Origin of the sequence: Streptomyces sp. CC224B, assembly GCF_030010595.1 — a bacterium.
Lineage (GTDB): Bacteria > Actinomycetota > Actinomycetes > Streptomycetales > Streptomycetaceae > Streptomyces > Streptomyces longispororuber.
The window spans coordinates 57,672-113,897 of the sequence record NZ_JASCXL010000008.1 but is presented as its reverse complement, the minus strand read 5'-3'; the positions used below and the strand labels follow the sequence as shown (position 1 = coordinate 113,897).

Here is a 56,226-nt window from a genome sequence, read left to right as displayed (position 1 = left end):
CCCCGCGAAGGCGGCGACATACGCCCCGCTCAGCGCGGCAGCAGCCTTGCCTCCGGCCCGCCGCTGCCACTCCTTGGCGGCCACACCCCCGGCCGCGGCCAGCACGACCCCACCGAGCGGCCGCTTCTTGGTGAACCGAGCGGTGGCATACCCACCGACGAGCCCACCTGCGGCGATCACTGCTGCGGGTACGCGTGCCTTCGCCATGCCTGCCTCACTTCCGGGCCGTTCTGTTCCTGGGCAACCGGCTGGGAGGGGCCGGTCCACAGCCTGAGGGTAACGGGCGGCCTTTCACGGTCTGCGCCCCCACCAGACGGTACGAACCGGACGCGCCCCGCAGGTCATCGTGCGCCCAGGAAGGCGAGGAAGCCCGTCCAGGTCCCGGTACGGACGGTTATCCGCAGCCCATCAGGGCGCTGCGAATCGCGTATGAGCACGGTGCTGTCACCGGCGACCGCCACCTCCACGCACTCGGTCGTGTTGCCACCGCTGTACGACGACCTGAACCAGGCGCCTTCGGAAACCGGGCGGGGGTGGGCGGACATCACAGCTCCTCGCGGACTCGTCGGATCACTGCGGAGGTGGCCTCCATGTCCAACGCTTGTGCGCGCAGGTAGTCGAACGCAAGCCTGTAGCGCCGCAGTTCCTCTTCCCTCTCCAGGAACAGCGCGCCGGTGTGGTAGTCGACGTACACGACGTCGAGGTGCGGCTCGGCGCCGCCGATGATGACGAAGCTTCCGAGAGCGGCGCAGTGGGCGCCCTTGGAGAAGGGCAGTATCTGCAGCGTGACATGAGGTGACTCATTGGCCTCAAGGAGCCGACCGAGCTGCTCCTTCATGATCCCGCGCGAGCCGACGACCCGGCGAATCACGGACTCGTCGAGCACGGCCCACAGGTGCGGCGGCTCCGCGCGGCTGAGGATCTCCTGCCGCTTCATGCGGATGTCCACGAGGCGTTCAATCTCCCCCGACGACAGCGGCACCTCGTTGGCCTGCTGCACAGCCGTGCTGTAGCCCCGGGTCTGCAGCAGCCCGGGCACGTAGACACACGCGAAGTGGTCCTCACGCGTCGCCTCGTCCTCCAGCGTGAGCAGCAGGTTCATGCTCTCCGGGATCGCATCCGAGACGGAACTCCACCACCCTTGCTGTCTGGCGTCCTTGGCGAGGTTGACCAACGCATTCCGCTCGGCGTCGCTCGCGTCGTACGCCCGGCAAAGCCCTTCCACGACGAGCCACTTCACGGGCCCCTCGCGCGTCTCGTACCGGCTGACGGTCGCCTTCGACACCCCGACGAGGAGGCCGGCTTCTTCAAGTGTCAGCCCCTTGCGGGCGCGCAGCTTGCGCAGGGTCGAGCCCAGCTGTCGTCGACGGGTCGTAGCCCTTGCTGGCACGGCGATCAACCTCCACGGCGGCGCGAGCGCCCTGCCCGCGGGCCGCGAACAGGCTATGTCCGGGCTGGACTTGGGCCGCTCCGATTCACTCTAAGGAGTCTCGTGAGAAGTTACACAGCGAGACTTCTCTGTGCCATTCTCGTGAGCGGAGAGCTACGCAACGTCGCCACGCGGGTGGCGGAGCGCAGCGCTGCCTGGCCAGGGAGGAATTCTTCGTCATGCCCTTCTTTGAGGAGCGAGCTGGGGGCCTGCGGTGTGTTCTGCCGTTCGAGGCAGCGCCGGCGGAGTTGAGCTTGCTGCGTGAGGCTGCCCGCCGCGCGCTGGAGCAGTGGGGAATGGGGGCCGTGGCCGAGGAGGCTGAGCTAGCGGTCACAGAACTGGCGACCAATGTCATCGAACATGTCGGTGAGGGTTCTCCCGCGACACTGGTCCTAGAGTCGACAGGTCATCGCCTGCGAGTGGAAGTGCACGATAAGAGCCCGGGGCGGCCCGTCCTGCGGACTGCTTGCACGGTGGCAGAGCGCGGGCGGGGGCTGCAGATGCTTGCCGCCATGAGTGAGGAGTGGGGTGCGGAACTCACGCCGGCTGGAAAGATGGTGTGGTGTGAGCTGGCGCTGGGATCAGCTCAGCATCGGTTGCGGGTACAGCGTGCTGTGATGATCATCAACGAGTACCGGCGCGTGGCGGGCTCGGCATCCGTCATGGTGCCGACAGCCGCGGTGCTGGAAGAGTCGGCAACGGACGCCATTACGGACCTGCTTCATTGGCTCGTAGCGCAGGGGGGAGACCCGGACGAGGCACTCGACCGGGCACTGATGCACTACGAGGCGGAGGCCGGTGCCGCATAGATCTCAGAACCGCGCCGGCACGGTCCTCGGCTATTCCTCTGTGCGGACAGCACTCAGTACTGCTCGCGCGTCCTGCACTTGCCCCTTGTCGAGGAGTGCGGCGGCGACATTGACGGACCTCTGCATGCTCGCGCTGGTCGCCGCGTTGAGCATGGCTTCAACACCTTGGACGGCTCCTGCTTTGCGGTAGGAAGCGAGCGCTTGGGGAAACTCCAGGGCGGGGACACTGCTGCCCATCGCCCAGGCGATGAAATGGGCCTCCCGAACCTTGCCCTCCGCGACGTAACGCGAAAAGTCGGCGACTTCGGCCGCATGAGGGTTGGAAGCGGTGCGCCGGTCCCCCTGCCGCGGGGGGACCGGCGCACCACCTGGCGCCGTTGAGCGCGTAGTCGTGTGGCGTGCCAGCAATCCCCGCCGCCTGTGTCGGCGCTTACGGAAACCGGAGAGAGCCGACCACCGCTGCCCCGCGGAGTCGCAGGATGTCCGGTCCGCTTCCGCCTCAAGGACTCTGGCGGACGGAGCGACACTCTCGATCGCGGCGGCCTCATGCAGACGCAGCAGTTGCTGAAGGGAGTACGGCAGTGTGACGCCCTGGCGCAGCGCTGCCTCCTCTGTGACCTTGTACAGCAACTCCACTCGGTGCTGGTTGGGCATACGCCGCCCGGTCCGGTAACAAGAGACGCTGGACTCCGGTAGGCCGGCTCTGTCGGCGATCCGGTACTGGGGTATGTCGACGGCCTCCAAGGTCCCGGCGAGGGCAGCGAAGAACTCGCGTCTGTGCGACGACTGACCGTCCTTGTCCGCCTCGTCCCCTGTGGTCGCGCTCTTCATCTGCGCCTTCACCGCCCGGTGTTGAGGGATGCGTGGACCCTTCATTCTGCTCCGTCTAGCGAGCAGCTGCCTGACGCCTCGGCTGCTTGCGGTGGAGCAAATATTTGCGCTGCCGCAATGGGCGGCCAGCGCTGGTTTCTGGGGAACTCCTCGGCCAGGGTTGAAGTTGCCCGTCCGGAGCCGCCCTTCACGCTGGCTCCGGGGGGCCTAGCGGACAAGCGCGGAACGAGGGTGGGATGAACATGCCGTCGTGGACGGATCCGAAGCTCGGCACTATGAAGCGTGCCGGCCTGTGGCTGGTCGAGGTCGTAGGGGAGGGGAACGTCTTCACCAAGGAGGACGTCAAGCAGGCGTTCCCGGGGGTCAGCCAGGCGGACCGCCGGGTCAGAGACCTGCGCGACCACGGCTGGCAGATCGACACCAATCGGGAAGACGCGTCCCTCGGGGCGAACGAGCAACGCTTCGTGAAACAGGGAGAGCCTGTCTGGGAGCCGGGCAAGGGCACCCGTCCCGGCACTTCGATCACCCAGACCCGACGGCGTGAAGTCCTCGCGCGTGACGGGCACTTCTGCAGGTCGTGCGGGATCGCACCGGGTGAGATCTACGACGGCACATACGAAGCCGCCCAGATTGATATCGCCCGCCGCGCTGTGCGCCAGCAGGACGGAAGCACGTCAACGGAGCTCGTGTCCGAATGCAACCGCTGTCGTGTGGGCGGGCGAGGCACGGTCGCGGACCTGGGCTCACTGCTGTCCCGCGCGGCGGGACTGAGTGGCCTGGATCGCACGATGCTCCTGGGGTGGATGGAACAAGGCCACCGCGATTTCAGCGCGGCGGAAACCTTCTGGGCCGACTACCGGGCATTGCCGGAAGAGTCCAGGGCGAAGGTCCGCGAGGCCCTCAAGCTGGTTGCGGAGTAGAACTGGCCAACACTTTTCGAGTGCGGCGCCCGTCCCCGAGGGCGTCGCTATGACGCACCCATAACGAGCATGACGCACCTGAGGAGACCCTGGTGGGCGAGGAGTACGGCCGGCCGCCGCTGGCAGACAAGAATCGAACCGTGGTCGAGCAGCGACTGGCAGAGGTCGAGAGGGGAGACGGCGTCCGGGAAACGCTGACGGTCGAGTGGCGCACTCAGCCGCTGCACGTCGAGGTCATTGACATGCCCGTGGAGTCTCTGTACTTCAACCCCGGGACGCACCGTATCCGGGCCCAGCGCAGCCTTGACCCGGACCAGGACCGTTCGCTGCAGCAGGCACCCTGGGCCAAAGACAGCCAGGAGTACCTGCGACAGCTCCTGCGGGGACTGCCAGCCGACCCCAGGAAGCGGGACCCCGACTTCGACGAATTGAAGGAGAGCTTGAGGACGGACCGGCAAAAGGAGCCGGGCCTCATCACTCGCGACGGCATCATTGTCAACGGGAACACCCGCTGTGTAGCCTTGAAAGAGCTCGGGGTTACCAACATGCGAGTGGGGGTTCTGCCGGCTTCATGCACTTGGAATGACATCAACGCGGTCGAGCTGGCACTTCAGCTACGTCCAGACCAGCGTAGGAATTATTCTTATATCAACAGGTTGCTGGCTATCGAGGAACAACACCTCCTGGGGCGTCCGGAAGCAGACATCGCCCGAGAATTCCGAATCCGTACGGAAACGTGCCGACAGGACCTGTGGATTCTCTCTTGCCTGAAGGAGCTGATTGAGCGTTCTCAGGACGGGAAGCAGCGACTCAGGCTTCTGGACTTCGAGAAGCAGCAGGAGAAGCTTCGCGAACTGTACCGGCGGTACGTTCGGGAATCAGAAGTGAACAAGGATGACGCTGAGACCCTCAAGGAATTGCGTCTCGCGGCTATTGCTCTGGATTTCTCTAAGACCGATGTGCGCTTGATTGAGCCAGACTTCAGGGAACGGTACCTGGATGTCCGTCTTCCAGAAGACTTGCAGCCACAAGAGGCCGAGCCAATCGCTGTTTCTATTCCTGGGCTGAACAGAAGCTTCAAGCCGTCGGCGCCTAAGGCTGCTCAGGCGAAGTCATTGACCGATATGATTCTGAAAGCGAAGGCGGTCGTAACCGCCGAAGATGAAAGCATGGGCGAGCGGGCTGCAAGCGCGACAACCATCTACTCGGCAGCACGACAGGCTTTCGAGGACGCTCTCGAGCCCGCTGGTAAAGACGCCAGAGTGCGCAAGCGGAAGCGTGCCGCTCCCGATCGTCTCACAGATGCCTGCCAGGACATTGAACAGTGCATCACCGACCTCACCCTGGCCAAGGCTTCTGGAAGCCTTGATGAGGAGGCCTTCGACGAGGCGGTCCTGGCCCTGCGTGAGTCCCTGACAAAGCTCGCCGTGGCGAGTCAGCGCAGCATCAAGGCACCCGGAGATGGAGTTGCCTGGCTTCGGGAAGCGGTCCGCAAGGAGGCGGTGTGACCGCGTCTGCGGAGCCGTCGCTGCGCATTGCCTTTGACGTGACGCGCACGCGAGCCATCCTGCGAGCGGCACAGGGGTTCGAAAGTGACTTCTCCAAGCTGGCTGCCCGCTTTCCCGCGGGTAGCCAGCGTACTTTTCTATCCGTCGAAGTGGATCTCGACGACTTCCTCACGGGGCTTGAGGCCCTGGCTGACTGGCCCGCTCCGGAGACGGTGTCCTGGGAGGCCGAGCTAGCAGACCTTGTCGGCACAGTCCTGGATGACGCGGACCAGGCCGAGCGGATGCTGCAGGACGCCACTACGGCGGCTTCCGTCATCCCGGATACCGTTCAAGAGTGGCTAGGACCGGAGTGGAGCGCTGATCTCACTCCCTTCCAGCGGCGGGACATCGCCAGGCTCTTGTCCCTGCGGCATGGCGCCAACTTCTCAGTGCCAGGGGCGGGGAAGACACGCGTCGGCCTCGCGGTGTTCGCGGCGTTGCGTCAGCGGGGCGAGGTGCGGCGACTGCTCGTCGTGAGCCCCAAGTCCGCGTATGAGTCCTGGACTTATGAGAGCACCGCTTGTTTCAACAAGCCGCTCACCGCCAAGGTCATGGGGAGCAGTCCTGAACCAGGGACAGATGTCCTGATCGTGAACTACGAGAGACTTGGTCGTTCCTTGGCCGCGCTTTCAGGGTGGCTCAGGTCGGCACCCTCAATGGTCATACTCGACGAGGCGCATCGGATGAAGCTGGGGGCGCGAGGAATCTACGGCAGTGCGTGTATGGCTCTCGGTCCGCTCGCCAAGCGGCGCCTGATCCTTACCGGCACCCCAGCGCCCAACGGTGCCCGCGACCTCGAAAATCTCTTGTCGTTCGTCTGGCCAGGGCATGGCCGCCGAGTCGTTACCCAAGCTGTAGCTGGGGGCGACCTCGGTCACGCGAGCCAAGTCCTGCGTCCGCTGTTCACGCGCACCACAAAAAGCGAGCTTGGTCTTCCTCCGTACGAACCCCGCATCCGCCACGTCCGTATGCCGAGTCTGCATCGGGAAATCTATGACGCACTTGTCGGACGTTACACGGCACGTGCGGAAGCGGGGCGGGACGATTTCGATGCTCTGGGCAAGGCCATGCTTCGTCTCCTCATGGCGGCTACGAGCCCGGCCTTGCTCGTGGAGGGTGAGAGTCGATACGCCCCTCTTGACTACCAAGTTCCTCCGTTGGACGTGCCCAGGACGGACTCGTTGTACGAGCTGTTGAAGAGGCTGCCGGACTATGAGCTTTCACCGAAATACAAGGAAGCGCTGACCATCGTCGGACAGAACGCAGCGATGGGCCGGAAGACCCTGGTGTGGACGACGTTCGTCCGCAGTCTCACCACCATGGAGCGCCTGTTCGCCGCCTACCAGCCGGCTGTCGTACATGGCGGCACGCCCGATCGCGAGGAACAGCTGAGGCGATTCAGGGAGGACCCGCGGTGCCACGTGCTGCTGTCCAATCCTGCGACGCTTGGCGAAGGTATCAGCCTTCACCACGTATGCCACGACGCTGTCTATGTGGATCGCGACTTCATGGCGGGCCGCTACCTGCAGAGCCTCGACCGCATTCACCGGCTGGGACTCGCCCCTGGCATGGAGACGCGCGTCACGGTTCTTGCATCGGAAGAGACCATTGACGACATCGTGGCCATGCGGCTGAAGGAGAAGCTTGAGTTCATGGGGAAAATTCTTGATGACCCGGCCGTACAGCAGCTCGCCGACCCACAGGAAGAGCCGCCGCTTGCCGCCGGAATGGACATGGCTGACGTTCGTGCTCTCCTCCATCACCTCGATACACGCGCTGGCCGATGAGCACACACCGGTAACGCGCTCGTGGATTGGGTGCGAACGGGCAGTGGGTCAAGAGCTGACGGGTGCCACCCATGCTGCCACCCTGCTGTCCGTTCGGTCGAAAGCCTCAGCGATCGCGGCGCCGACCGCGTAAGCGACTGGTGGCGGGAAGGCGTTGCCGACCTGCCGGTGAGCCGAGGTCTTACGCCCAGCGAACCGCCAGTTCGTGGGAAAGCCTTGCAGCAGAGCCAGCTGCGCCACAGTGAGCTTCACCGGCAGCGGGTCTCCGGGTGCTGGCGGCTGATCAGCGACGCTGGAGCCGTTCACGCCGAGCTGCGCCCAGGCCTGGCGCGCGCGTGAGGGGCCAAGATCAGGGCCCCCGTGCTTCTTCGAGCCGCCGCACAGTGTGGGCCCGATTAGGCGCGCTTGGGCGGCCCAGGCGTCGGCGAGCTCCCATCCGCGAGAAGCCATCGAGTCGCGGAGTACGTCCCCCACGAGAGCACAGTCTTCCGCTGCGCGGCCTTGGGAAGGCCACTGGAAGTTGGCGAAGTCCTCTGGCGCCATGGCCACGAGGACAGCACGTGGTCTGAGCTGGGGGACACCGAAGTCGCGTGCGTACAGCAGGCGCCATGCGGCTTCATAGCCCAGTAGTGACAGGCGTTGCAGCATCTCCGCTCGATACGCGGAGAACTTCGCCTGGAGCAGGCCCTTCACGTTCTCGAGAAGGACCGCTCTGGGCTTGAGGGTACGGACGTACGAGAGAGCCACCGGAAAGAGATCACGCTCGTCCTCCGCACCGAGCCGGTGACCAGCGATAGAGAACGGCGGACAAGGCACGCCGGCGGCAAGCAGCCAAGGCCGCGCTGAGGCCAGCGCCAAAACGCGCTCTGAGGACCTGATGTCCTCCTGTACGACGTTCCAGCCCGGGCGATTCGTCCGCAGGGTCCGGCACGCGTCGGAGTCGAGTTCGACCAGCATCTGATGCGTGAAGCCGGCCCGTTCTAAGCCGAGTGCCTGGCCGCCTGCCCCAGCGCAGAGTTCCAAGCACGTGCGGTAGTCCACGGCTGTAGATGGATGAAGCACGATGGCACCCTTCTTGACAGACTGCGTATGCGCGGACAGCTTGCCGCCACTTGCCGCGGCAAGTGGCGGCAAGCTACGGTCTCCCGCCAATGGGGTGCAGAGCGGAACGTTTGACCGATTGGTGGAATATGGACAGATCGGGACTAAGGTGGCAGAACGAGAGTCTGGGCACCCGGATTCGTGTGGCGCTGTGGCTGCGGGATGAGGTCGGCGAAGGGGGCACCTTTTCCAAGGCCCGGCTCCGGGAGGCGATTCGGGGCGCGGAGCAGGTCGATCGCCGTATGCGGGACCTCCGTCCCGCTGGCTGGGTGATCAAGACGTACAGGGACAAGCCGAGTCTGCAGCCGGACCAGTTGTATCTGGAGGCCATTGGGCTTCCGGTGTGGGAGCCGGAACACCGGGCGGCCGGGTTGCGGCAGATCAGCGCCAAGACCCGGCGGTTCGTCTATGAGCGCGATGGTCATATGTGCCGACGGTGCGGGCACGCGGCTGGCGAAGAGTACGTGGATGACCCGGGGGTGCGGGTCCGGCTGACTCTTGGTCATGTGAATCCACACAGGTCGGGCAGTTCTGCCGAGGCAGGTGACCTGATCACGGAATGCGCCCGCTGCAACGAGACTGTGAGGCACCTCACGGGGGTGCAGATGTCCAAGGGGCAGGTGTGGGACCGGGTAGCTGAGCTGCCCAAGCGAAACAAGCAGGACTTGCTTGACTGGATGCGGGCTGATCGGCGGCCTCTGGGTACGACGGAACAGGTATGGGCGCTGTACCGGCAGCTTCCTGCCGCGATCAGGGACGAGCTGCGGCGAGACTTGGAAGAGCTCATGGGGAGCTGATGTGGTCGGCGGGGCGACCAGCCATCTGCGTGTCCCTTGGGTGCCGAGAGATGCGACACTTGCGTGTCTGCAAACCGCTGCACCAGGAGGAGTCGATGGGTACCGCCCCCCGCAAGCTGACCTCGATCGAGATCTGCGCGGGCGCCGGCGGCCAGGCCGTCGGGCTCCACCAGGCCGGCTTCAGGCACCTGGCCCTGGTCGAGATCGACAAGCATGCCGCGGCGACGCTGAGAGAGAACATCGACTCCCGTGCTTCGTGGCGCTGGGAGAAGAAGCACTGCCTCGTCAGCGAAGTGGATGTCAAGAGTTTCCATCCGCTTAAGGAAGTGCCCAATCCTGATCTGGAGGGGAAAGCGGCGCGCCCGGACCAGGAGCCGATGCTCCGACCGGGTCAGCTTGACCTGCTTGCGGGTGGTGTGCCTTGTCCTCCGTTCTCCGCAGCAGGAAAACAGCTTGGTCGGGATGATGAACGCGATCTCTTCCCGCGCATGCTGGAACTAGTCGAAGAGCTCAAGCCGCGTGCGGTCATGATCGAAAATGTGCGTGGCCTCGTGGAGCCGACGCAGAAGTTCTATTACTACCGGAACCAGATCAAAAATGCCCTGCGCCGCTCAGGGTACGTGATCTGCGGTTGGCGAGTGCTCAATGCGCGGGACTTCGGTGTTCCTCAGTTGCGGCCGCGTGCGATTCTTGTAGCCATTCATAAGGATCATTACCGAGGGTTTTCGTGGCCTGCTCCTGTCTCTAAGATTCGCACAGTAGCAGAGGCGCTCGAGGACAGCATGAAGCGGCGACTGGGAGAAGGGACGGAGCGATACCAGAAATGGCTGGATCAAGCCAGCCTTGGTACTGTCGCCCCCACTCTGGTCGGCGGTTCGAAGAAGCATGGCGGTGCTGACTTGGGGCCCACTCGAGCCAAGAAGGCCTGGAAACTGCTCGGGATCGACGCCATGGGCGTGGCAAACGACGAAGAAGAAATGGTCGACGAGGATCGAGACCTGGGCAACCTGACGCGCGGGCCGAAGCTCACTGTCGAGCAAGCCTCGATTATCCAAGGCTTCCCTGACGAGAGGGACCCGGAAGGCCCCTGGAAGTTCGTTGGCGGCAAAACCGCGCGCTACCGCCAGGTCGGGAATGCGTTTCCGCCACCGGTTGCAGCCGCAGTCGGGTGCAGCCTGCGGGAGGCGCTGTCGCGGACTGGTCCCCTACTTGAGGATCCGTATCCGGAATATGAACCTGAGGAAGACCCGTCACTTGAGGCGCCCGGGTCTTTCCGCCAGGAGAGCTTCCCGTCGCTCGAGGACGATGCGGAAGACAGTGCTCGCGCACTCGTCGGGTGACTCGTGCTCCCAGAAGCGGAGAACCTCCCACCCTGCTTCCCTGAGACGCTGGTCAGTGTCCCGGTCGCGAGCCATGTTTCCCGCCACCTTGCCTGACCAGTAGCCTTTGTTAGTCCTTGGCGGCACATAGTGCTCGGGACAGCCATGCCAGTAGCAGCCGTCGACAAAGACGGCAACCTTCACCGGCCGGAAGACGATGTCCGCGGTCCGGCGCAAATCGGGCAGTGGCTTGGCCGCGACGCGGTACCGAAGCCCCCGCGCGTGCAGGAGTCGGCGGATCAGCCGCTCCGGCTTGGTGTCTCTGCTGCGGATGGCTTGCATGTTCCTCCGCCGGGCGGCAGAAGACGCCCACGAACCCTCGGGCGGGGTCCAGTCATCAGAGACGGACACTGACATCGCTCCTAGTGTCTCTTAGCTGGTCAAGTCGAGGGTCGTTGCTTCAGTGCCGTCATCGGAGGCTTCACGCAGAGCGATCCACTCGCCGGGCCGCAAAGTGATACCGCGAGCGGCTGCCTGATCTCGCGACTCAACCCAAGTGCCGCACAGGACGGTGAGCCCCTCCTGCGCGGCAAGGTCTCGTAGCTGCCGGGCGCGCCGCATCGGGTCCTGCTTTCCGGCTCCCACAGTGAGGAAGACGTTCCGCGGGATGATGTGTCCTTCTAGGAAATGGAACATCTTGAGCATACGCCGCACCTGGCCCGGCTTCTTTGCCAGCACCTGTGATACTTGCTCATCCGTCAAGAAGCGGAGCGGATTGACGGGCAGTTCCGTCCAGTCATAGAGCGGGATGCTCCAGTGATCGCGTGCGTGGACAGCCAGTCCACGCTTCTGGTCCTTGTTCCCCTTGCCTCGGTATAGCCAGGACCTGTGGGCGCGGACGAGCCACGACCTGTGCCGGTTCTTCTTAAGCTGTATCTGGGTGCAGATGCATATCTGGCAGTGAGCTTCCGTAGGGATAGCCCAGTTATCACCGACAGTTGCTTTGATGTCGACCGGAACGCCAGCGATGAGAGTGTCTAGCGGCTTCGATTTCGGCAGCTCGAAGATGCGTAGGATCTCGTACTCAAGCTTGGCCCCCACTGAAGCACGCTCGCCCGGGTGTACCTCTGGCGACATCAGGTCGAAGCGCCCCGTCCTGCCGCCATCTAGCACGTAGTCAATCGAGTTCCGGATGGCGTCCGTATAGGCCTCGGCGACCGGGCGCCCGCTCAACCAGGTTGCGACAGACTGCAGTTCATTGTCGTCAGCAGGCGCGAGCAGTTGGTGCTCCCCGGCATCGCTATTAGCGCATGTCTCACCGGGAGGCAGAAGTATGAGCCGTGGCATGCTGACTATTCGCTTTCTGATCTGCTGCTGTTGAAAGAAGTTTCGCGCTGATGGCGTCTGTAAATCGCTATCTGCCCCCGTGGCAAGCCCCGTAAATCCGCCCCGACCCGCACCAGCAAGCCTCATCCCCCCGCGGTGGCCATCCCACGGCCCGACCCCGGGCCGCCAAGGTCGTTGCGTACTGGGGGAGGAGTGTTGCGTCCGAGGGGGAGGTGCCCTCGGATGCGGCGAAGGCCTCGTAGGAGGGGACTGTGCCGGTGACGATGCCGAGGTTGGGGGTGCCTGAGGCGGAGAGTTCTCGGAGGGAGGACTCTATGGTGGCCAGGTGGGCCTCGTGGGAGGGGTACTCCGTCTCCAGGTCCGGGTACGCCGTGAGGAGTTCCGTGAGCTCCGGTGCCGGCCAGTGGAGGACCGCCACCGGGAAGGGGCGGGACAACGCCTCGCGGAAGGTGCCCAGTTCGGCCTGGAGGCGGGTGATCTCGGCGCGGATCTCCTCCGGGTTCTCGGAGCCCAGGGACCAGACGCGCTTGGGGTCGTGGAGTTCGTCCAGCGGCACCGGCGTGCGGCCCGACGCCGCCGCGCGGGCCCGGTGGACGCGGTCCGCCCGCTCGTCCCAGTTGTCGTGCGGCGCGCCGAGCAGGCGGCGTACGCGGTGGCGGCCGTAGAGCAGCGGGTGCGTCGCGTAGGGCGGGTCCAGGTCCGGGTCGGGGAGCAGGCGGTCCAGCGCCTCCGAGAAGGTCGCGTGGGCCTGGTCCAGCTCGTCGTGGGCCTCCAGGGCCTCCGCGACGATCACCCAGGGCGCGGCCTGTGACGGCCGCGAGCCCCGTACGCCCTCTATGATCGCCCGCGCTTCCGCCTCGTGTCCGTACTCCCACAGGTTCGCCGCCTTGAGCGCGCGGATCAGCGTGGGGTTCTCCGGCGGGTGCGGGGCCGACGGGGAGAGCAGCTTGTCGTAGAGCGTCGTCGCGCGGTCGCGGGCGTCGGCCAGCTCCAGGTGGGCCGCGGCCTGCAGCAGCAGGTGCTCCGCGTCCTCGGGGTAGAGGCCCGCGGTGCGCTCCAGGCGCTCCGCTTCGGCGATGTGGTCGACGTGGTCGGCAGGCGTGTCGGGGCGCATGGGTGACACCGTACTGCCGTTCGCGGGGTGGGGTGTATGGGCCGCGACCCCGGTGTGGTCCGGTGTCGCGCCGTCTCCCAGGTCCTTTCCACCCTTGTTCCACTCGCGTCCCCGTCCCCGTCCCCGTCCCTTCCCCTCCGCGTCCCGTTCCCGTTCGCGTCCCCTTCCCACCCCGCCCCCGCCCAGGCGCACCCCCGTAGGCTGCCTCCCCGTGATCATTCGCCGTCGGCCGCATCTGCTCTGGCTGCTCGTCCCCTTCGTGCTGTATCTGGGGGCGCTGCCGTTCGCCAACCGGGTCGAGCCCGTCGTGTTCGGGCTGCCCTTCCTGTTCGTGTGGCTGCTTGCCGCCACCCTCCTCACCCCCGTCGCCGTCTGGCTCACGTATCGCGGGGACCAAAGGAGCCGGAAGAGCCGGGAGGGGGAGGCGTGAACACTGTCGTTGCCACCTCCGTCTTCGGGGTGTTCATGGTCGGCACCGTCGTGCTCGGGCTGCTCGCCGTCAAGGGCCGCGGTGGGCAGGGCGGGCTCGCCGAGTGGTCGGTGGGCGGGCGGTCGCTGGGGCCCGTGTTCATCTGGGTGCTGATGGCGGGCGAGGGGTACACCAGCTTCAGCTATCTGGGCGCCGCGGGCTGGGGGTACAACTTCGGCGCGCCCGTCCTGTACGTCGTCGCGTACATGTCCTGCGGGTACGCCGTGGGGTACGTGGTCGGGCCCCTGCTCTGGGAGTACGCGCGGCGGCACGGCCTGGTGAGCATCAGCGACATGGTGGCCCACCGCTTCGGCCGGCCCTGGCTGGGGGCGGGGATCGCCGTGCTGGTGACCGTGTTCCTGCTGCCGTACATCCAGTTGCAGATCACGGGGATGGGCGTGGTCGTGTCGACCATCTCCTACGGGGCCATCAGCCTGAACTGGGCGTACTTCATCGGGTTCGCCGTCACCACCGGGTTCGTCGTGGTGAGCGGGCTGCGCGGCAGCGCCTGGGTCTCGGTGCTCAAGGACGTGCTGGTCATCGGCACGCTCGCGTTCCTCGCCGTGTACGTGCCGCTGCACTACTTCGACGGGTACGGGGACTTCCTGGACCGGGTGGTGAACGAGAAGCGGGACTGGCTCACGCTGCCGGGGCACGGCGGTTCGCCGTACGGTCAGGCGTGGTTCGCCACGACCTCCTTCCTCAACGCCCTCACCGTGGTGATCTTCCCGACCACCGTCGCCGGGTACCTCGGCGCGCGCAGCGCGGACGCCCTGCGCCGCAACGCCATCTGGCTGCCCGCGTACAACGTCCTGCTCTTCGTGCCGATGCTGCTCGGCCTCGCGGCGCTGTTCGTGGTGCCGGGGCTGACCGGGGCCGGGTCGAACCTGGCGCTGTTCGAGCTGGTGGTGGACTCGCTGCCCGCCTGGGCGGTGGGGGTCGTCGGGGTCGCCGCCGCGCTGTCGTCCATCGTGCCGATGGCGGTGTTCATGCTGGTCATCGGGACGATGTGGGGCAGCAGCGTGCTGTCGCTGCTGCCCCGGTGGCGCTCGCCCGCGCGGCAGAAGTCGGCCTCGCAGGGCGTCGTCGTGGCGGCGGGGACGCTCGCGCTCGTCCTGACGTACGCGACGCCCAACACCCTGGTGCGGCTCTCGCTCATCTCGTACGAGGGGATGGCCCAGCTCGTCCCGATGTTGCTGCTCGGGCTCGTGTGGCGGCGCCTGACGCTCGCCGGGGCCGTCAGCGGGCTCGTCGTGGGGGTCGCGGTCGTGTGCGGCCTGGTCTTCACCGACCGCGACCCGGTGTGGGGCGTGAACGCCGGGATCGTGGCGCTCGGCGCCAACCTGGTGGTCGCCCTGGTCGTGTCGGGCGTCGGCCCCGGTGACCGCGACCCCCGGCCGGACGGCGAGGTGCTCGCCCGTGATCCGGCCGGGGCGGAGGAGGAGGGAGAGGGCGCGGTCGTCAGCGGCGCCGGTCCCGCGGCAGCACGACGGTGAGCGCGGCGAGGACGCCGAGGCCCGCCGACACGGCGAGGGCCACGTCCGCGCCGTGCGCGAGGGCGGCGGGCGAGGAGCCCGAGGCGGTGGACACCGCGATCATCAGGGCCACGCCCGCGGCCGAGCCGATGTAGCGGGCGGTGTTGCCCGCGCCGGAGCCCATCGCGGCGCGCCCCGGCGGCACCGACTCGACGGCGAGCAGCGGCAGGGCGGCGTTCAGCAGGCCGCTGCCCGCGCCGGAGACCAGCAACCCCGGCAGCAGCCGCGGCCAGCTGTCCGCGGCCGCGCCCAGCATCGTCACGGCCGCGACGGCGTGCAGCAGGAACCCGGCGGCGAGCTGGTGCCGCGCGGTGACGCGGCCCGCGAGGCGCCGGGCCTGGAGCGCGACGAGGAAACCGGTCCCCGACCAGAGCACGAACAGCCAGGCCGTGTCCATCGCGGTCAGGCCCATGGTGTGCTGGAGCACCGTCGGCAGGTAGCTGAACAGGGCGATCACCGACAGGCCGGTGAACAGGCCGCCCGCCGTCGAGGCGAGGAACAGCGGGCGGCGCAGCAGGCCGAGGTCCAGCATCGGGGTGCGCGCCCGGCGTTCCACGTACGTGAACACGGCCAGGAGGGCGGCGGACAGGCCGAGCAGCACGCCCACCGGGGCCCGCAGCCAGCCGTCGCGGCCCAGGGTGAGCGCCGCGAGCAGCGCGACCAGGGCCAGGCCGAAGGTCACCGCGCCCGCGAGGTCGGGCCGTCCGGGGCGCGGCGCCCGGGACTCGGTCAGGGCGCGCGGGCCGAGCACGCCGACGCCGAGGGTGGCCAGGCCCATGACGGCGTACGGCAGGCGCCAGTCGGCGAGCGTGGCGAGGGCGCCGGAGACGACCGGCGAGAGCGCGATGCCCCCGCTGACGCACGCGCCCCAGACGCCGGTGGCCCGGATCCGCCCGGGCCCGGCCGGGTAGGCCTGGGCGAGCAGGCCGAGGCTGGCCGCGAGGACGGCGGCGCTCGCGGCGCCCTGGACCACGCGGGCCAGCGTGAACATCCAGGTGGAGGTGGCGAGCGCGCCGAGCGCCGTGGTGACGCCGAGCGCGTACGTCCCGTACAGGAAGACGCGGCGGCGCCCGTAGTCGTCGGCGAGGCTGCCGGCGACGAGGAGCAGCGCGGCGAGCCCGAGCGGGGTGCCGTTGAGGAGCCAGGCCTGCGCGGACAGCGAGGTGCCGAGCGCGGCCGCGGTGTCGGAGAGCGTGACCATCGGGGCCGTGTACGTCATCAGGGCCATGAAGGTCGCGGCGCTGGTCAGGGCGAGGGTGCGGGCCGGGGCACCCGCGGCGGCCCCGGCGGGCGCCGGGGCCGTGGCGGGCGCGGCGGGCGTGGCGGGCGCGGCGGGCGCGGCGGGCGTGGCCGCCGTGGAGGTGACCGGTGTGGAGGTGACGGTCGTGGAGGTGACTGGGCGTGGCATGGGTGAGTGCCCCTTCGGAAGGCGCGCGGTGAGGCGCACGCGCCGACGAGTCCTGTCAGGTTCGTTGATCGAACTTGCGATGTGCGGTGACCGTAGCAGGCATAAGTTCAATGAATGAACCAGTCATGGGTAAAAGTGGTTACAGTGGGGCCATGGCTCTCGGCAAGGACTACGCGACGCAGGAGTGCTCCATCGCCCGCGCGCTCGAAGTGGTCGGGGAGCGCTGGACGCTGCTCGTCGTGCGGGACGCGCTCTACGGCGTCCGGCGCTACAACGACTTCCTCGTCCACCTCGGCATCCCGCGCGCGGTCCTCGCCGCCCGGCTCCAGACGCTGACCGACGCGGGCGTCCTGGAGAAGCGGCCCTGCGCGGACGCGCCCCGCCGCCACGAGTACGTGGTCACCGCGCGCGGCCGCGCCCTGTGGCCCGCCCTGCGCGCCCTCGGCGCCTGGGGCCGCGACACCTTCGGCGACACCGCGCCGCTGCGCCTGTTCCGGCACGTCACGTGCGGGACGGAGCTGGGGGTGGCGGGGGAGTGCCCGGCCTGCGGGCTCCTCGTGCCCGTGGAGGACGTCGAGATGCTGCCCGGCCCCGGGCTCGATCCGGAACCGAGCGATCCGGTCAGCCGGGCGCTCCTGGCCCCCCGACGCCTGCTTCAGCCGCTCGTGCCCGATCCTGTATAAACAGCAGAAGTGCCCGCGGGAGCACACCGGTGTTCGAGTGATCGGTGTTCGAGTGATCGGTGCTTGAGTAGTCGATGCTCGAGTGGTCGGTGCTCGAGTGGTGGGACCCGGCGGAAACCGGACGGGACCCGGCGGGGCCGGGAGAGCGGACGAGAGAGCGGAGAGGGGGCGGCCTTGGTCACGGAGCTGGTCAAGCGCTGGGGCACGGCCCTGCGGCCCGCCCTGATGCTGTTCGTCCTCCTCGTCGAGACCGTCCTCGTCGACACCGGCAGCCTCACCGCCGCCGTCGCGTTCGCCGCGACCGCCGCCGCGGGCTCCGCCCTCGCGCTGTGCTCCCTGCTCGCCGCGCGCTCCGCGCCCGCCGTGCCCCGCACCCGCGTCCGCACCGCCATCCGCGACCGCGAGCGGCGCACCGCCTTCCTGCCGCAGCGCGACCCCGACGCCCGGGGCCGCACGCGTCCGCGAGCACCCGGCCGTCCCCTCCTGACGGCCGCGTAGGGACCCCGGCTCCGCCCCTTTCCCCGGACCCCCGCGCGGGTCGTCCTGCCGATCAGCACGTCTTCCCCCGGCACGACGAGACCCCCCGGAGGGCTCACCCATGTCTTTCTTCGCCGACCTGGTCGCGGACCTCGCCGACCTGTTCGCCCCGCTCTTCCACGGCTCCGCGATGGCCGCCGCCATCGTCGCCGTCACGGCCTGCGTACGCCTGCTCGTCCACCCGCTCTCGCGGGCCGCCGCGCGCGGTCAGAAGGCGCGTGCCCGGCTCGCCCCGCAGATCGCCGACCTGCGCAAGAAGCACGCCAAGAACCCGGAGAAGCTCCAGAAGGCGGTCCTCGACCTGCACCGCGCGGAGAAGGTCTCACCGCTCGCCGGATGCCTGCCCAGCCTGCTGCAGGCGCCCGTCTTCTTCCTGCTCTACCACCTGTTCTCCAGCTCCCGCATCGGCGGCGAGACCAACGAGCTGCTCGGCCACGAGCTGTTCGCCGCCCCGCTCGGCGGGCGCTGGGCCGACGCGCTCGGCGACGGCGGCGTTTTCGGCCCGGCCGGGCTCGTCTACCTGGTGCTCTTCGTGCTCGTCGCCGCCGTGGCCACCTTCAACTACCGGCGTACGAAGCAGCAGCTCGCGGGCACGGGCCTGCCGGCGGGCGGGGAGCAGGCGCCCGGGGCGGAGGCGGTCGCCGCGATGACCAAGTTCATGCCCTTCCTGTCCTTCGTGACGCTGGCCACCGTGGCGTTCGTGCCGCTCGCCGCCGCCCTGTACGTCGTCACCTCCACGACCTGGAGCGCCGTGGAGCGGGCGGTGCTGTACCGGGACATGCCGCACGGGGCGGCGGGGACCGCGGTCGGCGGCGCGGCCTGAAGGCGGTGGGGCCGCGTGGCCCGAGGCCGGTGCGGGCTGCCGGGGGCGCCGGTGCCGTGGGTGCCAGGGCTGCCAGGGCTGCCAGGGCTGCCGGGGTGCCGGAGGTGCCGGTCCAGTACATGAACGGGGTCTTGCGGGGCGGACGGCGAGCTTGGAGGATCAGCCGAACCTCCGGTGGTGCCGCACCTCCATCGGCCGGGCCGGGCTCGACCAAGGGAGACACACCATGAAGCTGCTGCGAGTCGGTACGGCGGGCGCCGAGCGTCCCGCGCTGCTCGACGCCGCGGGCGCCCTGCGCGACCTGTCCGGTGTCGTGGCCGACATCGACGGCGCGCTGCTCGCCGACGACGCCGCGCTCGCCCGCGTCCGCGCCGCCGCCGACGCCGGGGACCTGCCCGTGCTCGCCGCGGACGGGCTGCGCATCGGGCCGCCGGTGGCGCGGATCGGCAAGGTCGTGTGCATCGGCCTGAACTACCACGACCACGCCGCCGAGACCGGGGCCGAGCCGCCCGCCGAGCCCGTCGTCTTCCTGAAGGCGGCGGACACGGTGGTGGGGCCGAACGACACGGTGCTCGTACCGCGCGGCTCGGCCAAGACCGACTGGGAGGTCGAGCTCGCGGTCGTCATCGGGCGGACCGCGCGCTACCTGGACTCGGCCGAGCAGGCCCTCCGGCACGTCGCGGGCTACGCGGTGGCGCACGACGTGTCCGAGCGCGAGTTCCAGATCGAGCGCGGCGGGACCTGGGACAAGGGCAAGAACTGCGAGACGTTCAACCCGCTCGGCCCCTGGCTGGTGACGGCGGACGAGGTGCCGGACCCGCAGGCCCTGTCCCTGCGGCTGTGGGTCAACGGCGAGCTGAAACAGGACGGCACGACGGCCCGGCAGATCTTCCCGGTGGCGGAAGTGGTGCGGTACGTGAGCCGGTTCATGACGCTGTACCCGGGCGACGTGATCAACACCGGTACGCCCGCCGGGGTCGCCCTCGGCCGACCGGAGCCCAAGCCCTACCTGCGGGCCGGGGACGTGGTGGAGCTGGAGGTCGAGGGGCTCGGGCGGCAGCGGCAGGAGCTGAAGCAGGCCTGAGGCCCCCTCCGGCGGGGGCCGGAACCGGTCTGACGCCGCCGCCCGGCGGGGGCCGGAACCGGACGTGACGCCGCCCGGCGGGAGCGGGTCGCGGGGGTTCCGTTCCGGCCCGCCGCCGATCGGCCCAATGGGGGCCGTGCCGAGCGTGTCTCCCCGCAGCCGTGTCCGCATTACGCATATTTCCGTATATGCGAAGAAAAAGCTCAGCGTATCTAGCGGCTGTCGTGGCCGTCGCGGTCGCGGCAGTCGTCGGCGGGCCGGCCGGGCAGGGTGTCGCCGACCCGCTGCCCGGCGGCCTCGGCCCGTGCAAGGGCTCCGCCTGCCCGGACCGGTACCCGGCAGTCAACAACGGCCCGGTCACCGGCCGCGACGAGAACATCAACATCTTCGTCGGCGAGGACATGCGCGTCCGCGAGGCGGCGGCCGAGGCCGAGGGCAAGGTCGTCGTGCTCGGCGACTTCGACATGAACAAGCGGCCCGGCGCCTCGCGGGTCTACAACGTGGGCGTCGCCGGGGTCGGCTCGCGCGTGCCGCCGCCCAACGGCTCCGACTTCCTCACCGCGGGCGACGACGTGACCGTCGCCCCCGGCCAGCGGCTGCTCGCCGAGGAGGGCTCGGTCAGCGGCGTCGTCACGTACGGGGACGACCTCAGCGGCACGGTCATCCCGCGAGCCGTCCGCGATCCGGGCGCCGCCGACCCGTACGCGGCGCTGCCGGGGCGGCTGACCGCGGCCAGCCGCTGTTACGCGTACGACGGGGAGGGGCGCCGGGAGGCCAACGGCACGGTCACCTACAGCAGCGCCGCGACCGTCTTCCACGGCGACGGCACCTCCGCGCTCCAGGTCTTCGAGGTCGACCGCGACCTGGCCAGTTCGGGCGGTGGTACGCAGGGCATCAGCTTCACCGACATCCCGGCCGGGGCCACCGTCCTGGTCAACCTCTACGGCGACGCGCGCCAGATCAACACGTGGGTGGACGGATTCCCCGGCGGGCTGCGCGAGCGGCTCCTGTGGAACTTCCCCGACGCCTCCGACGTGCAGTTCAACGGCTCCGCGCAGTTCGCGGGGAGCGTCCTCGTGGGCTCGGCGGGCAGCACCGCCACCGTGCGGATGCCGGGCATGAACGGGCGCTTCTTCACCGTGGGCTCGCTGACCCACACCTCGGCGGCCGGGGGCGGTCAGGAGTTCCACAACTACCCTTTCACCGGGGACCTGCCGTCGTGCGCGACGCCTTCGCCTTCGCCTTCACCGTCTCCGGATGAGAGCGATGACCCGACGCCTTCGCCATCGCCGTCTCCGGATGACAGTGACGATCCGACGCCTGCCCCGTCTCCGGACGAGAGCGACGATCCGACGCCGTCGCCGTCTCCGGACGACAGCGATGACCCGACGCCGTCTCCGTCTCCGTCTCCGGATGACAGTGACGATCCGACGCCCGCCCCGTCTCCGGATGACAGCGACGACCCGACGCCGTCTCCGTCCCCGGATGACAGCGATGACCCAACGCCTGCCCCGTCTCCGGACGACAGTGACGACCCGTCACCCTCCCCGGACGACAGTGACGATCCGTGGCCGTTCCCGGACGACAGCGACGACCCGTGGCCCTCGCCCGACGACAGCGATGACCCCTGGCCCTCACCCGACGACAGTGACGACCCCTGGCCGTCGCCGTCGGACAGCGACGGACCGAAGCCCACTCCGTCGCACACGCCCACGCATCCGCACCCGCACCCGCGGCCGACGAAGGACCCCGACGAGATGGCGCGTACCGGTACCTCGTCCGGGGAGCTCGCGCTCGTCGGCGGGATCGGGGCGGCGCTGGTCGCGGCGGGTGTCACGGTCCTGGTGACCGTACGCCGCCGCAGGTCCGGCGGGTACGAGTGAGGCGGGCGGCGCACCGTCCGTAGGCGTCAGGACGCGGTGAACCGCTCCAGGGCCTCTACCACCAGCGCGTGATCCGCGACCTGGGGCAGGCCCGAGACGGTCACCGCGCCGACGACGCCCGCGCCCTCGACCCTGATCGGGAACGAGCCGCCGTGCGCGGCGTACCGGTCGGGGTCGAGGCGCGAGGAGTCCTCGAACGTCGTGCCCTTGGCGCGGAACCTGCTGCCCACCAGGTACGACGACGAGCCGTAGCGCTCGACGACGCGGCGCTTGCGGTCGATCCAGGCGTCGTTGTCCGGAGCCGATCCGGGCAGCGCCGCGTGGAAGAGCTGCTGGCCGCCGCGCCGGATGTCGACCGCGACCGGCGCGCCGCGCTCGCGGGCCAGCTCCACCAGGAGGCAGCCGAGCGCCCACGCGTCGTCGTACGTGAACCGGGGCAGGGTCAGGCGCCGCTCCTGCTCCTCCAGTTCCTCGACGGAAGGGGCGGCGGGCGTCGCCGGGCGCGTCACAGGTCCACCGCCACGCCCTCGCGGGCCGAGCGGCGCGCGGCCTCCAGGACGTCCAGCGCGGCGGCGGCCTCGTGCGCGGTGACGGGGTTGTCGCCCTCGCCGCGCAGGGCCGCGGCCACCGCCGCGTAGTACGCGGGGTAATCGCCCGGCAGCGTGGGCACGGGGCGCCCGCCGCCGGTCAGCGGGGACTCGCCGGAGCCGAGGCGGCCCCACATGCTCTCGGGCTCCGTGCCCCAGGACTCCGCCCCGCCGGGCCGCCGGCCCTCGCGCAGCGCGGCCTCCTGCGGGTCCAGGCCGTACTTCACGTAGCCCGCGGTCGAGCCGAGCGCCCGGAAGCGCGGGCCGAGCTGGGCGGCCGTGGCGCTGACGTACAGGTGGGAGCGGACGCCGCTCGCGTGGGTGACCGCGATGAAGGTGTCGTCGTCGGCCTCGGCGCCGGCGCGGCGGACGTCCGCCTCCGCGTACACGCGCGTGGCCGGGCCGAACAGCACCAGGGCCTGGTCGACGACGTGGCTGCCCAGGTCGTACAGGAGGCCGCCGATCTCCTCGGGGTCGCCGGACTCGCGCCAGCCGCCCTTGGGCCGCGGGCGCCACCGCTCGAAGCGGGACTCGAAGCGCCACACCTCGCCCAGCGCGCCGTCGGTGATCAGCTCGCGCAGCGTACGGAAGTCGTTGTCCCAGCGGCGGTTCTGGAAGACGGACAGGAGCAGACCGCGCTCCTCGGCGAGGGCCGCGAGGCCCCTGGCCTCGGCGGCGGTGGCCGCGAGCGGCTTGTCCACGACGACCGGCAGGCCCGCCTTGAGCGCGGCGGTCGCGAGCGGCACGTGCGTCTTGTTCGGCGACGCGATCACGACGAGGTCGAGGTCGTCGGCGCGGTCCCACAGCTCGTCCGCGGAGGCCACCGTGCGCGCGGCGCCCGCCGCGCGCGCCGCGGCCTGGCGGTCGGCGTTCGACGTGACGACCGTGTCGAGCGCGAGGCCGTCGGCGGCCGCGATCAGCGGGGCGTGGAAGACGGAGCCCGCGAGGCCGTACCCGATGAGGCCGACGCGGAGGTCGTTCTTGCCTTGAGTCATGCGACCCACTTTGGCAACGCGGTTGCCAAAGTGCAAGCGGCGGTGACAATGGAGAGGTGAACAGGGGCGTCGGTACGGGTGTGAGCAGGGGTCCGGACAGGGGTCCGGGCGGGAGCGACGGGGATGGTGCCGGGGTGCGCGCCCGGCCGCCGCGGGGACGCAACGCGGCGGTCGTGCTCGACCTGCTGCGCGTGGCCGGGGACGAGGGGGTGAGCCGCCTGGAGCTGGCGGAGCGGGCCGGGCTGACCCCGCAGGGCGTCAGCAAGATCGTGGCGCGGCTGCGGGCGGAGGGCCTGGTCACGGACGCCGGCCGGCGGGCGTCCACCGGCGGCAAACCGGCGACCGTACTGCGCCTGGTGCCCGGCGCGGGGGGCGCGGTGGGGGTCCATCTGGAACGGGACGCGCTGGTGGCCGTGGTGGTGGACCTGGCGGGCCGGGTGGTGGCCGAACGGCGCACGGCGGTGGACTTCGGGGCCGGGGTGGAGGCGGTGGTGGAACTGGTGGCCCGGGAGGTGCGGTTGCTGGCGGGGGGCGCCTTGGCGGGGGGTGGCCCGGTGGAGGGTGCCTCGGTGGGGGGTGGCCTGATGGGTGCTTCGGTGTCGGGCGCTTCGGTGTCGGGCGCTGCGGCGGAGGGTGCTTCGGCGGAGACCGGCCAGGCCGAAGCCGCCCCGGCGAAAGCCACCCCCGCCCCGGCCGCCCCGTTGGGCGACGCCCCAGGGGCCTCTCCCGCCGCAGGCCGGGAAGCCCACGTGCCCGGAGCCGGGCAGCCGGAAGGGTTCCCGGTCGCCGTGCTCGGGGTCGGGGTGGCCCTGCCCGGCCCCCTGGACCATGAGCGGGGCGTGCTGCACCGCGTCACCGGCTACCCGGCGTGGGACGGCTACCCCCTGCGGGACGCGCTCGCGGCGCGGCTCGGGCTGCCCGTCGTCGTGGACAAGGACACCAACGCCGCCGCGCTCGGGCTCGCGCTGAGCGGCGGCGGCGCGGAGTCGTTCGCCTATCTGCACCTGGGCACCGGGCTCGGCGCGGGGCTCGTGCTCGGCGGCGGGCTCCACCGGGGCGCCCGTACCGGCGCGGGGGAGTTCGGCCACCACGTGGTGCTCCTGGACGGGCCCGCGTGCGAGTGCGGCGACCGGGGCTGTCTGGAGGCGCTGTGTCTGGCCGCCGTGGCGCGCGGCGACCTGGACGAGGCCGCGCGCGTGCTCGGCACCGGCGCGGGCAACCTGGTCGCGCTCCTCGACATCGACCGGGTCCTGCTCGGCGGCCGCACGGTGGCCGCGGCCGGGGACGTCTTCGTCCGCGGGGTCGCGGCCGTCGTTGCCGCGCGCACCCGCCGGGAGGGCGCGCGTACGGGGGTCGGTGTCGCGCTCGCGCCCGGTGGGGAGCGCTCGGTCGCCGAGGGCGCCGCGCAGTTGGTTCTGGCGCCTCTGTTCGGCCGGGCGGACGGGGTCTGACCGCGCGGCGGGGTGCGGTCCGATCGGCCGCTCGGGGTCGGCCCGCACCGGTGGTGGTGGCGCGGTAGCGCGCGCCCACCGGGAGGGCGCGCGTACGGAAGTCGGGGTCGCGCTCGCGCCTGGTGGGGAGCGCTTGGTCGCCGAGGGTGCCGCGCAGTTGGTTCTGGCGCCTCTGTTCGGCCGGGCGGATGGGGGCTGAGCGCGCGGTGGGGTGCGGTCCGATGGGCCGTTCGGGGGTATTCCGGCGGACAATCGGCCCGCACGGGTGGTGGCGGCCGCACGGCGGTGCGCGCGCGTGGCAAGGTCTCGGCCACGACCTGTTGCCTCCCGGCGGGGCAACAGGGCCCGACCGGGCGTGAGTTCGACCCGCGCCCACTCCGCCCCGCCCTGTTGAGCAAAGGTCCCGCATGCGACTTCGCTGCCGTCTGGCCACAGGCCTCACCGCCGCGGCCGCCGCGCTCGTACCCGCCGCGGCCGTGGCCGCCGCGAACCCCCCGCCGTGGGGCGGCGTACAGCAGGCGGACCGCCTCCGGCCCGCCGAACTGCCCGAGCGCGCCCGGGACCACGGCCCCGCCCGGCCCGCCGGTCACGCCGGACCGGCGGGCCGCGACGCCGCCTGCTCCGCCCTCGCCCCGGCCGACTTCCCCGTCGCCGCCCGCGTCCGCAAGGGCCCCGACGTCTACGAGGCGGGCGGCGGGCACGGCCGCTGGTCGCTCCGGCTCGTCAACACCGCCGCCCGCCCCTGCGACCGCGTCCACCCCGTCGTCGTCCTCGTCGACCGGAAGGGGCGGCTGCGGCCCGGGCAGGTGCGGCTGGGGTTCCGCGCCGAGGGCCGCTGGCACCCCGTGGACTTCGAGGACGGCGGGCGCGGGGAGACGGTCGGGGTGCTCGGCGACGGGACCGGCGGGTTCACCGTCCGGCCCGGCGGCGCGGTGACCGTCCCGGTGCGGCTCGCCTTCACCTCCGACACCACGCCCGACCGCGTCGTGGCGAGCGCCGCCGTCGTGCAGCGCCGCGGCGACGACGGCGACTGGGTGGGGGAGTCCGACGACTATCCGTTCGACATCGCCGGGTACGGCGGCTCCGCGTGGCCGTACCCGGGCGAACTCGCCCAGACCGGCCCGCGCTTCCTGCGCGGGCTCGGGGTCACCGCCGGCGCCCTCCTCCTCGCCGGCGGTGCCCTGGTGGCGGGGGCCCGGCGCCTTCGGGCCCGAGGGCGCTGACACCGCCGCTCCCGCCACCCGCCGGACAGGGCCGGGCCCGCGCTGGACGGCGGCACGGGCCCGGCCCTCCCGGCCCTCCCGGCCCGGCCCCCCGGCCCGGCCTTCCTCCCCGACTTTCCGGCTCCTCGCCCCCGGCCCGCCCCGTCCGCCCCCCACCGCCCCCGCACCGCCCGGCCGTTGACCGCCGGCCCCGCCCGGCCCGCGCACCCCCACGCGTCCCGCGCCGCGTTCGTCCCGCGTTCGTCCCGTGTCCCGTCCTGTGTCCCGTCCCGCCGTCCGGCCGTGCGACGATCCCCCTCGTGGACCACCAGGAGAACACCGCCGCCGCCCCGGCCCACCTGCGGAACCAGGTGCCCGGCGCCCCCGTTCGCTCCGGCATCCCCGAGCACGGCCGCATCCCCAAGTACTACGCCGTCAAGGCCCGTATCGCCGAACTCGTCGAGGAGTTGGGCGTCGGCCGGGCCCTGCCCACCGAGCGGGACCTCGCCGAGCGGTACGAGGTGGCGCGCGAGACCGTGCGCCAGGCGCTGCGCGAGCTGCTGCTCGAAGGCAGGCTGCGCCGGCAGGGGCGCGGCACGGTCGTCGCGGGGCCCAAACTGGAGCAGCCGCTGTCCCTCGCGAGCTACACCGAGGGCGTGCGCCGGCAGGGCCGCACCCCCGGCCGCACCCTCATCTCGCTCGACCGCTTCCCCTGCCCGGCCGCCCTCGCCGACGCCATCGGGGCCGCGCCCGGCGAGCCGGCCTGGCACATGGAGCGCGTGCTGCTCGCCGACGACGAGCGGGTGGGCCTGGAAAGCACGTACGTCTCCGTGGCGCGGGTGCCGCGCCTCGACACGGACTTCGACCCCGACTCGTCCTTCTACGCGTATCTGCGCGACGGCCTGGGCATCGCCTTCGGCGACGCGGACGAACGGATCGAGACCGTGCTGGCCACCCCGCGCGAGGCCCTGCTCATCGGCACGCCGCCCGCCCTGCCGATGCTGCTGCTGCACCGGATGTCGCGCGACACCGAGGGCCGGCCCCTGGAGCGGGTGCGGACGCTGTACCGGGGTGACCGCTTCTCGTTCACGACGCATCTCGGCTGAAACCGCCTCCTTCCGGGCGCCGAAGGCCTCCGATTCGGTTACGGGAAAATAACGGGTCTAGTCCAAGCTTGCGCGGCCGTTCACGCTTTGGTTGCCGCCCGGCCGCCGCCGGGTCACTCGCCGAAAGGAGCGTTGCCGCCGTGAGAGTCATCGTCGTAGGAGCAGGCGTGGTGGGCACCATGCACGCCTGGCACGCAGTGGAGCGCGGCCACGAGGTCGTACAGATCGAGCGCGAGAGCGAGGCCCGGGGGGCCTCGCTGCGCAACTTCGGGCAGATATGGGTCAGCGGCCGCGCCGCCGGTGCCGAGCTGGACACGGCGCTGCGCGCCCGCGCGCTGTGGGAGGAGATCGGCGCCCGCGTCCCGGGCCTCGGCTTCCGCGCCAACGGCTCGCTGACCCTGGTGCGCACCGAGCGGGAGCGCGCCGTCGCCGAGGCCGCGTGCGCCCGCCCCGACGCCGCCGCCCGCGGCTACAAGCTGCTCGCCGCCGAGGAGGCCCGCGCGGTCAACCCGGCGCTGCGCGGCGAGTTCACCGCCGCCCTGTGGTGCGAGCGGGACGCCGCCGTCGAGCCGCGCACCGCCCAGCTCCGGCTGCGCGAGGAGCTGCTCAGGTCCCCGCGCTACACCTTCCTGCCCGGTCGCGAGGTCCGCGACGTCGTCGGGCCCGCCGCCGTGCGCGACGACCACGGCGCGGTGCACTCCGGCGACGCGGTCGTGCTGTGCACCGGCGCCTGGCTCGGCGGCCTCGTGCGCGAGCTGGCGCCCGAGCTGCCCGTGCGCCGCGTACGGCTGCAGATGATGCAGACCGACCCGCTGGGCGAGCCGCTCACCACGTCCGTCGCCGACGCCGACAGCTTCCGCTACTACCCGGCGTACCGGTCGCCGGAGCTGGACGCGCTCAACGCCGGGCAGGCGCAGACCCCGACCGCCGCCGCGCACAGGATGCAGCTGCTCATGGTGCAGCGCGCGGACGGCGGCCTGACCATCGGCGACACCCACGAGTACGAGCACCCCTTCGCCTTCGACACGGTCGAGGACCCCTACGACCACCTCACCGAGGTCGTCGAGGGCTTCCTCGGGCGCCCGCTGCCGAAGGTCCGCCGCCGCTGGGCGGGCGTGTACGCGCAGTGCGTCGACACCAGCCGGGTCGTGCACCGTGAGCGGGTGCGCGACGGGGTGTGGCTGGTCACCGGGCCCGGCGGGCGCGGCATGACGTGCTCGCCCGCGATCGCCGAGGACACCGCGAACGAGCTGGGATGGTGAGGGAATTGACCACGCGTACGCACATCAGGCTCGCCGTGCTCGACATGGCAGGGACCACCGTCGCCGACGGCGGCCTGGTCGAGCGGGCCTTCGCCGCGGCCGCCCGGGAGCTGGGCGTCGAGCCCGGCTCCGCGGACCACGCGGCCAAGCTCGACCACGTCCGCGCCACCATGGGCGAGTCCAAGATCTCCGTCTTCCGGTACCTCTTCGGCGCCGAGGACCTCGCCCGGCGGGCCAACGCCGCCTTCGAGAAGGCGTACGGGGAACTCGTCGACGGCGGGCTCGTCGCCCCGGTCGACGGCGCCCGCGAGGCCATCGAGGAACTCCGGGCCGACGGCCGCACGGTCGTCCTGACCACCGGCTTCGCCCGCGTCACCCAGGACGCCATCCTGGCCGCCCTCGGCTGGCGGGACCTGGCCGACCTCACCCTGTGCCCCGCCGACGCGGGCGGGCGCGGGCGGCCCTACCCGGACCTGGTGCTCGCCGCGTTCCTGCGCACCCGCGCCGCCGACTCCGTACGCGAGGTCGCCGTCGCCGGGGACACCGCGTACGACATGCGCAGCGGGGTCCGGGCCGGTGCCGGGGTCGTCGCGGGCGTCCTCACCGGGGCGCACGACCGCGCCGCGCTGACGGACGCCGGGGCCACGCACGTGCTGCCGTCGGTCGCGGACCTGCCCGCCCTGCTCCGGGACGCGACGGCATGAACAGCGGCATCCGGTTCGACTCCGTGACGGTCACGTACGGCGGGCACGGCGGGCACACCGCGCTCGACGCCCTCGACCTGACCGTCGAGCCCGGCGAGGTCATGGCGCTGCTGGGGCCGTCCGGCTCCGGCAAGACCACCGCGCTGCGGGCCGTCGCGGGCTTCGTGCGGCCCGCGTCGGGGCGGGTGTTCATCGGTGACCGGGACGTGACCGCGCTGCCGCCGCACCGGCGCGGCATCGGCATGGTCGTCCAGCAGTACGCGCTCTTCCCGCACCTGCGGGTCGACGAGAACGTGGCGTTCGGCCTGAAGGCGCAGAAGGCCCCCAAGGCCGACATCCCGGGGCGCGTCGCCGACGCCCTGGAGATGGTCGGCATGGGCGCGTACGCCAAGCGGTACCCGCGCGAGCTGTCCGGCGGGCAGCAGCAGCGCGTCGCCATCGCGCGGGCCCTCGCCATCCGGCCCGGCGTGCTCCTCCTGGACGAGCCGCTGTCCGCGCTCGACGCGCAGCTCCGCTCCGGGATGCTTGCCGAACTCGCCCGGCTGCACCGGGAGCTGCCCGACGTCTCGATCCTGTACGTCACCCACGACCAGGTCGAGGCGCTGACCCTGGCCGACCGGATCGCCGTCATGGACCGGGCGCGGCTCCAGGACTGCGGGACGCCGCAGGAGCTGTACCGCAGGCCGCGCACGGAGTTCACGGCCTCGTTCGTGGGCAACGCGAACCTGCTGCCGGTGGCCGTGGGCGAGGGGACCGTCTCCCTCGGCGGGGCCGAGCTGAAGGTCGCCACCGACGGGGCGGCGGCCGGGGCCGCGGCCACGCTGTGCGTACGACCGCACCTGGTGGGGCTCGGGCCGGGGCCCAACGCCCTGACCGGGCGCGTCACGGAGGTGCAGTGGCGGGGGGCCACGCACCGGCTGTTCGTGGAGGTGGCGGGGCACGTGGTGAAGGCCGACGTGCGGGAGCTGCGGCAGCCGCCCCCGCTGGGGGAGGAGGTCGTGCTGCACTTCGCTCCGGAGGACGGGGTGCTGCTCGCCGCGGGGGTGCGGGATGGGTAGGCCCGCTGAGCGCCTGGTGAACGGCGGGGCGGCACCGAGGGCTGTGCCCACCCGTCCCCAAGCTCTCGATCCCGCTCGAGCAGGGGAGACCCCACTCGCCCAGCGGGACGACTGCCCACAGCGGGAACAGCGCGAGCAGCGGGACGATGGCCCGGAGCGAGTACGCCGAGTGCCCGCGCTCTTCTGGGCCCTCCCTCCCCTCGCCCTGCTCGGGCTCGTGTTCCTCTATCCCCTCGCCCTCGTCGTGCAGCAGTCCGTGCGGCCCGACTCCGGGGGGACCTCGCTGGAGCCGTACGCCGACGTGTTCGGGTCCGCGGCCTTCCGGGACGCGCTCGGGACCACCGTGTGGCTGGCCGTGGGGGCGACCGTCGGGTGCCTGGTGCTCGGGTTCACGCTCGCGCTGGTCATCGCGTTCGTGCCGTTCCCCGGCGGGAAGGCCGTGGCCCGGTTCGTCGACGTCTTCCTGTCCTTCCCGTCCTTCCTGATCACGCTCGCCCTGCTGTTCATCTACGGCACCAAGGGCATGGCCAACGGCCTGTGGACGGACGCGACCGGGAGCACGGGCGACGGGCCCTTCCAGTTCCTGACCACGCCGTGGGGCGTGCTGCTCGCCGAGATCACGTACTTCACGCCGTTCGTGATGCGGCCGCTGCTCGCCGCCTTCTCGCAGCTCGACACCGCCCAGCTCGAAGTGGCCTCCAGCCTCGGCGCGCGGCCCGCGCGGATCGTGCGGCGCGTGATCCTGCCGGAGGCGCTGCCCGCCCTCGCGGCGGGCGGCAGCCTCGTCCTGGTGATGTGCCTGAACGAGTTCGGCATCGTGCTCTTCACCGGCGCCAAGGGCGTGACCACGCTGCCGACGCTCGTCTACGGCAAGGCCATGCTCGAGTCCGACTACCCGGCGGCGTGCGTCGTCGCCGTCGTCAACATCGCGATCTCCGTGGGCCTGTACGGCCTGTACCGGGTGGTGAGCCGTCGTGTTGGTGCATAGCCGCAAGGGCAAGTGGGCGCTGTGGGCGGTGTTCGCCGTCCTGTTCCTGCCGGTCTTCGCGCTGCCGCTCGCCGTCATCGTCATGGCGTCGTTCGCCGGGCACTGGTCGGGGGCCTTCCCGTCCGCGTTCACCGGCGAGCACTACGAGGCCGCCACCCGGGGCGAGTCCCTGGACGCCCTGACCACCAGCCTGCTCACGGCGCTCGGCGCGAGCCTGATCGCGCTCGCCGCGGGCACCTGGGCGGCGCTCGCCGCCTCCCGGCTCGGCAAGGGCGGCAAGCGGGTCCTCGACGCGCTGTTCATGCTGCCCGTCGCCGTGCCGTCGGTGGTCGTCGGGCTCGCGCTGCTCGTCGCCTTCAGCAAGCCGCCGGTGATCCTCAACGGCACGTCCACCCTCGTCGTCCTCGCGCACGCCGTCCTCGTCACGGCGTTCGCCTACCAGTCCGTCTCCGCCGCCGTCCGCCGCCTCGACCCGGCGTACGAGCAGGCCGCCGCGTCCCTCGGCGCCCGGCCCGCGTACGTCCTGTGGCGGGTCAAGCTGCCCCTGCTCCTGCCGTCCCTGACGGCGGCGGCAGGGCTGTGCTTCGCCCTGTCCATGGGCGAGCTGAGCGCCACGGTGATGCTCTACCCGCCGGACTGGACCCCGCTGCCCGTGCGGATCTACGCCGCCACCGACCGGGGCGCCGCCTTCACCGGGGCCGCCCTCGCCGTGGTCCTCATGGCGGCGACGCTGCTCGTCCTGTTCGCCGTCTCCCGCGTCCGCACCAGGGCCTCGTACCGCTGACCGCCCCTCCCTTCCACGCTGGTTGTCCGTAAGGAGTACGACACGTCATGTCCCGCCACGTCCCCGTCCGGGCGCTCGCCGCCCTCGGCGGCTGCGCCCTGCTCGCCACCGCCCTCACCGCCTGCGGCGGCTCCACCGACCCCGACGCCAAGGTCGTCACCGTCTACAGCGCCGACGGCCTCAAGGGCGAGAACGGCGACGGCTGGTACGACAGGGTCTTCAAGGACTTCGAGAACAAGACCGGCATCGAGGTCAAGTACGTGGAGGGCGGCTCCGGCGAGATGGTGCAGCGCGCCGTCCGCGAGAAGTCCCACACGCAGGCCGACGTCCTCGTCACCCTGCCGCCGTTCATCCAGCAGGCCGACGCCAAGGGCCTGTTGCAGGCGTACGAACCCGAGGGCTCCGCGCAGGTCGACGGCGCGAACAAGGCCCCCGACGGCAAGTGGACCGCCGTCGTCAACAACTACTTCGGCTTCATCTACAACAAGAAGGAGCTGACGGGCGCCAAGGCCCCCAAGACCTGGGACGAGCTGACCGGCGGCGCGTACAGGAACAAGCTCCAGTACTCCACGCCCGGTGTCGCGGGCGACGGCACGGCCGTGCTGATCAAGGCCATGCACGACTTCGGCGGCAAGGAGCCCGCCATGAAGTACCTGGGGAAGCTCCAGGCGAACAACGTCGGCCCGTCCGCCTCCACCGGCAAGCTCGCCCCCAAGGTCGACAAGGGCGAACTCCTCGTGGCCAACGGCGACGTGCAGATGAACTTCGCCCAGTCCAAGGACATGCCGAACCTCGGCATCTGGTTCCCGGCGAAGCAGGGCAAGAAGCCCACCACCTTCGCGCTGCCGTACGCCGCGGGCCTGGTGCACAAGGCCCCGCACGAGGCCAACGCCAAGAAGTTCCTCGACTACCTGCTCAGCCGGCAGGCGCAGCGGCAGGTCAGCGAGATCGGCGGCGGCTTCGCGGCCCGCAAGGACGTCAAGGCCACCGACGCGAACGCGATCGCCCTGGACAGGCTCATGGACGGCGTGGAGGTCTTCGAGCCGGACTGGGCCGACATCTCCGAGAACCTCACCTCCTACGTGGACGCCTGGAAGTCCGCCACCGGGAGCTGACCCGGGCGCGCGGGAGCCCCCGGCACCGGGGCCCCGGTGATCGGATCCGCCGGTGATCGCCGGGGTCCCGGGCACGCCGCCGTGACTAGGCTGGGGGCGTCGGCACAGCGTCGTTCCGGCGCCCCACCAGCCGCTTGCTTCACGGCAGACCGCAGACCGCAGGAGTGCACCGCATGGCAGAGCGCAAGCCCATCGAATCGTGGCTCACCGACATGGACGGCGTGCTCATCCACGAAGGCGTGCCGATCCCGGGCGCCGACGCCTTCATCAAGAAGCTCCGGGACTCCGGCCGGCCCTTCCTCGTGCTCACCAACAACTCCATCTACACCGCGCGCGACCTCCAGGCCCGGCTGACGCGCATGGGCCTGGAGGTGCCGGTCGCGAACATCTGGACGTCCGCGCTCGCCACCGCCCGGTTCCTCGACGACCAGCGGCCGGGCGGCACGGCGTACGTGATCGGCGAGGCGGGCCTGACCACCGCCCTGCACGACATCGGGTACGTGCTCACCGACCACGCGCCGGACTACGTGGTGCTCGGCGAGACCCGGACGTACTCCTTCGAGGCCATGACGAAGGCCGTGCGGCTCATCAACGACGGCGCCCGGTTCATCTGCACCAACCCCGACGAGACCGGCCCGTCCACGGAGGGGCCGCTGCCCGCGACGGGGGCCGTGGCCGCCCTCATCACCAAGGCGACCGGCAAGCAGCCGTACTTCGCGGGCAAGCCCAACCCCCTGATGATGCGGACCGGGCTGAACGCCATCGGGGCGCACTCCGAGACCAGCGCGATGATCGGCGACCGGATGGACACGGACGTCCTCGCCGGTCTGGAGGCGGGTATGGAGACGTTCCTGGTGCTGACCGGCCTGACGACCCGCGCCGACATCGACCGCTACCCCTACCGGCCGTCCAGGGTCGTGGACTCGATCGCCGACCTCGTCGACCGGATCTGACCCTCCTGACCTGCGGCGTCGTGAGCGGGACCGCGCCCCGGCCCGGCACCGCCCGGCTGCCCACGAGATGCGGGATGCCGCCTTACGCGTGAATCTGCTGGTACAGGAGGTTCACCATGCGTATATGTTCGCTTGCCGTGCGTGGCGCGGGGGCCCTGGCTCTCGCGGGCGCGCTCGCGGGGGTGCAGGGCGGGGCCGTCGCGCACGACCAGTCGCAGGTCAGGGCGCAGGTGTCGCCGGAAGCCGCCGTACCGGGCGAGCAGGTCGAGGTGCGGGTCTCGGGGTGCCGGGGGACGACCGGGTCGGCGGGGTCCGGCGCGTTCACCAAGGACGCCGAGCTGACGGGCAGCGGCAGCGGGAAGACGCTGTCCGGCTCCACCCGCGTCAAGGCGGGGCTCACGGGCACCTACGAGATCACGGTGATCTGCGACGGGCACCCGCACCAGGGCGTCGGCACCGTGCGGGTCGGCGGCGGCCAGGACCGGGCGACGCCGCAGGCACCCGTACGGGCCGGAGGCGGCGGCACCGCGCACCTGCAGCCCACGGCCGCGGTCGCCGAGGGGACCGGCCCGGGCACCCGGCACGCGGTCGTCGGCCTGGTGCTCGCCGGCGCCGCCGCCGTCGCCGTGGCCCTCCGCAGCGTCCGCCGGCACCGCTCGGACTGACCATGAGCGGGCCCGAGCCCGGCAGCGGCAGGGGCACGCACGGCACGAGCCGTCTCGTCATGGGGCTGGCGTGGGCCGTGCTGCTGGTGGGCCTGTGGCTGTGGGGCAACGAGATCACCGATGTGCGCGGCGGCCTGTCCGACCCCACCACCGGCGACGTCGCCGCCGTCGGCCGCCCCGCCGGGGTCGAGCTGCCGGCCCCGCGCGAGCCGCTGCCCGCCGCCCGGCCCCTGCGCGTGGACGTACCCGCGCTCGGCGTGCGGGCCCCGGTGGTGGCGCGCGGCCTGGACGCGGACGGCGCCATAGACCCGCCGTCGTACGCGCGGCCGGGAGTCGTCGGCTGGTACGGCGGCGGGGTGCGGCCCGGGGCCGCCGGGGTCGCGCTGTTCGTCGGGCACGTGGACACCGAGAGCAGGCCCGCCGTCTTCTACCACCTCAGCGCGGTCCGCCCGGGCCAGCAGGTGGGGGTGGTGCGCGACGACGGGTCGGTCGCCGAGTTCACGGTGGACGACGTACGGGTGCTCAGCAGGGAGGACTTCGACGCCGGGGCGGCGTACGGCCCCCGCGAGCGGGGCCGCGCCGAGATCCGCCTCATCACCTGCGGCGGCAGCTTCGACCGCGCGAGCCGCACGTACTCGGCGAACGTGGTCGTCTCCGCCTACCTGACGGGGGTGGCGGGGCCGTAGCAGGCCGGGGCGAGGCCGCGGGCGGCCGGGGCGGTCCGGACGGGCGGGACGGCCGGGGCCCGGTGACCGGTGACCGCGGACCGGTCGCCGCGCCCCGGCCGCCCGGCGCGCTAGCCCTCCCGCGCGGCCGCGCCGCCGCGGACGGCGCGCAGGCCGAGGCCGCCGAAGACGGCCGCGAACACCGCCCACAGCACGACGTGCGAGGCGAGCGACAGCACCCGGAAGTCCCACAGCAGCGTCGCGTCGACCGGCACCGGGTCCGGGTTGTCCGGCAGCGTCCACAGCAGCGCGAGGACGGCGACCGCCGTGCCCGCCGCCGCGAGCTGCCGCACCGGCTGCGGCCGCGCGGCGAGGCGTACGTACACCTGCCACACCAGGAACATGCCGAGCACGCCGATCACGACCGCCGCCAGCCACATCGTCTGGCGGTCGCCCACGGTGCCGGAGTCGCCGACGCCCGGCGGGTTCGCCGGGTAGCGCAGGGCCGGGAAGAGGGAGACCGCGAGGAACGCGGCGGCGCAGAACGCGAGCGCTCTCGGCCAGGGCGCGGCGCGCGGGTCGCGCCGGTGCACCAGCGCGTACGCGACGGCGCACAGCACGCCGATCGCCAGGCCCGCGACGACCAGCGCGACCACCAGGCCCGCGTGCTGGGTCGAGCGCGAGAACAGCTCCTCGTGGTGCTGCACGGCGTTCGCGGCGGCCGCGTCGTCGTGGGCGTGGGCCTGCGAGCGGGCCTCCTCGGCGCGGATCGCCCTGTCCATCAGGGGCTCGGCGAGCAGCAGCGAGAAGAGCCCGGCGGCGAGCCCGCCCAGGCCCCCGGCCGCGAGACCGCGGCCGAGCAGCGACAGGACGGGGGAGGAGGCCACGGGGGAGGCGGCCGGGGAGTCAGGGGACATCGGGGAACGGGGAGCGGTCGGGGAGTTCGGGGACGGGGAGGAAGAAACGTGGTGCGGGGACGCGGTCATGGCGGACGCGGCCCCGATCAGTGGCAGGGGGCACCGAAGAGGTGCCGGCCGTCGTGGGCGAACTCGTGGAGGTAGTCGCCGGTCGCCGAGATCAGCGAACCGTTGTCCATGAAGACGGCGTACAGGGCGATCAGCGCGAGGATCACGGCCCCCGCCGCCAGCAGCCAGTCGCGGGTCCCGAGGGTCGCGGACCGTATCGCGGCGGTGTCGGTGTGTGAAGCGGTGTGCGCGGGCGCAGCAGACATACCGGGCTCTCCTTCTGGGGTTTCCACGCCCCATGGCAGGAGGACGACGGGGTCAGTTCCTGACTTCCCCACGCCCGAGCGTGGGGTCACAGTGGCGGGACCGTCCCGGAGTCACACCGGGTTCCTGGCGACCGTCGCCTCGACGTATGGACTTGTCGCCCGGAGAGTCGCAGGTGGTCATGGACACTGTCAACCAAAGGCCGCGCCCGGAGCCGGGCGCGCGCGGAGGGCGTACGCCCTCCGTCGACGGGCACCACCTGACCCGGTCAACGACCCGCTCCCCCCGGAGTCGCCGACCGGGCCGGTCCTCCCGTCGCGCACGCTCGAGCTGCGGGAGAAACCCGGCGTCGGCGCGGGGAGGCTTCGGATGGTCCGTCGGTCGTGGAGTGGCGCGCGCACATCCCGCAACGCCCCGGCGCGCGCGACAGCGCGCGCGGACCGGGATGCGCACCTCCGGCCGGGGGCTTGGGCCGTGCCTACGACTTTAGAGCGCGCGGCCGCGTCGGCCTAGGCAAGTTTGACGCCAACTGGCATGTGTGCAAGGGGAGATGGTCCCCCGGCCGGTACGTCACGGTCTCGTGGGATTGCGCAGGGTTGTGCCACGATTGAGCCACGGAACGTGCACCCGAGGGGGAGTGGATGTACCGCAACAAGGCAGGTCGCGGGCGGGGTGCCGCGGCCAGGGGGGTGCCGGTGGCGGCAGTGCTCGCGGGGGCCGCGCTGCTGCTCTCGGGGTGCTCGTCCGACGGCGGCGGCGACGGGGACGGCGACCGGGACCGCACGACCCGCCCGGTGGGGCAGCGGCCCGCGGACACCGGCCCGTTCTGGGTCAACCCCGAGGGGAGCGCGGCCCGGCAGGCCGCCGCGTACGAGAAGGACGGCAGGAAGGACGAGGCGGCGCAGATCCGCAAGATCGCCGAGCAGCCCGTCGGCGAGTGGATCGGGCCGGACCGGCCCGAGGAGGAGGCGCGCGGCCTCACCGAGGCCGCCGAGAAGGCCGGCCGGGACGCGCTGCTCGTCCTCTACAACATCCCGCACCGCGACTGCGGCCAGTTCTCCCGGGGCGGCGCCGCCGACGGCGACGCCTACCGCGCGTGGATCGACGGCGTCGCCCGGGGCATCGGCGACCGGCGCGCCACGGTCGTCCTGGAGCCGGACGCCGTCCTGCACATGGTCGACCGGTGCACCCCCGAGCAGTTCCACGAGGAGCGCTACGCCGCCCTGCGGGGCGCCGTCGAGACGCTCACCGCGCTGAAGAACACCAAGGTCTACCTGGACGCGGGCAACGCGGGCTGGTCGCACCCGGACGCCCTGCACGAGCCGCTGCGGCGCTCCGGGGCCGAGCGGGCCGACGGCTTCGCGGTGAACGTCTCCAACTTCCAGACCACCGAGGCCAGCGAGGCGTACGGCAAGAGGCTGTCGGCCGGGCTGGGCGGCAAGCCGTTCGTCGTCGACACGAGCCGCAACGGCCGCGGGCCCTACACCGGCGGGGGCAAGGACCCCTGGTGCAACCCCCCTGGCCGGGGCCTGGGCGAGGCGCCCACCACCAGGACCGGGGACCCGCAGGTCGCCGCGTACCTCTGGGTCAAGCGGCCCGGGGAGTCCGACGGCACGTGTCGCGGGGGGCCGCGGGCCGGGCAGTGGTGGCCCGAGTACGCACTCGGGCTCGCGCGAAGGAGCGCCCTGTAGGGGAGCGCCCTGCAGGGGCGCGGGGACCTGCGCGAGCAATTGGGGACGTGCCGCAGACGCGTCTGGTGGGTGTGTCGGCAGACGCGTCTGCGGGCTCGTCGTGGCTGGTCGCGCAGTTCCTCGCGCCCCTGGGGAGACTGGCCTCGGGGCATCGGTAGCGCATGGGCCTGGCTCGGGTGGCCTTGCCTGTTGGTGTGCGCCCCGGGGGAGCTGGCCTCAGGGCACCCGGAGCCAGCGGGCCTTGCTCGGGACGCCCTTCTCGTTGGTCACGAAGAGCATGTACCAGCCCGACTCCACCAGGGCGCGGTTCTTCGGCACGGTGACCGTGAGGCCCGTCGGGGACTTCTTCAGGCCGAGGGCGATCGACGTCTGGTCGATGTCCGTGACGTGGGTGGTGGCGGAGGGCCGGATGAGGCGGGCCCTCTTGACGGAGGGGGCGTCCTTCGTGGGGAACGTGCCGGACGCGCCCCGCTTCAGGGTCCTGGGCCCCGCCCCGAGCGCGGGCCGGTCGCCGCGGTACAGGTACGGCGGCGTGTAGATCTCCATCCGCTGCTCGAAGCGGCCCGGCTTCGAGTCCGCCGCGTCCCCGTACAGCGGGTCGGAGCCGAAGAACAGCACGCGGCCGTCGGGCAGCAGGAGCGAGCCCGCATGGTAGTTGCGGCCCACGTGCGGGTCGGCGACCTTCTCGAAGGTGTTCTCGCGCGGGTCGTACAGGCGCGCCTCGCGGATGTCGGAGCCGCCGCGGCCGCGGTAGTCCTCGGAGCCGCCGGAGACCAGGACGGAGTCGTCGGGCAGGATCGACGTCTGCGGGTAGCGGGTGCCCTTGTCCAGTTCGGGCCCGTCCACGAAGCGCGGGCGGGCCGCCCGCAGGTCGACGACGCGGGTCTTCTTCGAGGCCTTCCTGGACTCGCCGACGCCGCCCCCGCCGACGACCAGGTAGCGCTGGTCCTGGGCGGGTGGCAGCTCGACCGTGGCGGAGGTCTCCAGGAGGTGCGGGTCGCTCATGCCGGGGATCTTCCGGAACGTGTTCGTCCGCAGGTTCCAGACGCCGGGGTCGCGGCCGACGTCGTCGGGGCCGTAGCCCGCGTTGGAGCCGGAGTAGAAGAGCCTGCCGTCCGCCATCTGGAAGACCGCCGGGTAGGTCGGGAACTGGCGGACCTTCCTGGTGTACGCCCACTTCCTGGTCCTCGGGTCGTACACCTCGTTCTTGCCGGGGACGAGCTGGCCGATCTCGTCCAGGCCGGACAGGGAGAGCACCCTGCCGTCGGCGAGCGTGGTCAGCGTCGGGTACCAGCGCGCCTCGTTCATCGGGTCGACCTTGACGTACCGCTCGGCGACCGGGTCGAACTCGAAGGCGTCCTTGATGCCCTGGAAGTCCTTCTTGTCGAGGGCGAGCTTCTGCGCGATGCCGTACGTGTTGCGGGCGTCGGCGCCGGTGAGGCCGCGCACGCGGTAGTTGTCCTGCGTACCGGTCTCGTACCGCGCGCCGCTCCGCTGCGCCTCGACGTAGATGCGGCCGAGCCCCGGGTCGTTGCGCAGGAACCTCCCCGTCCGCCTGTCGAAGACCTTCCGCGCGCGCTCGACGACGACCGGGTCCTTCGACACGAACGTCCTGCCGTTCGTCCTTCCGGTGAACAGGGTGCCCGCGGGCAGCGTGATCGGCTTGTCCGGGTTCTCGTTGTGCACGATCATCAGGCCGCCGGCCTTGGTGACGTCCCCCTTCAGCTTCTCGTACCGCTTGGTGCCGCCCGCGATGAGCAGCCTGCCGTCGGCGAGCTGGGTGTGGCCGGTGCAGAACAGGTCCGTGGGCGTCGGGACCCGCTTGACGGTGTTCTTCTCCGGGTCCCACAGCCGGGTGTCGAACCTCTTGGCGTCGAAGTTCTCCTGGTCGTTCCCCGAGCCCGCCACCAGCAGGACCTTGCCGGTGTGCAGCAGGGACGCGTGGATGGTGTTCTGCCGGTACTCCTCGGGGAGTTCGACGACCTTCCAGTGGCCGTTCTCCGCCTTGTACTCCGGCCGGTTGATCCTGTACTCGTGGTACTTCCCGGAGCCGACGCGCCACAGCCAGGGGCCGTTCAGGCCGGCCAGTACCAGGACCACCGCGGTGCCCAGGGCGATGCGCCGGGCCCGGCGGCGCCGTGAGGGGTCGGTCATGTCTCGTGGCTCCCCGCGGTCTGCATGGTGTCACCGTGCGCGGCGCCCGGGGGCGGCGCGGGGTGCGCGGTCCAGCTCGGCCTCTGCTGCGGCGCGTGCGGCGCGGGGCGCGTGAACTGCCGTACCGGCAGGCCCTGCTGGTCCGGTGCGTGCCGGGGCTCCGCGGGCGCCGGCGGCGGCTGCGCCCCCTCCCGGTGCGTGCCGTACCACCAGAGGAAGATCGGCGCGGCCGTGACGAGCAGCGCGAACGTGGCCCAGACGACCATCGCCGGGTGCGCGTGGCCGTAGGTGTACGCCGCGGCGACGGAGCCGCCGAAGACCGCGACGAAGAACAGGTGGACGCGGAACGTGCCGAACAGCGTGTCCGGGCTCGTCGAGTCGCCCTTGGGCGTCACCACGAACGAGGACTTGCGGCGCAGCGCGGCGTCCAGCAGGGAGCGCGCGTAGATCGGCGCCGACAGGGCCGACATCACCATGCCCGCGACGCCGCCGGAGCCCTCGGGCTCGTGCGGCGACACGTTGTGCCGGCGGTTCCAGACGTACAGGCCGATCTGGAGCGCCGAGGCGTTGCCGTACAGCATGAGCCAGATGACCGGGTCGATGTTCACGCCGGACGCGCCGAGGCCGAGGAAGAGGGCGCAGCTCAGCGCGGCCAGGATCCAGTTGAGGGCGGACATCGGGTAGAAGATGACCATCATCGTGTAGTTGAGGAGCCGTCCCGGGGGCAGCGAGAACGGCGCCTTCCAGAACTGCTTCAGGATCGTCTCGTACGTGCCGCGCGACCAGCGGAGCTGCTGGGTGAAGAAGTCCGTCCAGGCGCCCGGCCCCTCGCCCACGGCCAGGACGTCCGGGGTGTAGACCGACTTCCACTTGCGGCCCGTGGCCGGGTTGCGGTGCCGGTGGATCTCGAAGCCCGTCGCCATGTCCTCGGTGATCGAGTCGTACAGGCCGCCGACCTGCTTCAGGGCCCGGATGCGGACGGCGTTGCTGGTGCCGACGAACATGGGCGCGCCGTAGGCGTTGCCCGCGCGCTGGATCAGGGCGTGGAAGAGGAACTGCTGGGACTCGGCGGCCTTGGTGACGAACGTGTCGTAGTTGCCGTAGACCTGCGGGCCGATGACGAAGCCGACGTCCGGGTCGCGGAAGAAGCCGAGCATCCGCTCCAGGTAGTTGGGCATCGGCACGTGGTCGGTGTCGACGGAGGCGAAGTAGTCGTAGGCGTCGCCGTGCGCGTCGAGCCAGGCGTTGTAGTTGCCGTGCTTGGTCCTGGCGCGGTGCGGGCCCTTGGGCCGGTTCCACCGCGCGACGCCCTTGCGGGTGAAGTGGTGCACGCCCAGGCGCGCGCAGACCGCCTTGACCTCCGGGTCGTCGCCCTCGTCGAGCAGCCACACGTGCAGCGTCCCGCGGTGGCGCAGCCCGACCGCGGCCTCCAGCGTCCTGGTGACCATCCCGATCGGCTCCTTGCCGGGCACGAACGAGGTGAGGAACGCGACGCGGGTGCCGGTCTCGGGCACCACGGGCACGGGGTCGCGGGCGACGAGCGTGGCGTGCGCGTTCGACACGACGTTCATGCAGCGGAAGAACTCGATCAGGCCGATCGAGACGAGCATGACGGTGTCGAGCACGGGCAGGAAGGCGTACTCCGGGTGGTCGCGCTCCGTCCAGTGCTCGGGCTGGAGCAGCCAGCCGAGCAGGACGAGGGAGAGCAGCGGGGCGGCGCCGAGCATCAGGGCGGCACGTATCCGGTGCGGCTCCTGGGACAGCAGGGAGCGGTACCGGACCGTGTAGGGCTCGGCCGGGTCGGGCTGGGTGAGGGGTCCGGCGAGTCTGCTGTAGTGCTCGTAGTCGTAGCGCGGCAGGGACTTCTTGAGGCGTCTCAGGCCGCCCGTGCGCGTGAGCGCGTGCGACGAGGTGGTCCGCGATCCGTCCCCGTTCCGGTCACCCGACGGCGTCGACGTCATGAGTCATCCCCCCGCACGCGGCCCCCCGCGTCATCGTCGGTCCCCGCCCGCCCCGGCTCCCCTCGGCCCGCGCGGGCGCGTCACGTGGTGGGCCGCCCCCGCCGACAGCGAAAGGTGGCCTTCCGGTTGCATGAATGCCCCCGTCGGCATCCGTTCATGAACGCGGGGACCCCCTGTCCCGGCGCTCAGGAGGGCTCTCGTCGCGCGGACGGTGTCTCTTCCCCCCACTGCCCCGTGCCGCGCGCCCCGTGAGAGCCGAGGCTCCCGCGAGCCTCACGTCAGGGTTCTATGCGCCCTTGCATGATCGCAAGAGCGAATCAAGCGCCTTACCGGTCATATGTGGGGCGGGGGACCGCTGCTGTGGCGGGGGCGCTCAAACGGGTACGAATGTTGCCGAAGTGCTCGCGTATGGCGCGCTCGGCCCGTACGACGTCCGAGGAGCGCACCGCGTCGAGGATCTCGCGGTGCTGCCGGCAGGTGACCCTCGGGTCCTGCGGTACGTCGACGAGGTCGGTGCGGACCTTGTGGAAGGCGTCCCAGAAGGCCTCCAGGACCTCGCCGAGGAGCTGGTTGCCGAGGCAGCGGTAGAGCGTGGCGTGAAACGCGCGGTCGGTCTCGGCCCGCACCTCGCCGCCGGGCCCGGCGGCCTCGGCGTCCATGCGGTCCACGAGGGCGTCGAGTTCGGCCAGGTCGGCGGGCGGCAGCGAGCCCGCGAGGCGCGCGATGAGCCCGGTCTCGACGGCCTCGCGCAGCTCCAGGAGCTGGAGCAGGCTGTCCTCGCCGCGGTAGTGGCCCGCGACGGTGCGGAAGGTGAGGCCCTCGATCATCGGGGCCATCGACATCGGCCCGACGTAGGTGCCGAAGCCGTGGCGGATCTCGACGATGCCCATGGCCTGGAGCGCCTTGAGCGCCTCGCGCACCGAGTTCCGGCTCACGCCGAGGCGCTCCATCAGCTCCGGCTCGGTGGGCAGCACGGAGCCGGAGGGCAGCCGCTGGTCGATGATGAGCTTCTTGATCCGCTCCTGGATGTCCCGCGCCATGGCGCAACCGTAGCGGTCGCCTTTGTCGACAGGGAGACGCCGGGGAGATGGGGGGTGGGCTGCGGGGAGGGGCCGGGGCGGGTGTGGGTGTCGCGCCGTGTGTGGGTGTCGCGCTGTGTGTGGGTGCCCCTCCGGGCTGGGTGCCGTCCGGTGGGGCACAGCGAAAAGGCCCTCCGTCGGAACGGAGGGCCTTCGCTGTCGGTGCGCCGCCAGGGACTCGAACCCCGGACCCGCTGATTAAGAGTCAGCTGCTCTAACCAACTGAGCTAGCGGCGCCTGCTGACCTGGATAACTCTACCGGACGTCGGAGGGTGCTCCTGACCACCCGGCCGCGCGGAGGGGCGGGGTGGCCGGGCGTACGGCGGATTCCAGTGGATGTGACGTGCGTCGCAGGGTCTGTGTGCCTACGCGGAGTCGGCTCAGTGCTTACGGTCCGTAGTGGGGCCCTGCCCGGGGCCCGGGGCCCGGGGAAGGTGGCGGTGGCGTTCCATAGGGGGCATGGCCAACGCTGATCACGTACACATGCGGAGCCCAGCTGGTTCCACCGGTCCAGACCAGGCGTCCCAGCCGTCCCCACCGTCTCCATCGCCCCCGCCGCCCCCGCCGGCCCCGGCGGACGTGGAGGACGTGACGGATGTGATGGATGTGGCGGAGGTGCCGGACCTCGCGGACCTCGCCGCGGACGCCTGGCGGCTGACCGGCGCCGCGTCCGATGCCGCCCCCGCGCCCGGTCGGGTCCTCCTCGGGCTCGCGGGGCCGCCCGGTGCCGGGAAGTCCACGCTGGCGCGGGCCCTGGTCGCCGAGCTCGGCGCGGGCGCCGCGTATCTGCCGCTCGACGGCTTCCACCTCTCCAACGCCCAGCTCGACCGGCTCGGCCTCGCCTCCCGCAAGGGCTCCGAGCCGAGCTTCGACGTCCACGGCTACGTGGCCCTGCTGCGCCGGGTCCTGGGCGACACCGGGCGCGACGTCTACGTACCGGACTACGACCGGACGCTGCACGAGCCGGTCGCCGCGCGGCACGTCGTCGCGCCCGGGGTCCGGCTGGTGGTGACCGAGGGGAACTACCTGGCCTGCGACCTGCCCGGCTGGCGGGACGCGCGGGAGCTGATGGCGGCGTGCTGGTACGTGGAGGCGCCCGGCGCGGTGCGGTACGAACGGCTGGTGGAGCGGCATGCGGCGGGCGGCCGCGCCCCGGACGAGGCGCGGGCGTGGGTCGTCGGCAACGACGGCCCGAACGGTGAACTCGTGGAGGCCTCGCGGGGCCGGTGCGATCGGATCCTCTCCACGATTGGTATGGACATGTTCAAGTACCGGCCATAATCTAGGACTTGGTCTAGACCGCACTTCCCCACAGAGTCAGACACCGCGACCCCCACTCGCGTGTCGTTCCACACGGTGAGCATCACACGTCACACTGCGAAGCAACACCACGGCAGGAACAGGCACTTCAGCACGACCGGCACCGGGCGGCAGCGTCCGGTGCCACCTCGAACGGGCCCGCACCACCGCACCACCCCAAGACAACCGCCGCCGCGCGCACGGCTCACAGAACTCCCCCACGTTCTCCAGGAGCAGCAGCATGCGAAAGAAGATGTCCGCCGCCATGCTCGGGATGGCGACGGTCGGGGCCTTCGTGCTCTCGACCGGCGGCGCCAGCAGCCATGGCTACACCGACCTGCCCGCCAGCCGCCAGATCAACTGCGCCAAGGGCGTGGTGACCGGCTGCGGGTCGATCCAGTACGAGCCGCAGAGCGTCGAGGGCCCCAAGGGCTTCCCGGCGGGCGGCCCGGCCGACGGAAAGATATGTTCCGCGGGGATCGCCGGCTTCAGCTCGCTCGACAAGCCGACGAAGCCCAACGGCGGTGCCTGGCCCACGACGAAGGTGTCGGCCGGCCAGAACTACACCTTCCGCTGGCAGTTCACCGCGCGCCACCGCACCACCGACTTCCGCTACTACATCACCAAGCCGGGCTGGAACGAGAGCCAGCCCATCACGAGGGCCGCGCTCGACACCCAGCCGTTCCTCACCGTCCCGTACAACAGCCAGCAGCCGCCCGCGACCCTGTCGCACAGCGGCACGATCCCCGGCGGCCGCAGCGGTCACCACGTGATCGTGGCTGTCTGGACGGTCGCGGACACGGCGAACGCGTTCTACGCCTGCTCCGACGTCCAGTTCTGAGGTTCCCCTGAGGATCTGGTGGTCCTCGCCGGGTAGGTTCCGCGTATGCCGCCGTGACCACGGCGGCATACGCGGAACCTCGGGGGAACGCCATGGGTAACCCGCTCCACGTCCTGCCCCTCCTCTTCTCCCTCGCCATACCGCTCGCCCTGGCCGCCGCCGTCGTCGTCGTGGCGGTCGCGGCGGTCAGGCGCTCGGGGGACCTGCGGCAGGCCTGGCGCAGCGGCCTGACCGCACCGGCGCGCTGCCTGCGCGCGTACACGACCACGTCCAGCCACGGCGGCAGCCACGGCCGGGTGTCCACGACCTTGCACCACGTCTACGAGTTCACCACCCACGACGGCGACGTGGTCCGCTTCGACGAGCGGAACGGCCCGTCGACCACCGTCGCGGGCGACGTCGTGACCGTGTACTACGCCGCCGGACGCCCCGAGCGGGCGACCGCGCGCGCACCCCGCCCGCTGCGGACCACGGCGGGCACCGCCGCGGCCCTCTGCTTCCTGGGCCTGATGCTCGTCGGCGTCCTCGCCTCCCTGACGGGAACCGTGACCTCGGGCGGCTCCCACGACGTGGACGCCCCCGACGCCGAGCAGCCGTGGGGCGACCCCGCCTCCGGCGGAGCGCCGTGGGAGGAGTCCGGCCCCGAGGTGCCGTAGGGCGTGCCACGGGGGCGCGCTCCGGCGCGGCCGGGGGGCCGGTTACCGTGCCGCGTCATGGACCTGCGCGAGAACGCCGCCCGCACCGGCCCCCCGTGGCCCGGCGCGCTGCGGCGGGCCTGGCGGGGCGGCGCGTACGTCGTCTCGGGGGCCGTCCTCGGGATACCCCTGCTGGTGGCACTGGCCGGCGGCCTCGCCCTGGGGCTCGCGGCCAGCGTCGTCGTCGTGGGCCTGCCACTGCTCGGCCTGCTCGCCCTCGCGGGCGTGCCCGTCGGGGCGCTGGAGCGCCGCCGGACGCGGCTCGTCCTCGCGGAACCCGCCCCCACCCCGCACCGCACCCCGGACGTCCCCGGCCTCGCGGCCTGGCTGCGGCTGCGCGGGCGCGAGCAGGCGACCTGGCGCGAGCTGGCGTACACCGTTCTGATGGCGGTCGTCCTGTGGCCCCTGGACCTGGCCGTGGCCGCCTGCACCCTGGGGCTGCCCCTCCTCCTGGCCGTCGCGCCCGCCCACCTGGCCCTCGCGGGCGGGCCCGGCGGGGGCGGCGTCCGGCCCGCGAAGGTGTGGCTGGTGGACACCTGGCCGGAGGCCTGCGGCACGGCCGTCGTCGGCCTGGTCCTGCTGGCCGCCCTGGCGTACCCGCTCGCCGCGTACGCCGCCGCGCGCGCCGCCGTCACCCGGCGGCTGCTCGCCCCGCGCGAGGCCGAGACGGAGGCGCGGCTCGCCGAGGTGACCCGCTCCCGGGCCCGGCTCGTCGCCGCCTTCGAGGCCGAACGCCGCAGGGTGGAACGGGACCTGCACGACGGGGCGCAGCAGCGGCTCGTCGCCCTGAGCATGGCCCTCGGCCTCGCCCGCCTCGACGCCGGGCCCGGCGGTCCGCTCGCCGAGCGCCTCGCCACCGCCCAGGCGGAGGCCGACGCGGTCCTCGGCGAGCTGCGGGAGCTGATCCACGGCATCCGCCCGCAGGTCCTCGCCGACTACGGCCTCACCGCCGCCGTCGAGGACGCCGCCGACCGCTCGCCGGTGCCGGTGGACACCGACGCCGAGCTGCCCCGGCTGCCCGAACCGGTCGAGTCCGCCGGGTACTTCGCCGTCCGCGAGGCCCTCGCCAACGTCGCCCGGCACAGCGGCGCCACCCGGGCCGCCGTCCACGCCCGGTACGCGGACGGCGCCCTGCGCGTGCGGGTCAGCGACGACGGGCGCGGCGGCGCCGACCCCGCGCGCGGCACCGGCCTGACCGGGCTCGCCGACCGCCTCGCCGTCCTCGATGGCACACTGACCGTCACCAGCCCGCCCGGCGGCCCCACCGTCCTGACCCTGGAGATCCCGTGCCGTCCCGCCCCTGCCGCGTAGTGCTCGCCGAGGACAGCGTGCTGCTGCGCGAGGGCCTCGTCGGCGTACTCCACCGGTTCGGCCACGAGGTGGTCGCGGCGGTCGGCGACGCGGACGCGCTGCGCGAGGCCGTGACGGCGCACGCGCCCGACGTCGTCGTCACCGACGTGCGGATGCCGCCCGCCTTCCAGGACGAGGGGCTGCGCGCCGCGCTCGCCCTGCGCGCCCGGCGCCCCGGCCTGCCGGTGCTCGTGCTCAGCCAGTACGTACAGCGGTCGTACGCCGCGGAGTTGCTGGACAGCGGCGACGGCGGCGGGGTCGGATACCTCCTCAAGGACCGGATCGGGCAGGTCGAGCAGTTCGTGGACGCCTTCGCGCGGGTCGCCGCGGGCGGCACCGTCGTCGACCCCGAAGTCGTACGGCAGTTGCTGCGGCGCAGGCGCGACCCGCTGGAGCGGCTGACGCCGCGCGAGCGCGAGGTGCTCGCGCTCGTCGCCGAGGGCCGGTCGAACGCCGCGATCGCCGCCGAACTCGTCGTCACCGAGGCGGCCGTCGGCAAGCACATCGGCAACATCCTCGGCAAGCTCGACCTGCCCCCGGCCGAGGGCACCCACCGGCGGGTGCTGGCCGTGCTGGCGTACCTGCGGAGTTGAGCCGCGCCGCCCGCCGGGGCGGGGCCCCGACCGGTGCCCTCGCCGCCTTGACGTGTCCGCATCGGCGACACGCGGATCGACTACGATCGCCCGCCATGAGCGTGTCTGACCCGGCCCCGCCGGAGCGGAGGCCCCGCACACCGCGCCAGGCCCGGCGGCTGCGCGTCGTCGCGGCCTCCGCCGGCATGGCGGTGGCGGCCGTCCTGCTCGGGGCCCGGCTCGCCAGCCGGTCGTCCGTCCTCGTGGTGGGCGTGTACGGGCTGCTGCTCGTCCTCTGCGGCCTGGTCGTCGAGCTGAGTCGGCGCGGCCGGACTAGGCTCGGCAGCTATCTGCTGGGCTGCGGCCTGGTGGCGGCGGTCGTCATGGACACCGTGGTCCTGTCCTGACGCCGTTGCCCGGGTGGGGCGGCCGGTGTGTCAGCAGCGCCGGTAGACGTAGCCGTCCTCTCCGGCGGGGCGCACGTCGCGGTCGCGCAGGATGACGGACAGCTTGCCGTGCCAGCGGCGGCAGGCGGCCTCGTACCCCTCCTTCTCGTACTCGATGTCGAAGACCCTCCCGTCGTACGCCTTCACGTACGGCCCGCACTCGTCGTACTGCCCGCACTCCTCCACGACGGCGAAGTCGAACCCGAGGTCCTTGTCCAGGAACTCCGTGGTGTTCTTCTGGCCGACGGCGAGTCCCCGGTCGTGGGCGCGGCGCGCGAGGAGGCGCGCGAAGGCCTGGCCGTCGGCGGCGTCGAGCTCGCCGTCGGAGCGCGTGTACGAGTCGAGGTTGTCGGGCTCCACGGCGTCGAACCCGGAGCGGGCGCAGCCGTCGATCCAGGGGCCGACGACCTTGAGCAGCGCCTTCCGCTTGGCGGCGGTGGAGATGTCGAAGAGCGGCTCGTTCCAGTCCTGGTCGATGACCAGGTCGCCGTCGGGGTCGCGCAGGAGCAGCTCGGGGTGCTTCTCCTGCCACCACTTCGTGGCGGCACGGCCCGGCTGGGCCTGGAAGGCGTTGACGTAGCAGATGTTGTAGCGACCGGGTACGGGCTTCGCCGCACGGTCGCGGGAGACGGCCCGGACACCGGCGGGCGGGTCGTAGGCGCCGCCCAGTTGGTAGTCGAACGGGGTGTGGGGGCGGGGCAGGCGAGGGGCGGGGCGGTCCTGCTCGCCGGTTCCGGCAGCCTTCTCCTTGGCCTTCTCCATGGCCTTCTCCATGGCCTTCTCCTTGTGGCTCCGGTCCCCGGAGGACGGGCCGTCGCCGTTGCCGGAGCAGCCGGTGAGGAGGGCGGCGGTGAGGGCGAGTGCGACGGCCGGGGCGGCGGTGATGGCGGTGGTGGCGGTGCGGAGTGTGCGGTTCCGCGGGGTGGCGGGGGTGTGGGCGGGGGCGGGGGTGCCGGGGGCGGTGGGCCGCGCGTCGGCGGGGGTGCCGGGCGGTTGGCTGAGCGGCATCTGGTGGTCCTGTGCGGTGGGGTGGGCTGGCTGGGTGCGGGCCGCGGGCTGCGGGCTGGTTGGCCGGGGTGCTGGTTGGGTGCGGGCTGGGTGGTCGGGTGCGGGCTGGGTGGTGGCTGTGTTCCGTGTTGATGTGCGCTTTTAAGTGTGCGCTTGATGACGATGTCGGCGGCGTTCGCCCTGGTTAGCCTCGTGACGAAGCCATCCGTACGCGCAGACCCTCACCGCGTCTGCGGGAAAAGGGGTCCGTTGTGAACGGCCAAGCCCTCGCTCCCTCCTATGGGGAGATACTGCAACTCGACGATCTCCTCGGCAGCGCGCGCGTGCACGACGAGGACGTGGACAGCGTGCTGTTCCTGGCCACGCACCAGTCGTGCGAGATCTTCTTCGCCGTCATGCTGCGCCACCTGGAGGCCGCGCGCACGGCGCTCGACGCGGATGACGGCCCGCTGGCGGCGCGCCGCATAGCGCCCCTGCCCCGCATCGTGGCCACGCTGACCGGCCAGTTCGACGGGCTCGCGACGCTGAGTCCCGCGGCGTTCGACGCCATCCGCACGGAACTGGGCTCGGCGAGCGGGTTCCAGTCCGCGCAGTTCCGCGAGGTCGAGTACCTCTGCGGACTGCGGGACGCGCGCTTCGTGAACACGGTCGGGTTCACCGAGCAGGACCGGGCGCGGCTGCGCGCCCGCCTGGAGGAGCGGTCCGTGGAGGGGGCGTACCGCGACTTCGCCGAGCGCTGCCCGGACCCGGCCGCCGTCGAGCGGGTGCGCGGCGCGCTGATCGACTTCGACGAGGCCCTCGCGGTCTGGCGCGCGCGGCACGCCGTGCTCGCCGAGCGGTTCCTCGGCGGGGCCACGGGCACGGCAGGCTCGGACGGCGCGTCCTACCTCTGGCTCGCGGCCCGGCGCCGGGTCTTCCCGACCGCTTGGGCGGCGTCGTCTTGAGCGGGGAGGCGGGGCGGGGGCTGGGGGGTGAGCCGGATGTGGGGCGGGAGCCGGGAGTTGATCCCGGGGTGCGCCGTGAGCTGGGGCTAGACCTGGAGGCGGAGCAGGAGTTACGGGAGTTGGGGCTCGACCCGGGGGCAGAGCAGGAGTTGCAGCTTGGCCTGGAGGCGGGGCGGGAGTCAGAGCTCGACCCGGAGGTGTGCCGGGAGCTGGGGCTCGACCCGGAGGCGGGGCGGCAGTTGGGGCTCGGCCTTGCGGCGGGGCGGAAGGTGCGGCTCGGACCTGAGGCGCGCCGTGAGCTCGACCGGGAGTACTCCCCGAGCTCCCTCGTGGACGACCCCTCCGCCTTCCTCGACCGGTACGCGGCCGACAGCGCCCGCGCCCGCGCCACCCTGACCGTCCACCGGGACCTGCGCTGCGGCCCGCTGCCGGAGCAGCGGTTCGACTACTTCCCCGCGCCCGGCGAGGGCGCGCCCCTGTTCGTCTTCGTGCACGGGGGCTACTGGCAGGAGCTGAGCAAGGCCGAAGCCGCTTTCGCTGCGAGGGACTTCGTCGCCGCGGGCATCTCGTTCGCGGCGCTCGGGTACGGCCTCGCGCCGGCGTACGGTATGCGGCAGCTCACCGCCGCGGCCGTCGACTCCCTGCACTGGATCTGCGCGCACCGCGCGTCGCTGCCGGGCGCGCCCGCCGCCGTGCACCTCGGCGGCCACTCCGCCGGAGCACACCTGGTGGCGTCCGCGCTCCTCGACGCCGAGGCCGGGCGCCGGGCAGGCCCGCGCCCGGCCGGGACGATCGCTTCGGCCACGCTGCTCAGCGGGGTCTACGACCTGGAACTGCTCCGGCACACCTACGTCAACGACGCCCTGGGCATGGACACGGCGGAGGCACGGGAGTGCAGCCCGCTGCGGCGGCTCCCGCAGGCGGAGCCGTCTTCCGCGACGGAGGCCGCGCCGCCGCAGAGCGTGCCGCCGCCGCAGAGGGCGCTGCCGCCACGGAGCACGCCGCCGCCCCGAGGCGCCGCGCTGCCACCGCTCCTCGTCGCGCGGGGCGAGCGGGAGACCACCGCGTTCGACCGCCAGCAGGTCGCGTTCGTGCGCCGGGCCCGGGCGGCGGGCGCCGCGGTCACGGACCTGGTCGTGCCGGACCGGCACCACTTCGACCTGCCGCTCGACCTGGCCCGGCCGGGCACGGCGCTCGGCGCGGAGGTCATGCGGGTGATCCGTTCGACCGGACCCGTAGGGGTCGACTCCGGGGCGGGTGGGGGGGAATCCGGATCCGGCGCCCCCCTGACGGACGGCACGCTGGTGCCATGAAGCCACTGACCTCCCTCGGCGCCCGCAGGTCCGCCACGTCGGCGCACCCGCTGCGGCTGTTCGTGCTGTCAGGGATTCTCACCGTCCTGCTCACCCGGGCGTTCCTGGCCCTCGCCGGATACCCCAAGCTCGGCGGCAAGGACCCGGACGCGACCGTCCACATCTCGCACATGCTGTGGGGCGGCCTGCTGATGGCGGCGAGCCAGGTCGCCCTGCTCGGGCTGACCGGGCGGCGGGCGCGGATCGGCGCGAGCACCGTGGGAGGCGTCGGCTTCGGCCTGTTCATCGACCAGGTCGGCAAACAGGTCTCGAACGAGGGCTATCTGTACGCACCCGCGGCCGGCCTGATCTACCTGAGCTTCGCCGTGCTCGTCGCCATCGCCTGGCGTGCCGACGACGGCACCGGGCCCGCGGAGGGCACCGGCGCGGCGACCACCCGGACCGCCCAGGCCGCCGAGCTGGTCCTGCACGGCGTCGGCGACGGCCTGACCACCGCGGAGCGGGCCCGAGCACAGCGGCTCCTGCGCGGTGCGACGGGCGACACCGACCGCGCGCTGCTGCGGGCGCTCGACACCCTGCCCACGCGTGAGCCCCGGCCCAGCGCCTGGCACGACGCCCGGGACGCGGTCGGCCGCCGCTTCGCCGGGGCGGCCGGGCGCGCGGGCGTCGTCCGGGCCGCCGTGGTCCTCGCCCTGGTGATGGGCTTCCTGCGCCTCGGCCGCCTGGCCGCCGGAGGCCTCGACGGCCCCGCCGCCGAGCGCGAGTGGAACGCCCTGGTGGCGGCCCTGGCCTGCGCGACCGTCACCTGGGGCCTGTACGTGTACGGCGCGCGCACCCTGCGCCGCGACCGGGCCACGGCCTTCCGCGCCCTGCGCGCGGGCATCCTCATCGACCTGCTGCCGGGCCAGGTGCTGAACTTCACCATCCACCAGTTCTCCGCGGTCCAGGACCTGGCCGTCGACGTGCTCCTGCTCGGCATCGTCACGGCGGAGCTCCAGCGGATATCCGGCCGGCCGGCACCCGGGGCCGCGGCACCCGCGGTGGTGCCGGCCGCGCCCCCGCCCCCCTTGAAGCTGACCAGCACCTTGCGCGGTGACGCCACAGACGTCCCGGCCCGATGACAGGAGTGACGATGGTTTCGTCCGTGGCACACCCCAGTTCGCTCTCCGGCGCGGTGCGCCGCGTCGCGGCCCACTCGGTGGTCGCGCTGGTGCGGGAGCACGCGATGCGGCGGCCGGACGCCGTGGCCGTGCAGTCCGGCGGGACCCTCCTGACCTACCGCCGGCTCTGGCACGACGCCCTGCTGGTGGCCGCCGCCCTGGAGGACGCCGGGGTCGGGCCCGGCGACCGCGTGGCGCTGTGGGCCGACCGGACCCCGGGCGTGATCGGCGGAGCGCTCGGCATCATGGCCCTCGGCGCCGCCTACGTCCCGATCGACCCGGCGCACCCCGGCGAGCGCACCACCGCGGTCCTCACGGGCGCCGACCCCGCCGCCCTCGTCCACGACGGTGCCGCCGGCACCGGCCTGCTGCCCGCGGTGGACGTGCCCGCCCTGGACGTCCGGGAGCTGACCCAGGGCGCGCCGGACCCCGGCGCGTCCGGGGCGGCCGCGCCCCCGCAGCGGGCGCTGCCGGGGCCGGAGGACATCGCGTACGTCGTCTTCACCTCCGGGTCCACCGGCACGCCCAAGGGCGTCATGGTCCCGCACGGCTCCCTCGCCAACTACGTGTCCTGGTGCGGGGACCTGGTCGGCGGCGCGGGCATCGGCAGCCCCCTCTTCGCCAGCCTCGGCTTCGACCTGGCGATGACCTCCCTGTGGGTGCCGCTCGCCCAGGGCAGCCGCGTGGTGACGGTGTCCGGCCTGCACGACCAGGCCACGCTCTTCGGCGCCCGCGACGACCGGTACACCTTCGTCAAACTCACCCCGTCGCACGCCCGGTTCTTCGACGTCCTCGCCGACCCGCCCCGGTACGACCGGGCGACCCGGCTGCTGATGTTCGGCGGCGAAGGACTCGACCCGGCGCTCGTCACCTCGCTCGCCGCCCGCCTCGACGGCGTACGCCTGGTGAACCACTACGGCCCGACCGAGACGACCATCGGCTGCTGCGCCTACGCCTTCGACGCCACCCGCGTGCCCACGACGCCGACGGTGCCCATCGGCAGCCCCGCGTGGAACACCCGCGCCTACGTGGTCGACGAGGACCTGCGGCCCGTGGCCCCCGGACACCCCGGCGAACTCGTCATCGCGGGCCGCGCGGTCGCCGCCGGCTACGTGGGCGACCGCTCCGGCGGCGGCAAGTTCCTCGACGAGCGCGACCTGGGCGGCGCCCCCGGGCGGGCCTACCGCACGGGCGACATGGTCGAACTGCTCCCCGAGGGCGCGCTGCTCTACCTCGGCCGCCGCGACGACCAGCTCAAGGTCAACGGCCACCGCGTCGAGCTGGGCGAGCTGCGGCACCACGTGCTCGCCGTGCCCGGTGTCGCCGACGCGGCCTTCGACATCGTCCGCGGCCCGGTCGACACCCTCGAACTGCTCCTGCGCACCACCGGACCCGCCCCGGCCGGCGAGGAGTTCCCCGAAGTGGTCCGCAAGTCCCTCGCCGCGGCCCTGCCCTCGGCGCTGGTCCCGGAGTCCATACGGGTCGTGCCGCGCTTCGTGTTCAACGCCAACGGCAAGTGCGACGTGGCCGCGACCAGGCGCCAGCTCGACGGCTGAGGCCCGCCCGGGCGCCATCCTGAGGGCGCCCCGGTGCCGCCCCGCGGGCGGCCCGGGTCAGCGGCAAGTCAGCACCCTGTCAGCGCCGCGCCGCGACCATGACGGTGCGGGTCGAGCAGACCCGATCCCCTGACGACCGGATACGGAGTGTGCGACGTGTCGAACCCCTTTGAGGACCCGGACGGATCGTTCCTCGTGCTGGTGAACGACGAGGGCCAGCACTCCCTGTGGCCCGCGTTCGCCGAGCGCCCCGAGGGCTGGACGGTGGCCCTCACCGAGAGCCCGCGCGACGAGGCCCTCGCCTACGTCGAGGCGCACTGGACGGACATGCGCCCGCGCAGCCTGCGCGCGGCCACGGACCCCGCCGCGGCCTGACGGACCGCGGTCCACCGGGACTTGAGGAGCAGTCGTGGGCATGGCGATTCAGGCGGAGGGTCTGCGCAAGCGCTACGAGCGGACCGAAGCGCTCGGCGGCGTCGACCTCGCGGTACCCGAGGGCACGGTCCTCGGGCTGCTCGGGCCGAACGGCGCGGGCAAGACGACGACCGTGCGCATGCTGGCGACGCTGCTCGAACCGGACGGCGGGCGCGCCGAGGTGGCCGGCTTCGACGTGGTGCGCCAGCCCCGCGAGGTGCGCCGCCGCATCGGCCTCGCCGGCCAGTACGCCGCCGTCGACGAGCACCTCACCGGCCGGGAGAACCTGACCCTCATCGGCACGCTGCTGCACCTCGGCAGGCGGGCGGCGCGGACCCGGGCGGACGAGCTGCTGCACCGGTTCGACCTCACGCACGCCGCCGACCGGCCGGCACGGACCTACTCGGGCGGCATGCGGCGACGGCTCGACCTGGCCGCGTGCCTGGTCGCGACGCCGTCCGTGCTGTTCCTCGACGAGCCGACGACCGGGCTCGACCCGGTGAGCCGCATGGCGCTGTGGACCGTCGTGCGCGAACTGGTGGCTGACGGCGTCACCGTGCTGCTCACCACGCAGTACCTGGAAGAGGCCGACTACCTCGCCGACCGCGTCACGGTCATCGACACCGGCCGGGTCATCGCGGACGGCACCCCGGACGAGCTGAAGCGGAAGGTCGGCGAGGAGCGCCTGGAGATATCCGTGGCACGCCCCGAGGGCGTGGCCGCGGCGGTCACCGCGCTCCGCTCCGTCTCGGCCGACGAGCCGTCCGTGGACCGCGACGGCGGTCTCATCTCCATCCCGCTCAGCGACGGCATGGGCGGCCTGGCGAGCGCGGCGCTCGCCCTGCGGCACGAGGGCGTCGAGGTCGCCGACTTCGCCCTGCGCAGGCCGACGCTGGACGACGTCTTCGTGACGCTCACCGGCACATCCGCGTGACCCCGCCCCCGCCCGCACCCCGCGACCGACACCACCGGGCGGACGACCGCCCCGAGGCGATCGACGGCCACCGGGCGGCCGGGAGCCACCGGGCGGCCGGGAGCCATCGGACGGGCGGGAGCCATCGGGCGGACGACCGCCCCGGCTCGGCCGGCGGCCGACGGGCGGGCCTCGGCCACCGGGCGGACGACGCGCACACGACAGGCGACTGCCAGCGGACGGGTGACCGCCACCGGACGGGCGACCGCCACCAGGCCCGGCCGGGACGCTGAGGCCTTCGTCTCTCTTCGTTCTCTCTCTTCTTCTCTTTCTCTTTTCTCTTTTCTCTTTTCGTGCGGGACCACGGGGCATCGGGGCTGCGCGGACGCCACAGGGGGCATCGTCATGCAACGGATCCACTTCACCGCCGCGGATTTCGCACGGACCCGGCTCAAGACCACCGCGGGCCCGCTCGCCGAGACGGCCTTCGCCCACGGGCTGCTCGGCCGGGGCATCGGGGCGCCGTTCGCGCGCTGGCGCGGCCAGGTCGGCAAGCGGCTCGCCCGGCGCCCGGAACTGCTCGCGGGGGCCGGTGACCTGCCGGATCTGGACACGTTACTGCGTGGCATCGAACGGTCCGACG

Annotated in this window: 55 protein-coding genes, 1 tRNA gene, 2 pseudogenes and 1 riboswitch (2 of these 59 running past the window's edge); of the genes and pseudogenes, 40 read left to right on the top strand and 18 right to left on the bottom strand. The window is 72.2% G+C overall.

What is annotated here, in order from left to right; all coding sequences use genetic code 11:
• From QK440_RS05500 to QK440_RS05490, 3 genes are all read right to left on the bottom strand, one after another.
• Positions 1–207, bottom strand: partial view of a hypothetical protein gene (locus QK440_RS05500; RefSeq protein ID WP_282791814.1) — the 5' portion only. It extends 102 nt beyond the left edge of the window; the window shows 207 of its 309 coding nt (coding positions 1–207); it begins with the start codon at positions 205–207; its stop codon lies beyond the left edge, outside the window.
• Between the two features lie 134 nt (positions 208–341).
• Positions 342–545, bottom strand: a complete 204-nt coding sequence (locus QK440_RS05495) for a DUF397 domain-containing protein (RefSeq protein ID WP_282791813.1) — start codon at positions 543–545, stop codon at positions 342–344.
• Positions 545–1,390, bottom strand: a complete 846-nt coding sequence (locus tag QK440_RS05490; protein ID WP_282791812.1) for a helix-turn-helix transcriptional regulator — start codon at positions 1,388–1,390, stop codon at positions 545–547. The genes QK440_RS05495 and QK440_RS05490 overlap by 1 nt, the downstream gene beginning before the upstream one ends.
• Before the next feature lie 218 nt (positions 1,391–1,608).
• Here QK440_RS05490 and QK440_RS05485 point away from each other — a divergent pair, with 218 nt between their 5' ends.
• Positions 1,609–2,238: an ATP-binding protein gene (locus QK440_RS05485; protein ID WP_282791811.1), complete on the top strand. Its 630-nt coding sequence runs from the start codon at positions 1,609–1,611 to the stop codon at positions 2,236–2,238.
• 30 nt (positions 2,239–2,268) lie between these two features.
• Here the strand turns inward: QK440_RS05485 and QK440_RS05480 are convergent, their stop codons facing one another.
• The gene (locus QK440_RS05480) at positions 2,269–3,081 is read right to left on the bottom strand and encodes a hypothetical protein (protein WP_282791810.1); all 813 of its coding nucleotides are present in this window, start codon (positions 3,079–3,081) and stop codon (positions 2,269–2,271) included.
• Positions 3,082–3,305: 224 nt separating this feature from the next.
• On the opposite strand from QK440_RS05480, the gene QK440_RS05475 reads away from it, so the two are divergent.
• From QK440_RS05475 to QK440_RS05465, 3 genes are all read left to right on the top strand, one after another.
• Positions 3,306–3,989: a hypothetical protein gene (locus tag QK440_RS05475; RefSeq protein WP_282791809.1), complete on the top strand. Its 684-nt coding sequence runs from the start codon at positions 3,306–3,308 to the stop codon at positions 3,987–3,989.
• A 92-nt stretch (positions 3,990–4,081) separates the two neighbouring features.
• Positions 4,082–5,497 (top strand): transcriptional regulator, encoded by a 1,416-nt coding sequence (locus QK440_RS05470; protein ID WP_282791808.1) that lies wholly within the window; start codon positions 4,082–4,084, stop codon positions 5,495–5,497.
• The gene (locus QK440_RS05465; RefSeq protein ID WP_282791807.1) at positions 5,494–7,323 is read left to right on the top strand and encodes a DEAD/DEAH box helicase; all 1,830 of its coding nucleotides are present in this window, start codon (positions 5,494–5,496) and stop codon (positions 7,321–7,323) included. The genes QK440_RS05470 and QK440_RS05465 overlap by 4 nt, the downstream gene beginning before the upstream one ends.
• A gap of 48 nt (positions 7,324–7,371) precedes the next feature.
• Here the strand turns inward: QK440_RS05465 and dcm (QK440_RS05460) are convergent, their stop codons facing one another.
• On the bottom strand, positions 7,372–8,364 hold the full coding sequence (gene dcm, locus QK440_RS05460) for a DNA (cytosine-5-)-methyltransferase (protein ID WP_282791806.1): 993 nt from the start codon (positions 8,362–8,364) through the stop codon (positions 7,372–7,374).
• A 203-nt stretch (positions 8,365–8,567) separates the two neighbouring features.
• Between dcm (QK440_RS05460) and QK440_RS05455 the strand changes: the two genes are divergently transcribed.
• A complete protein-coding gene (locus tag QK440_RS05455; protein ID WP_282791805.1) occupies positions 8,568–9,221 on the top strand; it encodes an HNH endonuclease in 654 nt (217 codons plus the stop codon).
• Positions 9,222–9,316: 95 nt separating this feature from the next.
• On the top strand, positions 9,317–10,561 hold the full coding sequence (dcm, locus tag QK440_RS05450) for a DNA (cytosine-5-)-methyltransferase (RefSeq protein WP_282791804.1): 1,245 nt from the start codon (positions 9,317–9,319) through the stop codon (positions 10,559–10,561).
• Here dcm (QK440_RS05450) and QK440_RS05445 read toward each other — a convergent pair.
• The 3 genes from QK440_RS05445 to QK440_RS05435 all read right to left on the bottom strand — a co-directional run bounded on the left by QK440_RS05445 (position 10,472) and on the right by QK440_RS05435 (position 13,001).
• Entirely contained in the window at positions 10,472–10,957 is a 486-nt protein-coding gene (locus QK440_RS05445; protein WP_282791803.1) for a very short patch repair endonuclease, read from the bottom strand. The genes dcm (QK440_RS05450) and QK440_RS05445 overlap by 90 nt on opposite strands.
• Positions 10,958–10,972: 15 nt before the next feature.
• Positions 10,973–11,887, bottom strand: a complete 915-nt coding sequence (locus tag QK440_RS05440; protein ID WP_282791802.1) for a NaeI family type II restriction endonuclease — start codon at positions 11,885–11,887, stop codon at positions 10,973–10,975.
• Positions 11,888–11,954: 67 nt separating this feature from the next.
• Positions 11,955–13,001 (bottom strand): SEC-C domain-containing protein, encoded by a 1,047-nt coding sequence (locus tag QK440_RS05435; RefSeq protein WP_282791801.1) that lies wholly within the window; start codon positions 12,999–13,001, stop codon positions 11,955–11,957.
• Between the two features lie 214 nt (positions 13,002–13,215).
• Between QK440_RS05435 and QK440_RS05430 the strand changes: the two genes are divergently transcribed.
• Positions 13,216–13,431 carry a DUF3311 domain-containing protein gene (locus QK440_RS05430; protein WP_282791825.1) on the top strand — a complete coding sequence of 72 codons (216 nt, stop codon included), beginning with the start codon at positions 13,216–13,218 and terminating at the stop codon, positions 13,429–13,431.
• Positions 13,428–14,966 (top strand): sodium:solute symporter family protein, encoded by a 1,539-nt coding sequence (locus tag QK440_RS05425; protein WP_282791800.1) that lies wholly within the window; start codon positions 13,428–13,430, stop codon positions 14,964–14,966. Before QK440_RS05430 ends, QK440_RS05425 begins: the two co-directional genes overlap by 4 nt.
• On the opposite strand, the gene QK440_RS05420 is transcribed toward QK440_RS05425, so the two are convergent.
• On the bottom strand, positions 14,932–16,413 hold the full coding sequence (locus tag QK440_RS05420) for an MFS transporter (RefSeq protein ID WP_282791799.1): 1,482 nt from the start codon (positions 16,411–16,413) through the stop codon (positions 14,932–14,934). The two genes, QK440_RS05425 and QK440_RS05420, sit on opposite strands and share 35 nt — an antisense overlap.
• A gap of 152 nt (positions 16,414–16,565) precedes the next feature.
• Here QK440_RS05420 and QK440_RS05415 point away from each other — a divergent pair, with 152 nt between their 5' ends.
• The 5 genes from QK440_RS05415 (at position 16,566) to QK440_RS05395 (ending at position 21,423) form a co-directional block, all read left to right on the top strand.
• Positions 16,566–17,096, top strand: a complete 531-nt coding sequence (locus QK440_RS05415; RefSeq protein ID WP_282791798.1) for a helix-turn-helix domain-containing protein — start codon at positions 16,566–16,568, stop codon at positions 17,094–17,096.
• Positions 17,097–17,321: 225 nt separating this feature from the next.
• Positions 17,322–17,594, top strand: coding sequence for a DUF6412 domain-containing protein (locus QK440_RS05410; RefSeq protein ID WP_282791824.1), 273 nt, complete (start codon positions 17,322–17,324; stop codon positions 17,592–17,594).
• Between the two features lie 100 nt (positions 17,595–17,694).
• Complete coding sequence (locus QK440_RS05405) at positions 17,695–18,456, top strand: YidC/Oxa1 family membrane protein insertase (protein WP_282791797.1); 762 nt, start codon at positions 17,695–17,697, stop codon at positions 18,454–18,456.
• A 226-nt stretch (positions 18,457–18,682) separates the two neighbouring features.
• Entirely contained in the window at positions 18,683–19,540 is an 858-nt protein-coding gene (locus tag QK440_RS05400; RefSeq protein ID WP_282791796.1) for a fumarylacetoacetate hydrolase family protein, read from the top strand.
• Between the two features lie 224 nt (positions 19,541–19,764).
• Complete coding sequence (locus QK440_RS05395) at positions 19,765–21,423, top strand: choice-of-anchor A family protein (RefSeq protein WP_349239265.1); 1,659 nt, start codon at positions 19,765–19,767, stop codon at positions 21,421–21,423.
• A gap of 26 nt (positions 21,424–21,449) precedes the next feature.
• Here the strand turns inward: QK440_RS05395 and QK440_RS05390 are convergent, their stop codons facing one another.
• Complete coding sequence (locus QK440_RS05390; protein ID WP_282791794.1) at positions 21,450–21,932, bottom strand: heme-degrading domain-containing protein; 483 nt, start codon at positions 21,930–21,932, stop codon at positions 21,450–21,452.
• Positions 21,929–23,005 (bottom strand): Gfo/Idh/MocA family oxidoreductase, encoded by a 1,077-nt coding sequence (locus QK440_RS05385; RefSeq protein WP_282791793.1) that lies wholly within the window; start codon positions 23,003–23,005, stop codon positions 21,929–21,931. The genes QK440_RS05390 and QK440_RS05385 overlap by 4 nt, the downstream gene beginning before the upstream one ends.
• 182 nt (positions 23,006–23,187) lie before the next feature.
• On the opposite strand from QK440_RS05385, the gene QK440_RS05380 reads away from it, so the two are divergent.
• The 13 genes and pseudogenes from QK440_RS05380 (at position 23,188) to QK440_RS05320 (ending at position 34,979) form a co-directional block, all read left to right on the top strand.
• Positions 23,188–24,456 carry an ROK family transcriptional regulator gene (locus tag QK440_RS05380; RefSeq protein WP_282791823.1) on the top strand — a complete coding sequence of 423 codons (1,269 nt, stop codon included), beginning with the start codon at positions 23,188–23,190 and terminating at the stop codon, positions 24,454–24,456.
• Positions 24,457–24,526: 70 nt separating this feature from the next.
• Positions 24,527–24,655: pseudogene (locus tag QK440_RS05375) on the top strand (ROK family transcriptional regulator); the annotation flags it as partial.
• 208 nt (positions 24,656–24,863) lie between these two features.
• Entirely contained in the window at positions 24,864–25,679 is an 816-nt protein-coding gene (locus QK440_RS05370) for a hypothetical protein (RefSeq protein ID WP_282791792.1), read from the top strand.
• Positions 25,680–25,978: 299 nt separating this feature from the next.
• Positions 25,979–26,764 (top strand): GntR family transcriptional regulator, encoded by a 786-nt coding sequence (locus QK440_RS05365; protein ID WP_282791791.1) that lies wholly within the window; start codon positions 25,979–25,981, stop codon positions 26,762–26,764.
• Between the two features lie 140 nt (positions 26,765–26,904).
• Complete coding sequence (locus QK440_RS05360) at positions 26,905–28,026, top strand: TIGR03364 family FAD-dependent oxidoreductase (protein ID WP_282791790.1); 1,122 nt, start codon at positions 26,905–26,907, stop codon at positions 28,024–28,026.
• Positions 28,020–28,730 carry a phosphonatase-like hydrolase gene (locus tag QK440_RS05355; RefSeq protein ID WP_282791789.1) on the top strand — a complete coding sequence of 237 codons (711 nt, stop codon included), beginning with the start codon at positions 28,020–28,022 and terminating at the stop codon, positions 28,728–28,730. Before QK440_RS05360 ends, QK440_RS05355 begins: the two co-directional genes overlap by 7 nt.
• Entirely contained in the window at positions 28,727–29,788 is a 1,062-nt protein-coding gene (locus QK440_RS05350) for an ABC transporter ATP-binding protein (protein WP_282791788.1), read from the top strand. The genes QK440_RS05355 and QK440_RS05350 overlap by 4 nt, the downstream gene beginning before the upstream one ends.
• A 169-nt stretch (positions 29,789–29,957) precedes the next feature.
• On the top strand, positions 29,958–30,776 hold the full coding sequence (locus QK440_RS05345; protein ID WP_282791787.1) for a 2-aminoethylphosphonate ABC transporter permease subunit: 819 nt from the start codon (positions 29,958–29,960) through the stop codon (positions 30,774–30,776).
• Positions 30,763–31,560 carry an ABC transporter permease subunit gene (locus QK440_RS05340; RefSeq protein ID WP_282791786.1) on the top strand — a complete coding sequence of 266 codons (798 nt, stop codon included), beginning with the start codon at positions 30,763–30,765 and terminating at the stop codon, positions 31,558–31,560. Before QK440_RS05345 ends, QK440_RS05340 begins: the two co-directional genes overlap by 14 nt.
• A gap of 47 nt (positions 31,561–31,607) precedes the next feature.
• Positions 31,608–32,675 carry a 2-aminoethylphosphonate ABC transporter substrate-binding protein gene (locus tag QK440_RS05335; protein WP_282791785.1) on the top strand — a complete coding sequence of 356 codons (1,068 nt, stop codon included), beginning with the start codon at positions 31,608–31,610 and terminating at the stop codon, positions 32,673–32,675.
• Positions 32,676–32,848: 173 nt separating this feature from the next.
• A complete protein-coding gene (locus tag QK440_RS05330; RefSeq protein WP_282791784.1) occupies positions 32,849–33,628 on the top strand; it encodes an HAD-IIA family hydrolase in 780 nt (259 codons plus the stop codon).
• Between the two features lie 116 nt (positions 33,629–33,744).
• Positions 33,745–34,293 (top strand): hypothetical protein, encoded by a 549-nt coding sequence (locus QK440_RS05325; protein ID WP_282791783.1) that lies wholly within the window; start codon positions 33,745–33,747, stop codon positions 34,291–34,293.
• Positions 34,294–34,295: 2 nt separating this feature from the next.
• Positions 34,296–34,979, top strand: coding sequence for a class F sortase (locus QK440_RS05320; protein WP_282791782.1), 684 nt, complete (start codon positions 34,296–34,298; stop codon positions 34,977–34,979).
• Between the two features lie 110 nt (positions 34,980–35,089).
• Here the strand turns inward: QK440_RS05320 and QK440_RS05315 are convergent, their stop codons facing one another.
• Positions 35,090–35,875 carry a CbtA family protein gene (locus QK440_RS05315; protein ID WP_282791781.1) on the bottom strand — a complete coding sequence of 262 codons (786 nt, stop codon included), beginning with the start codon at positions 35,873–35,875 and terminating at the stop codon, positions 35,090–35,092.
• 86 nt (positions 35,876–35,961) lie between these two features.
• Positions 35,962–36,189 (bottom strand): CbtB-domain containing protein, encoded by a 228-nt coding sequence (locus tag QK440_RS05310; protein ID WP_282791780.1) that lies wholly within the window; start codon positions 36,187–36,189, stop codon positions 35,962–35,964.
• Positions 36,190–36,221: 32 nt separating this feature from the next.
• Positions 36,222–36,346: riboswitch (cobalamin riboswitch) on the bottom strand.
• Positions 36,347–36,828: 482 nt separating this feature from the next.
• On the opposite strand from QK440_RS05310, the gene QK440_RS05305 reads away from it, so the two are divergent.
• The gene (locus QK440_RS05305) at positions 36,829–37,878 is read left to right on the top strand and encodes a glycoside hydrolase family 6 protein (protein WP_282791779.1); all 1,050 of its coding nucleotides are present in this window, start codon (positions 36,829–36,831) and stop codon (positions 37,876–37,878) included.
• A 216-nt stretch (positions 37,879–38,094) separates the two neighbouring features.
• Here QK440_RS05305 and QK440_RS05300 read toward each other — a convergent pair whose 3' ends face one another.
• The 4 genes from QK440_RS05300 to QK440_RS05285 form a co-directional block, all read right to left on the bottom strand.
• Positions 38,095–40,032 carry a kelch motif-containing protein gene (locus tag QK440_RS05300; protein WP_282791778.1) on the bottom strand — a complete coding sequence of 646 codons (1,938 nt, stop codon included), beginning with the start codon at positions 40,030–40,032 and terminating at the stop codon, positions 38,095–38,097.
• Positions 40,029–41,993: a cellulose synthase catalytic subunit gene (locus tag QK440_RS05295; protein ID WP_282791777.1), complete on the bottom strand. Its 1,965-nt coding sequence runs from the start codon at positions 41,991–41,993 to the stop codon at positions 40,029–40,031. The genes QK440_RS05300 and QK440_RS05295 overlap by 4 nt, the downstream gene beginning before the upstream one ends.
• Positions 41,994–42,319: 326 nt before the next feature.
• Complete coding sequence (locus QK440_RS05290) at positions 42,320–43,033, bottom strand: FadR/GntR family transcriptional regulator (protein ID WP_282791776.1); 714 nt, start codon at positions 43,031–43,033, stop codon at positions 42,320–42,322.
• A 202-nt stretch (positions 43,034–43,235) separates the two neighbouring features.
• A tRNA-Lys gene (locus QK440_RS05285) sits at positions 43,236–43,309 on the bottom strand.
• A gap of 351 nt (positions 43,310–43,660) precedes the next feature.
• Between QK440_RS05285 and QK440_RS05280 the strand changes: the two genes are divergently transcribed.
• The 6 genes and pseudogenes from QK440_RS05280 to QK440_RS05255 all read left to right on the top strand — a co-directional run.
• On the top strand, positions 43,661–44,353 hold the full coding sequence (locus QK440_RS05280) for a nucleoside/nucleotide kinase family protein (RefSeq protein WP_282791775.1): 693 nt from the start codon (positions 43,661–43,663) through the stop codon (positions 44,351–44,353).
• A gap of 259 nt (positions 44,354–44,612) precedes the next feature.
• Positions 44,613–45,212, top strand: coding sequence for a lytic polysaccharide monooxygenase (locus QK440_RS05275; RefSeq protein WP_282791774.1), 600 nt, complete (start codon positions 44,613–44,615; stop codon positions 45,210–45,212).
• A 92-nt stretch (positions 45,213–45,304) separates the two neighbouring features.
• A complete protein-coding gene (locus QK440_RS05270; RefSeq protein WP_282791773.1) occupies positions 45,305–45,868 on the top strand; it encodes a DUF3592 domain-containing protein in 564 nt (187 codons plus the stop codon).
• A 57-nt stretch (positions 45,869–45,925) separates the two neighbouring features.
• A complete protein-coding gene (locus tag QK440_RS05265) occupies positions 45,926–47,218 on the top strand; it encodes a sensor histidine kinase (protein ID WP_282791772.1) in 1,293 nt (430 codons plus the stop codon).
• Positions 47,218–47,850 (top strand): response regulator transcription factor, encoded by a 633-nt coding sequence (locus QK440_RS05260; RefSeq protein ID WP_282791822.1) that lies wholly within the window; start codon positions 47,218–47,220, stop codon positions 47,848–47,850. Before QK440_RS05265 ends, QK440_RS05260 begins: the two co-directional genes overlap by 1 nt.
• Positions 47,851–47,987: 137 nt before the next feature.
• Positions 47,988–48,236, top strand: a pseudogene (locus tag QK440_RS05255) (hypothetical protein); the annotation flags it as partial.
• A 30-nt stretch (positions 48,237–48,266) separates the two neighbouring features.
• On the opposite strand, the gene QK440_RS05250 reads toward QK440_RS05255, so the two are convergent.
• Positions 48,267–49,283 carry an endo alpha-1,4 polygalactosaminidase gene (locus tag QK440_RS05250; protein WP_282791771.1) on the bottom strand — a complete coding sequence of 339 codons (1,017 nt, stop codon included), beginning with the start codon at positions 49,281–49,283 and terminating at the stop codon, positions 48,267–48,269.
• A gap of 251 nt (positions 49,284–49,534) precedes the next feature.
• On the opposite strand from QK440_RS05250, the gene QK440_RS05245 reads away from it, so the two are divergent.
• The 7 genes from QK440_RS05245 to QK440_RS05215 form a co-directional block, all read left to right on the top strand.
• Entirely contained in the window at positions 49,535–50,227 is a 693-nt protein-coding gene (locus QK440_RS05245; protein ID WP_282791770.1) for a tryptophan 2,3-dioxygenase family protein, read from the top strand.
• A gap of 68 nt (positions 50,228–50,295) precedes the next feature.
• On the top strand, positions 50,296–51,540 hold the full coding sequence (locus QK440_RS05240; RefSeq protein ID WP_282791769.1) for an alpha/beta hydrolase: 1,245 nt from the start codon (positions 50,296–50,298) through the stop codon (positions 51,538–51,540).
• On the top strand, positions 51,537–52,661 hold the full coding sequence (locus QK440_RS05235) for a hypothetical protein (protein WP_282791768.1): 1,125 nt from the start codon (positions 51,537–51,539) through the stop codon (positions 52,659–52,661). The genes QK440_RS05240 and QK440_RS05235 overlap by 4 nt, the downstream gene beginning before the upstream one ends.
• A 23-nt stretch (positions 52,662–52,684) precedes the next feature.
• A complete protein-coding gene (locus QK440_RS05230; protein WP_282791767.1) occupies positions 52,685–54,256 on the top strand; it encodes an amino acid adenylation domain-containing protein in 1,572 nt (523 codons plus the stop codon).
• Positions 54,257–54,412: 156 nt separating this feature from the next.
• Complete coding sequence (locus QK440_RS05225) at positions 54,413–54,631, top strand: MbtH family protein (RefSeq protein ID WP_190136701.1); 219 nt, start codon at positions 54,413–54,415, stop codon at positions 54,629–54,631.
• 40 nt (positions 54,632–54,671) lie between these two features.
• The gene (locus QK440_RS05220) at positions 54,672–55,604 is read left to right on the top strand and encodes an ATP-binding cassette domain-containing protein (RefSeq protein ID WP_282791766.1); all 933 of its coding nucleotides are present in this window, start codon (positions 54,672–54,674) and stop codon (positions 55,602–55,604) included.
• A 384-nt stretch (positions 55,605–55,988) separates the two neighbouring features.
• Positions 55,989–56,226: the start of a winged helix-turn-helix domain-containing protein gene (locus QK440_RS05215; protein WP_282791765.1), read on the top strand. Its footprint extends 791 nt past the window's final position; the window shows 238 of its 1,029 coding nt (coding positions 1–238); its start codon is at positions 55,989–55,991; its stop codon lies beyond the right edge, outside the window.

Coding starts and splice junctions, on each gene's coding strand:
- QK440_RS05475 (WP_282791809.1), top strand. CDS start 3,306: ATGAACATGCCGTCGTGGACGGATCCGAAGCTCGGCACTATGAAGCGT.
- QK440_RS05250 (WP_282791771.1), bottom strand. CDS start 49,283: ATGCCGCTCAGCCAACCGCCCGGCACCCCCGCCGACGCGCGGCCCACC.
- QK440_RS05265 (WP_282791772.1), top strand. CDS start 45,926: ATGGACCTGCGCGAGAACGCCGCCCGCACCGGCCCCCCGTGGCCCGGC.
- QK440_RS05315 (WP_282791781.1), bottom strand. CDS start 35,875: ATGTCCCCTGACTCCCCGGCCGCCTCCCCCGTGGCCTCCTCCCCCGTC.
- QK440_RS05305 (WP_282791779.1), top strand. CDS start 36,829: ATGTACCGCAACAAGGCAGGTCGCGGGCGGGGTGCCGCGGCCAGGGGG.
- QK440_RS05320 (WP_282791782.1), top strand. CDS start 34,296: ATGAGCGGGCCCGAGCCCGGCAGCGGCAGGGGCACGCACGGCACGAGC.
- QK440_RS05330 (WP_282791784.1), top strand. CDS start 32,849: ATGGCAGAGCGCAAGCCCATCGAATCGTGGCTCACCGACATGGACGGC.
- QK440_RS05300 (WP_282791778.1), bottom strand. CDS start 40,032: ATGACCGACCCCTCACGGCGCCGCCGGGCCCGGCGCATCGCCCTGGGC.
- QK440_RS05440 (WP_282791802.1), bottom strand. CDS start 11,887: ATGCCACGGCTCATACTTCTGCCTCCCGGTGAGACATGCGCTAATAGC.
- QK440_RS05325 (WP_282791783.1), top strand. CDS start 33,745: ATGCGTATATGTTCGCTTGCCGTGCGTGGCGCGGGGGCCCTGGCTCTC.
- QK440_RS05335 (WP_282791785.1), top strand. CDS start 31,608: ATGTCCCGCCACGTCCCCGTCCGGGCGCTCGCCGCCCTCGGCGGCTGC.
- QK440_RS05350 (WP_282791788.1), top strand. CDS start 28,727: ATGAACAGCGGCATCCGGTTCGACTCCGTGACGGTCACGTACGGCGGG.
- QK440_RS05385 (WP_282791793.1), bottom strand. CDS start 23,005: ATGACTCAAGGCAAGAACGACCTCCGCGTCGGCCTCATCGGGTACGGC.
- QK440_RS05415 (WP_282791798.1), top strand. CDS start 16,566: ATGGCTCTCGGCAAGGACTACGCGACGCAGGAGTGCTCCATCGCCCGC.
- QK440_RS05270 (WP_282791773.1), top strand. CDS start 45,305: ATGGGTAACCCGCTCCACGTCCTGCCCCTCCTCTTCTCCCTCGCCATA.
- dcm (WP_282791804.1), top strand. CDS start 9,317: ATGGGTACCGCCCCCCGCAAGCTGACCTCGATCGAGATCTGCGCGGGC.
- QK440_RS05310 (WP_282791780.1), bottom strand. CDS start 36,189: ATGTCTGCTGCGCCCGCGCACACCGCTTCACACACCGACACCGCCGCG.
- QK440_RS05370 (WP_282791792.1), top strand. CDS start 24,864: ATGCGACTTCGCTGCCGTCTGGCCACAGGCCTCACCGCCGCGGCCGCC.
- QK440_RS05400 (WP_282791796.1), top strand. CDS start 18,683: ATGAAGCTGCTGCGAGTCGGTACGGCGGGCGCCGAGCGTCCCGCGCTG.
- QK440_RS05290 (WP_282791776.1), bottom strand. CDS start 43,033: ATGGCGCGGGACATCCAGGAGCGGATCAAGAAGCTCATCATCGACCAG.
- QK440_RS05235 (WP_282791768.1), top strand. CDS start 51,537: ATGAAGCCACTGACCTCCCTCGGCGCCCGCAGGTCCGCCACGTCGGCG.
- QK440_RS05445 (WP_282791803.1), bottom strand. CDS start 10,957: ATGTCAGTGTCCGTCTCTGATGACTGGACCCCGCCCGAGGGTTCGTGG.
- QK440_RS05405 (WP_282791797.1), top strand. CDS start 17,695: ATGTCTTTCTTCGCCGACCTGGTCGCGGACCTCGCCGACCTGTTCGCC.
- QK440_RS05355 (WP_282791789.1), top strand. CDS start 28,020: ATGGTGAGGGAATTGACCACGCGTACGCACATCAGGCTCGCCGTGCTC.
- QK440_RS05485 (WP_282791811.1), top strand. CDS start 1,609: ATGCCCTTCTTTGAGGAGCGAGCTGGGGGCCTGCGGTGTGTTCTGCCG.
- QK440_RS05435 (WP_282791801.1), bottom strand. CDS start 13,001: ATGCGCCCCGACACGCCTGCCGACCACGTCGACCACATCGCCGAAGCG.
- QK440_RS05220 (WP_282791766.1), top strand. CDS start 54,672: ATGGCGATTCAGGCGGAGGGTCTGCGCAAGCGCTACGAGCGGACCGAA.
- QK440_RS05420 (WP_282791799.1), bottom strand. CDS start 16,413: ATGCCACGCCCAGTCACCTCCACGACCGTCACCTCCACACCGGTCACC.
- QK440_RS05495 (WP_282791813.1), bottom strand. CDS start 545: ATGTCCGCCCACCCCCGCCCGGTTTCCGAAGGCGCCTGGTTCAGGTCG.
- QK440_RS05410 (WP_282791824.1), top strand. CDS start 17,322: ATGCTGTTCGTCCTCCTCGTCGAGACCGTCCTCGTCGACACCGGCAGC.
- QK440_RS05295 (WP_282791777.1), bottom strand. CDS start 41,993: ATGACGTCGACGCCGTCGGGTGACCGGAACGGGGACGGATCGCGGACC.
- QK440_RS05275 (WP_282791774.1), top strand. CDS start 44,613: ATGCGAAAGAAGATGTCCGCCGCCATGCTCGGGATGGCGACGGTCGGG.